This window comes from Desulfovibrio fairfieldensis (assembly GCF_001553605.1).
Lineage (GTDB): Bacteria > Desulfobacterota > Desulfovibrionia > Desulfovibrionales > Desulfovibrionaceae > Desulfovibrio > Desulfovibrio fairfieldensis.
This window is the reverse complement of the sequence record NZ_CP014229.1, coordinates 565,001-622,671: the sequence shown is the minus strand read 5'-3', so window position 1 is coordinate 622,671 and position 57,671 is coordinate 565,001. Positions and strand designations below refer to the sequence as shown.

Annotated in this window: 50 protein-coding genes and 2 rRNA genes (1 of these 52 cut by a window edge); 14 read left to right on the top strand and 38 right to left on the bottom strand. The window is 60.8% G+C overall.

The genetic code is table 11. The annotated features are described in order from the left end of the window. The 15 genes from AXF13_RS02680 to AXF13_RS02605 form a co-directional block, all read right to left on the bottom strand. Positions 1-294, bottom strand: the 5' portion of a protein-coding gene (locus tag AXF13_RS02680; protein ID WP_062251546.1) for a cytochrome c3 family protein. Its footprint begins 132 nt before the window's first position; 294 of the gene's 426 nt are visible here — the first part of the coding sequence; its start codon is at positions 292-294; its stop codon lies beyond the left edge, outside the window. A gap of 12 nt (positions 295-306) precedes the next feature. Beyond that, positions 307-1,278, bottom strand: coding sequence for a formate dehydrogenase accessory protein FdhE (locus AXF13_RS02675; protein WP_062251545.1), 972 nt, complete (start codon positions 1,276-1,278; stop codon positions 307-309). An 89-nt stretch (positions 1,279-1,367) separates the two neighbouring features. Beyond that, positions 1,368-2,027 carry a 4Fe-4S dicluster domain-containing protein gene (locus AXF13_RS02670; RefSeq protein WP_008686162.1) on the bottom strand — a complete coding sequence of 220 codons (660 nt, stop codon included), beginning with the start codon at positions 2,025-2,027 and terminating at the stop codon, positions 1,368-1,370. A 50-nt stretch (positions 2,028-2,077) separates the two neighbouring features. Then, complete coding sequence (fdnG, locus tag AXF13_RS02665; RefSeq protein ID WP_150116057.1) at positions 2,078-5,119, bottom strand: formate dehydrogenase-N subunit alpha; 3,042 nt, start codon at positions 5,117-5,119, stop codon at positions 2,078-2,080. A gap of 226 nt (positions 5,120-5,345) precedes the next feature. Further along, positions 5,346-6,677 (bottom strand): sensor domain-containing diguanylate cyclase, encoded by a 1,332-nt coding sequence (locus tag AXF13_RS02655; protein WP_062251543.1) that lies wholly within the window; start codon positions 6,675-6,677, stop codon positions 5,346-5,348. Positions 6,678-6,977: 300 nt separating this feature from the next. After that, on the bottom strand, positions 6,978-8,357 hold the full coding sequence (locus AXF13_RS02650; RefSeq protein ID WP_062251542.1) for a sigma-54-dependent transcriptional regulator: 1,380 nt from the start codon (positions 8,355-8,357) through the stop codon (positions 6,978-6,980). Then, positions 8,350-9,867 (bottom strand): two-component system sensor histidine kinase NtrB, encoded by a 1,518-nt coding sequence (locus tag AXF13_RS02645; RefSeq protein ID WP_008686167.1) that lies wholly within the window; start codon positions 9,865-9,867, stop codon positions 8,350-8,352. The genes AXF13_RS02650 and AXF13_RS02645 overlap by 8 nt, the downstream gene beginning before the upstream one ends. A gap of 147 nt (positions 9,868-10,014) precedes the next feature. Then, a complete protein-coding gene (locus AXF13_RS02640) occupies positions 10,015-11,355 on the bottom strand; it encodes a hypothetical protein (protein WP_062251541.1) in 1,341 nt (446 codons plus the stop codon). 64 nt (positions 11,356-11,419) lie between these two features. After that, positions 11,420-11,782: a hypothetical protein gene (locus AXF13_RS02635; protein ID WP_062251540.1), complete on the bottom strand. Its 363-nt coding sequence runs from the start codon at positions 11,780-11,782 to the stop codon at positions 11,420-11,422. Between the two features lie 2 nt (positions 11,783-11,784). Then, positions 11,785-12,297, bottom strand: coding sequence for a YchJ family protein (locus AXF13_RS02630; RefSeq protein ID WP_008686170.1), 513 nt, complete (start codon positions 12,295-12,297; stop codon positions 11,785-11,787). A 106-nt stretch (positions 12,298-12,403) separates the two neighbouring features. Continuing rightward, a complete protein-coding gene (locus AXF13_RS02625; protein ID WP_062251539.1) occupies positions 12,404-13,276 on the bottom strand; it encodes a hypothetical protein in 873 nt (290 codons plus the stop codon). Positions 13,277-13,544: 268 nt separating this feature from the next. Continuing rightward, entirely contained in the window at positions 13,545-13,859 is a 315-nt protein-coding gene (locus AXF13_RS02620; RefSeq protein ID WP_008686172.1) for a hypothetical protein, read from the bottom strand. Between the two features lie 68 nt (positions 13,860-13,927). After that, the gene (locus AXF13_RS02615; RefSeq protein ID WP_062251538.1) at positions 13,928-14,521 is read right to left on the bottom strand and encodes a DUF4881 domain-containing protein; all 594 of its coding nucleotides are present in this window, start codon (positions 14,519-14,521) and stop codon (positions 13,928-13,930) included. Between the two features lie 13 nt (positions 14,522-14,534). Next, complete coding sequence (locus AXF13_RS02610; RefSeq protein WP_062251537.1) at positions 14,535-15,599, bottom strand: sulfite exporter TauE/SafE family protein; 1,065 nt, start codon at positions 15,597-15,599, stop codon at positions 14,535-14,537. An 18-nt stretch (positions 15,600-15,617) separates the two neighbouring features. Further along, positions 15,618-15,920, bottom strand: a complete 303-nt coding sequence (locus tag AXF13_RS02605) for a DVU0150 family protein (protein ID WP_008686175.1) — start codon at positions 15,918-15,920, stop codon at positions 15,618-15,620. Positions 15,921-16,144: 224 nt separating this feature from the next. Here AXF13_RS02605 and AXF13_RS02600 point away from each other — a divergent pair, with 224 nt between their 5' ends. From AXF13_RS02600 to AXF13_RS02585, 4 genes are all read left to right on the top strand, one after another. Continuing rightward, complete coding sequence (locus AXF13_RS02600; RefSeq protein ID WP_062251536.1) at positions 16,145-18,739, top strand: sigma 54-interacting transcriptional regulator; 2,595 nt, start codon at positions 16,145-16,147, stop codon at positions 18,737-18,739. Beyond that, positions 18,739-21,306, top strand: a complete 2,568-nt coding sequence (locus AXF13_RS02595; RefSeq protein WP_062251535.1) for a PEP/pyruvate-binding domain-containing protein — start codon at positions 18,739-18,741, stop codon at positions 21,304-21,306. The genes AXF13_RS02600 and AXF13_RS02595 overlap by 1 nt, the downstream gene beginning before the upstream one ends. Before the next feature lie 430 nt (positions 21,307-21,736). Further along, the gene (locus AXF13_RS02590; RefSeq protein ID WP_062251534.1) at positions 21,737-22,999 is read left to right on the top strand and encodes an MFS transporter; all 1,263 of its coding nucleotides are present in this window, start codon (positions 21,737-21,739) and stop codon (positions 22,997-22,999) included. Positions 23,000-23,204: 205 nt separating this feature from the next. Further along, a complete protein-coding gene (locus tag AXF13_RS02585; protein ID WP_062251533.1) occupies positions 23,205-24,071 on the top strand; it encodes a VIT1/CCC1 transporter family protein in 867 nt (288 codons plus the stop codon). A gap of 208 nt (positions 24,072-24,279) precedes the next feature. Here AXF13_RS02585 and AXF13_RS02580 read toward each other — a convergent pair whose 3' ends face one another. Genes AXF13_RS02580 through AXF13_RS02570 form a run of 3 tightly spaced genes read right to left on the bottom strand, consistent with a single transcriptional unit; the run spans position 24,280 to position 26,935 of the window. Beyond that, entirely contained in the window at positions 24,280-24,963 is a 684-nt protein-coding gene (locus AXF13_RS02580) for a hypothetical protein (protein WP_062251532.1), read from the bottom strand. Further along, positions 24,957-25,526 carry a bifunctional adenosylcobinamide kinase/adenosylcobinamide-phosphate guanylyltransferase gene (locus AXF13_RS02575; RefSeq protein WP_062251531.1) on the bottom strand — a complete coding sequence of 190 codons (570 nt, stop codon included), beginning with the start codon at positions 25,524-25,526 and terminating at the stop codon, positions 24,957-24,959. The genes AXF13_RS02580 and AXF13_RS02575 overlap by 7 nt, the downstream gene beginning before the upstream one ends. Next, a complete protein-coding gene (locus tag AXF13_RS02570) occupies positions 25,523-26,935 on the bottom strand; it encodes a hypothetical protein (protein ID WP_062251530.1) in 1,413 nt (470 codons plus the stop codon). Before AXF13_RS02570 ends, AXF13_RS02575 begins: the two co-directional genes overlap by 4 nt. A gap of 519 nt (positions 26,936-27,454) precedes the next feature. On the opposite strand from AXF13_RS02570, the gene AXF13_RS02565 reads away from it, so the two are divergent. The 5 genes from AXF13_RS02565 (at position 27,455) to truA (ending at position 32,759) form a co-directional block, all read left to right on the top strand. Next, the gene (locus tag AXF13_RS02565) at positions 27,455-28,891 is read left to right on the top strand and encodes a carbon starvation CstA family protein (RefSeq protein WP_008686184.1); all 1,437 of its coding nucleotides are present in this window, start codon (positions 27,455-27,457) and stop codon (positions 28,889-28,891) included. A 496-nt stretch (positions 28,892-29,387) separates the two neighbouring features. Further along, positions 29,388-30,188, top strand: a complete 801-nt coding sequence (thiD, locus tag AXF13_RS02560; RefSeq protein ID WP_062251529.1) for a bifunctional hydroxymethylpyrimidine kinase/phosphomethylpyrimidine kinase — start codon at positions 29,388-29,390, stop codon at positions 30,186-30,188. 99 nt (positions 30,189-30,287) lie between these two features. After that, the gene (gene fliJ / locus AXF13_RS02555) at positions 30,288-30,725 is read left to right on the top strand and encodes a flagellar export protein FliJ (RefSeq protein WP_008686187.1); all 438 of its coding nucleotides are present in this window, start codon (positions 30,288-30,290) and stop codon (positions 30,723-30,725) included. Continuing rightward, positions 30,682-31,986: a hypothetical protein gene (locus AXF13_RS02550; RefSeq protein ID WP_062251528.1), complete on the top strand. Its 1,305-nt coding sequence runs from the start codon at positions 30,682-30,684 to the stop codon at positions 31,984-31,986. Before fliJ ends, AXF13_RS02550 begins: the two co-directional genes overlap by 44 nt. Beyond that, positions 31,986-32,759 carry a tRNA pseudouridine(38-40) synthase TruA gene (gene truA, locus AXF13_RS02545; protein WP_083521927.1) on the top strand — a complete coding sequence of 258 codons (774 nt, stop codon included), beginning with the start codon at positions 31,986-31,988 and terminating at the stop codon, positions 32,757-32,759. Before AXF13_RS02550 ends, truA begins: the two co-directional genes overlap by 1 nt. A gap of 101 nt (positions 32,760-32,860) precedes the next feature. Here truA and AXF13_RS02540 read toward each other — a convergent pair whose 3' ends face one another. The 10 genes from AXF13_RS02540 to AXF13_RS15700 all read right to left on the bottom strand — a co-directional run bounded on the left by AXF13_RS02540 (position 32,861) and on the right by AXF13_RS15700 (position 41,428). Then, positions 32,861-33,280 (bottom strand): YbjQ family protein, encoded by a 420-nt coding sequence (locus AXF13_RS02540; RefSeq protein WP_062251526.1) that lies wholly within the window; start codon positions 33,278-33,280, stop codon positions 32,861-32,863. A gap of 242 nt (positions 33,281-33,522) precedes the next feature. Continuing rightward, positions 33,523-34,527 carry an MCP four helix bundle domain-containing protein gene (locus AXF13_RS02535; RefSeq protein ID WP_062251525.1) on the bottom strand — a complete coding sequence of 335 codons (1,005 nt, stop codon included), beginning with the start codon at positions 34,525-34,527 and terminating at the stop codon, positions 33,523-33,525. Positions 34,528-35,051: 524 nt separating this feature from the next. Further along, entirely contained in the window at positions 35,052-35,687 is a 636-nt protein-coding gene (locus AXF13_RS02530) for an HAD family hydrolase (protein ID WP_062251524.1), read from the bottom strand. Between the two features lie 229 nt (positions 35,688-35,916). Next, positions 35,917-36,615: an acyltransferase gene (locus AXF13_RS02525; RefSeq protein WP_083521925.1), complete on the bottom strand. Its 699-nt coding sequence runs from the start codon at positions 36,613-36,615 to the stop codon at positions 35,917-35,919. Beyond that, positions 36,616-37,386, bottom strand: a complete 771-nt coding sequence (locus tag AXF13_RS02520; RefSeq protein WP_008686201.1) for a 3-deoxy-manno-octulosonate cytidylyltransferase — start codon at positions 37,384-37,386, stop codon at positions 36,616-36,618. Positions 37,387-37,417: 31 nt separating this feature from the next. After that, positions 37,418-38,482 (bottom strand): glycosyltransferase family 8 protein, encoded by a 1,065-nt coding sequence (locus tag AXF13_RS02515; protein WP_062251523.1) that lies wholly within the window; start codon positions 38,480-38,482, stop codon positions 37,418-37,420. Next, complete coding sequence (locus AXF13_RS02510; protein ID WP_008686203.1) at positions 38,475-39,389, bottom strand: NAD-dependent epimerase/dehydratase family protein; 915 nt, start codon at positions 39,387-39,389, stop codon at positions 38,475-38,477. Before AXF13_RS02510 ends, AXF13_RS02515 begins: the two co-directional genes overlap by 8 nt. A 2-nt stretch (positions 39,390-39,391) precedes the next feature. Continuing rightward, positions 39,392-40,183, bottom strand: a complete 792-nt coding sequence (locus tag AXF13_RS02505; RefSeq protein ID WP_008686204.1) for an HpcH/HpaI aldolase family protein — start codon at positions 40,181-40,183, stop codon at positions 39,392-39,394. A 480-nt stretch (positions 40,184-40,663) separates the two neighbouring features. Then, entirely contained in the window at positions 40,664-41,032 is a 369-nt protein-coding gene (locus AXF13_RS15705; RefSeq protein WP_083521923.1) for a helix-turn-helix domain-containing protein, read from the bottom strand. Positions 41,033-41,056: 24 nt separating this feature from the next. Beyond that, positions 41,057-41,428 carry a helix-turn-helix domain-containing protein gene (locus tag AXF13_RS15700; protein ID WP_083521922.1) on the bottom strand — a complete coding sequence of 124 codons (372 nt, stop codon included), beginning with the start codon at positions 41,426-41,428 and terminating at the stop codon, positions 41,057-41,059. A gap of 748 nt (positions 41,429-42,176) precedes the next feature. Here AXF13_RS15700 and AXF13_RS17000 point away from each other — a divergent pair. Both AXF13_RS17000 and AXF13_RS16420 read left to right on the top strand, forming a co-directional pair. Continuing rightward, a complete protein-coding gene (locus AXF13_RS17000; protein ID WP_190276372.1) occupies positions 42,177-42,362 on the top strand; it encodes a hypothetical protein in 186 nt (61 codons plus the stop codon). A 159-nt stretch (positions 42,363-42,521) separates the two neighbouring features. After that, positions 42,522-42,704: a hypothetical protein gene (locus AXF13_RS16420; RefSeq protein WP_150116056.1), complete on the top strand. Its 183-nt coding sequence runs from the start codon at positions 42,522-42,524 to the stop codon at positions 42,702-42,704. 620 nt (positions 42,705-43,324) lie between these two features. Here AXF13_RS16420 and AXF13_RS02500 read toward each other — a convergent pair. Beyond that, on the bottom strand, positions 43,325-43,552 hold the full coding sequence (locus tag AXF13_RS02500) for a hypothetical protein (protein WP_150116055.1): 228 nt from the start codon (positions 43,550-43,552) through the stop codon (positions 43,325-43,327). A gap of 51 nt (positions 43,553-43,603) precedes the next feature. On the opposite strand from AXF13_RS02500, the gene AXF13_RS02495 reads away from it, so the two are divergent. Beyond that, a complete protein-coding gene (locus AXF13_RS02495) occupies positions 43,604-45,571 on the top strand; it encodes a molybdopterin biosynthesis protein (protein WP_062251521.1) in 1,968 nt (655 codons plus the stop codon). A 147-nt stretch (positions 45,572-45,718) separates the two neighbouring features. Then, complete coding sequence (locus tag AXF13_RS02490; RefSeq protein ID WP_062251520.1) at positions 45,719-46,048, top strand: CGGC domain-containing protein; 330 nt, start codon at positions 45,719-45,721, stop codon at positions 46,046-46,048. Positions 46,049-46,206: 158 nt separating this feature from the next. Here the strand turns inward: AXF13_RS02490 and AXF13_RS02485 are convergent, their stop codons facing one another. From AXF13_RS02485 to AXF13_RS02460, 6 genes are all read right to left on the bottom strand, one after another. After that, entirely contained in the window at positions 46,207-46,773 is a 567-nt protein-coding gene (locus AXF13_RS02485) for a nitroreductase family protein (protein WP_062251519.1), read from the bottom strand. Positions 46,774-46,893: 120 nt separating this feature from the next. Beyond that, complete coding sequence (locus AXF13_RS02480) at positions 46,894-47,322, bottom strand: TOBE domain-containing protein (RefSeq protein WP_008686209.1); 429 nt, start codon at positions 47,320-47,322, stop codon at positions 46,894-46,896. A gap of 425 nt (positions 47,323-47,747) precedes the next feature. Next, positions 47,748-48,467, bottom strand: coding sequence for a flagellar basal body L-ring protein FlgH (locus AXF13_RS02475; protein ID WP_008686210.1), 720 nt, complete (start codon positions 48,465-48,467; stop codon positions 47,748-47,750). A gap of 33 nt (positions 48,468-48,500) precedes the next feature. Then, the gene (gene flgA, locus AXF13_RS02470; RefSeq protein WP_223299960.1) at positions 48,501-49,736 is read right to left on the bottom strand and encodes a flagellar basal body P-ring formation chaperone FlgA; all 1,236 of its coding nucleotides are present in this window, start codon (positions 49,734-49,736) and stop codon (positions 48,501-48,503) included. Between the two features lie 44 nt (positions 49,737-49,780). Beyond that, positions 49,781-50,566 carry a flagellar basal-body rod protein FlgG gene (flgG, locus tag AXF13_RS02465; RefSeq protein ID WP_008686212.1) on the bottom strand — a complete coding sequence of 262 codons (786 nt, stop codon included), beginning with the start codon at positions 50,564-50,566 and terminating at the stop codon, positions 49,781-49,783. A 45-nt stretch (positions 50,567-50,611) separates the two neighbouring features. After that, positions 50,612-51,406, bottom strand: a complete 795-nt coding sequence (locus AXF13_RS02460) for a flagellar hook-basal body protein (RefSeq protein WP_062251517.1) — start codon at positions 51,404-51,406, stop codon at positions 50,612-50,614. 383 nt (positions 51,407-51,789) lie between these two features. Here AXF13_RS02460 and AXF13_RS02455 point away from each other — a divergent pair, with 383 nt between their 5' ends. Then, complete coding sequence (locus AXF13_RS02455; RefSeq protein ID WP_062251516.1) at positions 51,790-52,941, top strand: KamA family radical SAM protein; 1,152 nt, start codon at positions 51,790-51,792, stop codon at positions 52,939-52,941. A gap of 193 nt (positions 52,942-53,134) precedes the next feature. On the opposite strand, the gene AXF13_RS02450 is transcribed toward AXF13_RS02455, so the two are convergent. The 3 genes from AXF13_RS02450 to AXF13_RS02440 all read right to left on the bottom strand — a co-directional run bounded on the left by AXF13_RS02450 (position 53,135) and on the right by AXF13_RS02440 (position 57,668). Next, positions 53,135-54,211, bottom strand: coding sequence for an NAD(P)H-dependent amine dehydrogenase family protein (locus tag AXF13_RS02450; RefSeq protein WP_062251515.1), 1,077 nt, complete (start codon positions 54,209-54,211; stop codon positions 53,135-53,137). A 365-nt stretch (positions 54,212-54,576) separates the two neighbouring features. Further along, positions 54,577-54,691 (bottom strand): 5S ribosomal RNA (gene rrf / locus AXF13_RS02445). Positions 54,692-54,736: 45 nt separating this feature from the next. Further along, positions 54,737-57,668, bottom strand: a 23S ribosomal RNA gene (locus tag AXF13_RS02440). Positions 57,669-57,671 lie beyond the last annotated feature (3 nt).

Genomic DNA, 57,671 nt, shown 5'->3' with positions numbered 1-57,671 from the left:
ATAAGCCATGAACAGACTCATGGTGTCGCGCTCGCGCGCTCCCTTGATGGAATGGCACTCCTCGTTGGTACAGGAAGCGTAACGGTCTTTCGGCAGCCCTTCATGATGGCAGGTGCGGCATTTGACGCCCTTGTGCGAGGAATGGTTAAACGTCACGAACATGCGCTTGGAGGTGCCGCCGTTGAGCTCGATGGGCTTCTTGATGTTGCTCAGATTCCCCCGGCTTTCCCCTGCTTGAGCCGGACCGGCACACAGCAGGGAAAACGCAAACAGGGCGATAAACAGATACTGCATGGGATGCTCCTGTTAAAAAAGATTCCAAAAGGAAGCCTTGAGCGGGCTCAGGCCTTTGCGCGCCGCCACCATGTCCAGATGCATCATGCCCAGGGCCATGGCGTCCATGTCCGGAACCCCGCCGTATTCGCGCAGATCCACTGTGGGACAATAGCTTTTGCACTTGGTGCACCAGTCAAGCCGCTCGCCCCTGGACTTGCCGCTTTCGCGCAGAATTTCCATAACCCCGTTGCCCTCCTCGCCGCAGGCCGGGCAGGCCCCACGCCGGAACGTCCAGCTTGTGCCGCACAGGGAGCAATACAGATGTTTTTTCCCGCCGCCACCGGAAAGAAAGGCGTTTTTCTCGTCAAAAGCGGGCTTGTCCAGCCAGCCCATGACCGGAAAGGAAGAACAGACCGGACAATAGCCCTGCCGCCACGCCCCTGCCTCATCCCAGGGAGCGTTTTGTCCGGCCCGTCCGGCTTGGGCGGCCAAAGCCCGCAAGGGCGGAGACAGGACGAATTCCGCCACGAATTCCAACACCTCGGGAGGCAGGCCCGCTTCGGCCGCCAGACGCTGGAAAGTCGGGGCGTCCCCGGCCAGCACAGCTTCGGCCAGGGCGTCGCGCCTGTCCCCCCGGGACTGCGCCGGGGCCAGGAAAAAGGCCTCCAGAGCCGCCTTGTGGGCGGCCACATCCCCCTTGGCGCAGAGCAGGGGAAGCAGGGTCTCCGCTGTCCTGCGCACGGCAGCGCGCAGCCCGGTCAGAGGCACGCCCGCCAGAAGGCTCCGGCCCTGCTCGGCCCGCTCTCCGCTCCAGTCCGGCAAGCGCGGCCCGCCGCCCTCCGCCATGCCCGCCGCGTCCGCCCGCTCCGCGCTCAATTCCGCTGCCAGGGCCGCGCGGGCGGTCAGCACGTCCTCAAAAGCCCGCAACACAGGCTCCAGTGCGGGACGGCGCGCGGCCACGGCCGCCAGGGTCTGGGCCACGTTCTGACAGGATGCTGCCATGTCTGCTCCTCAAAACGCGAAGGATCCGGCCTTCGCCGAAGGTAAAGGCGGCGCGCGGATATGTCCGGCGCGCCGCCGTGTACGCCGCCCTACATAAAGGAGGCGTGCTCGTAATAGTGTTCTTTTTCTTCCGCCAGCAGGTAAATGACGCTTACGTCCTCCACATCGACCAGATGCGCCTTGGGGAAGCGTTCCCTGGCCGCGGCCAGCCGCTGTTGCGCCAGGGTCAGCAGGGCGTCGCGCTCGTCAAAGACCATGGCCCCGGTGGGACAGGTTTTGACGCACATGGGCGGCAGCCCCGCCTCCACCCGGTCGATGCACATGTCGCACTTGGTGATGCGCTTGGCCGCGGCGTCATAACGGGGGATGTTATACGGGCAGGCCTCGGTGATGGCCCGCGCGTCCTCGGCGTTGAGGCCGGCGGATTTGTCCGTGGCCAGAACCGCGCCGGTCTTGGCGTCCTTGACCATTGCGCCGGGCACGGCCATATCCGCCACGTCCACGCACACGGGCGTCAAGCAGTGACGGCACTGATCGGGAAAAAAATTCCAGACCACGTCGCCCGCCGCGTTCAGATGCTCGTGGAAACGCACGATTTTGTAGTTGTAGGGATTGAGATCCGGGGGATTCTGATGCGTGCCGCGCTGTTTTGTGGCATTGGCCGGCAGATCGTGCCATTCCTTGCAGGCCACCTGGCAGCCGCGACATGCCGTGCACCGCGTGGTGTCGACTAAAAAGGCTTTCGGCATTGCAATGCTCCTTGACGGGCGCGCCCCTGCGGACGCACCCGACATTCGGGTCAGGCGATTTCCGTCAACGTATCGGCCTTGCGGATGTTCACGCAACAGGCTTTGGTTTCGGGAATGGTCGTGTTCGGATCATAGGCCGTCACGGTCAGACGGTTGGTGGAGTCCCCGCATTTGGGCGTGGTCCAGCCGAAGGCAAAGGGCATGCCCACCAGGTGGACCGTTTTGCCCATGACCGTGAAGGGCCGGATACGGATGGTGACCATGGCGATAGCCTCCACGCGCCCGCGCGCGCTTTCAATGATGACGCCGTCGCCGTTCTTGATGCCTTTCTCCTTGGCCAGATCGTGGCTCATTTCAATATAGAGCTGGGGTTCCGTTTCCAGCAGGTTGGGCACATTGCGCGTTTCGCCGCCGCCGCACCAGTGTTCCGTCAGGCTGTAGGTGGTCAGCACAATGGGATAGCGCGGGTCGGCCGCTTCGGCGAACTTGTCCAGTTCGGACGAATGGAACTTGTAGACCGGGCTGCGCAGCTGGCCGGAGAACGGATGCCGGGCCAGAGGCGTTTCCGCGGGCTCGTAATGTTCGGGGAAGGGGCCGTCCAGGCGGCCCGTGCCGTAGAGCTGGGCATAGCCGTCCGTGGTCATGATAAAGGCCAGTTTGCCCTTTTCGGCGTCGGCCTGCGGCGGCCACGGGCCGTCGGGCACGTCGCCCACCCATTTCTTGCCGTCCCACTTGATCACGGGTTTTGCGGGATTGAGCGGCTGACCGTTCAGATCCACCGAAGCGCGGTTGTAGAGGATGCGCCGGTTCACCGGCCAGCACCACGACCAGTTGGGGAACAGGCCGATGGCCGCCTGCATGGGCGTCTGGCTGGGGTCGCGGCGTTTGGACTTGTTGCCCTCCTCTTCCGTATAGCTGCCGCAGTACAGCCAGTTCAGGGAGGAGGTGGAGCCGTCCTCTTTCAACTGGCCGAACGCGGGCACCAGCTGGCCGCGCTTGTAGGTCTTGTTGCCGACCTTGGCGTCGGCCCAGTACAGGCCGTTGATGCGGCGGGTCCATTCCTCGGCGTCAAATGTTTCAGGCCAGTTCAGCTTGAGCAGCGGTTCGGGCAGCGTGCCGCCCTCGGCCGTGTACAGCGCGCGGATCCGGTTGACCAGCGGCACGAAGATGTCCGCGAAGTTGCGGGCCTCGCCGCCGGGTTCCACGGCCTTGTCGAACCAGAGCAGCCAGCGGCCGCTGTTGCTGATGGTGCCTTCCTTTTCCACGCGGTGAGCCGAAGGCAGCAAAAAGACTTCGGTCTTTTTCTCCTTGGGATCCGCGCCGGGACGCCGCCAGTTGTCCGTGGTTTCCGAATGGTGCAGTTCCGAACAGACCAGCCAGTCCAGGTTGTCCAGGGCCACGCGCATCTTGTTGGTATTGGGGAAGCTGTTCATGGGGTTGACGCCGAAAATGAAGCCGCCCTTGATCTCGCCGTGGAGCATCCTGTCCATGACGTACATGTAGGAATAATCGACGCCCGCTTCCCCCTTGGGCAGCAGCCCGTAGCAGAAGTCGTTTTCCGGCGTGGCTTCGTCGCCGAACCAGCCCTTGAGCAGGCTGGCAAAGTACTTGGGCCGGTTGCCCCACCAGTTGGCGCTGTTTTTCAGCGCCGTGACCGGGGTATTGGCCTTGTTGAACTCCTCCAGGGTCTGCCACTGGGCCAGGGGCAGGGCAATATAGCCCGGCAGGATGTTGTACAGCAGGGCGTGGTCCGTGGAGCCCTGCACATTGGGCTCGCCGCGCAGGGCATTGATGCCGCCGCCCGCCACGCCGATGTTGCCCAGCAGCAACTGCACCAGGGTGGAGGTGCGGATATTCTGCACGCCCACCGTGTGCTGGGTCCAGCCCAGGGCGTAGAGAATGGTTCCGGCCTTGTCCGGCTTGCCCGTGGCGCAGAAGGCCTCGTACACCCGCATGAGGTTCTTTTCGGAAACGCCGGTCACGTCCGAGACGTTCTTCAGGGTATAGCGGGCGTAGTGCGTCTTCATCAGATTGAAGACGCAACGCTCGTTCCGCAGGGCGGCGTCGCGCACGGGCGCGCCGTCCGGGCCTTTCTCAAAGGCCCATTTGCTCCGGTCGTAGCTGCGGGTTTTCGGGTCGTACCCGCTGAACAGCCCGTCCTCAAAGGCGTAGTCCTTGCCCACCACAAAGGAGGCGTTGGTGTAGTTGAGAACGTAATCCTTGAGGTAGCTCTCCGACTGAATGATGTAATTGACCATGCCGCCGAGGAAGGCGATGTCCGTGCCCGAGCGCAGGGGCACATGAAAATCGCAACGGGCCGAAGTACGCGAGAACTTGGGGTCCACGTGCATGAGCACCGCGCCCTTGTCTTTGGCCCGCATGATCCACTTGAAGGCGACAGGATGATGTTCCGCGGCATTGCTGCCGATAATAAGCACCGCATCGGCATTCTTGATGTCGATCCAGTGGTTGGTCATAGCACCGCGTCCGAACGACTCTGCCAGAGCCGCAACTGTGGGGCTGTGTCAGACCCGGGCCTGGTGGTCCATATGGACAACACCCAGGCCGCGCATGGCTTGATGGATCACCGCGCATTCCTCGTTGGAGGCGTGCGAGGTACCCATCATGAAAATGCTTTCCAGACGGTTGACCGTCTGCCCCTGCGCGTTTTTCAGAATCATGTCCTTGTCGCGGGCATCCTTCACGCGCCGGGCGATCTGGTCCAGGGTCCAGTCCCAGTCCTTCTCTTCCCAGGTGTCGCCGTGCGCGGCACGGTACAGAGGCTTTTTCAGCCGATGGTCGTTGGTGTACATGCTGTACAGGGCCGCGCCCTTGGCGCAGAGCGCGCCCTCGTTGACCGGAAAATCCGGATCCCCCTCCGTGGACACGAGCTTGCCGTCCCGCACATAGGCGATGACCTGACAGCAAACGGCGCAGAAGGGACAGATCGTCACCACTTCCTTGGCGCCCTCAATCTTGAGCGACCTGGAGTAGGCCAGCGCCTCATCCAGGTTGACCCCCAGTTGTCCGAGGGTCAGGCACAAGGTGCCCACGCCCGCGAGTTTCAAAAAATTTCGCCGAGAACAGCGCATAAGGCATCTCCCTGTTGGAGCATGAACGGTTCCCTTGAAAGTCATATGCGCCGGAAGCGCCCGGTCTGTTCCGGGCGGTCCGAAGCGCATATTCCTCGCAATATGCCTGAAAAAACATATAGAGGTACGTTATGCCAAAATAAACAGTGATGCAAGGAGGGAGGCGGATTTTACGCTCCGCCACGGTCCGTGCGCGGAACCCGGCAGGGACGGCGCGGGCGGCGGGTCAATAGACGGAAAGGGAATAGGTTTTCTTGCCTTTGTGTTTGGCCTCATACAGGGCGGCATCCGCGCTGCGGTACACGTCCAGAAACGACAAGCCCGGCCTGGTGACGAGGATCGCGCCGATGCTTACGGACACTCTGGCCTCAATGGAAAGAGTATCGACGCCTTCCCGGATCCGCCTGATAATGGATATCAAACGGCGGTCCGCCTCTTCCCTGGTAAAATCGGCGCGAAAAAGCATGACGAACTCATCACCGCCAAGCCTGCCCGTGATATCGTTGGAGCGGCATGCATTACGAAGAATGTCGGCCACATACTTCAGAACTTCGTCTCCGAACACATGCCCGTGGTTGTCATTGATGGATTTAAAATCATCAATGTCTATGATGGAGAACATATACGCGGCTTGCGAATTGATTTGGTCCTCTATGGCCTGCTGCATGGCGGAGCGGTTGAGCAGTTGCGTCATGGGGTCGCAACGGGACTGCATGAGCAATTGGCGTTCTTTGTTTTCGCGGCACGCCTCAGCGTCTTTCAGGGCCTGAATATTTTTTATTGTGCCGATGATGCGCAGAGAGCGCCCGTTCGACTTTTCGATATTGCCGGCTCGTACGGCATGCCATGTCAGGGTGCCGTCCGTGGCGTGCAACTGAAGTTCAATGTCCTCAAAATCCCGCCGCTGCGCGAACTCGGTCAGAAAAATATCCACATTCTGCCGGGTCGGCGGGGCGATTTCCGCCTGATCCCCACCCCGCTTTCCGCCAAACAATACCATCTGACCCGTATCAATGTCGTACTCAAAAAACGACTCATTCACGAGTTCCGCGAAGACCTTATATCGATTGGCTTCGAGCTCAAGCTGTGTATTGGCCCAGGCAAGTTTCTCGTTGAGCGTGACCAATTCGGTGATGTCCGTAAAAATCAGATAAATGACGGGATAAATGCCTTGATAAAATTCCTTTGTGAAAAAACCCGTCGTCTTTACCCAGATATCCCTGCCTGACAAATGCCTGAGACGGTAACGCATGTTGAAGGTCTGGCCTGACGCGACGCTCTTGGCCATGCTTTCCTGCACATAGGCAAGGTCATCCGGATGCACATAGAGGCTGCTGTTGAAGCCTTCCTTTTCAATTTTGCCGCGCGTGGTGCCGACGAGCGTCGCGAGCCCCTTATTGTAGTACAGAATGGTGAGGGAGGGATCACAGGCAAATTTGCCGACGCCGTCCGCCGCATGGCTGAGAACGCTCTCCAGCTCCTTGTCCTTCTCCTTGCACATTTCCATGAGCCATCTCAGATCCCGCTCGCCGCGCATGTTTTTTTTATCGTCGTCCACGGAGTTGCTCGCTCTCGTAAGTAACAATGGCCGGATGGAAAAACCGAGTGCGCGCACCACTGCGGCACGCTCAATGAGGGAAAAGTGTTCCCTCCGCAAGGCGGCAATGGCGAAAAATGACTAGGATCAGCTCTCATTAAAACGCCGTCCGCGAAAAGCTGAATTTTTTCGAGCAGCAAGGCGCAAAGGAGAAATTGGGCGAAGCTGTATTGAACATACCGCGAGGTCAATTTCTTTTTTGTAACGCAGCTGCACGGAAAAAGGCGGCTTTGCAGCAGGCGCTTTTAATGAGGGCTGAGCCTAATGCCCGGTAATGCCGTATTTTTTCAGTTTGTACTGGAGAAGACTTTTGGAAATGCCCAGATACTCCGCCGCCTTGACCTGCACCAGATCGGCGCGCACCAGGGCCCGGCGGATCAGCGCGGCCTCGATTTTTTCCAGGGTGTCGGCCAGATCCAGCTGTACGGGCAGCAGGTCCACGGCGCTCTTGAACTGGGATTCCTCGTCACGGATTTCCGCGGGCAGGTTGTCCACCTCGATGATCGAGCCCGGCACCAGCACCAGACAGCTCTCCACCACGTTTTCCAACTGGCGGATGTTGCCCGGCCATTCGTAGCCGGTCAGGTAATTGAGGGCCTCGGTGCTGAAGGTCTTGGAGGGCATGTTGTTGTCCGCCACGACCTTTTCCACGAAATGGGCCACCAGCAGGGGGATGTCCTCCCGCCGCTCGCGCAGGGGCGGCAGGGGAACCTGGACCACGTTCAACCGGTAATAGAGATCGTCGCGGAAGGTGCCCTTCTCCACCAGAGCCGCCAGGTCCTTGTTGGTGGCCGCCACCACGCGGATGTCCACCTCGATCTCCTCGCCGCCGCCCACACGCTCGAACTTCCGTTCCTGCAGAACGCGCAGCAACTTGACCTGCAGGTCGGGCGTCAGCTCGGCGATTTCGTCCAGAAAAAGCGTGCCGCCGTCGGCCTGCTCAAAACGGCCCCGGCGCATGGCCACCGCGCCGGTGAAGGAACCTTTTTCATGGCCGAAAAGCTCGCTCTCGAGCACGCCGGGGTTCAGGGCCATGCAGTTCACGGACACAAAGGGCTTGTCCTTGCGCGGGCTGGTATAATGGATGGCCCGGGCCACCAGTTCCTTGCCCGTGCCTGATTCGCCGGTGATCAGCACCGTGGAGCGGCTGGGCGCGGCGCGGTCCACCATGACCAGCACATCGCGGATGGCCCGGCTGCGGCCCACGATCTTATGCACGCCGTAGCGCTCTTCCATGACTTCCTGCAGAAGGCGATACCGGCGGTGGGCGCGCGCGAGCTCCGCGGCATTGTGGATGGAGAGCAGCAGCTCGTCATTGGAAAAAGGCTTGGTTATGTAGTCAAAGGCCCCGTATTTCATGACCTCCACCGCGCTTTCGATGGAGCCGAAGGCCGTCATGATCAGCACCGGAATATACGGCCAGGACTTCTTGACCCGTTGCAGCACCTCCCTGCCGGTGACCTTGGGCATTTTCATGTCCGTCACCACCACATCCACCTCGCTTTCGCTCAGAAACGCCAGCGCGGTTTCCGGGTCGCTGATGGCCGTGACCGTGTATCCCTCGTCCTCCAGCAGGGTCTGAAGAACCAGAAGGTAATTTTTTTCATCGTCCAGGACCAGAATATGCGATTTTTCACTCATCTTGAACCTCAGGCGCTTCAATATCGGCGGCGGGCAGCAGCACCCGTACCAGCGCCCCGCCCTCGGGGCCGTTCTCAAGCTCGATCTGGCCGCCGTGACTGGTTATGATCGACTGGACGATGGGCAGGCCGAGGCCCGTGCCGCCGTCCTTGGTGGTAAAGAAAGGATCCAGCAGACTGGACAGAACAGCGGGATCAAAACCCGGCCCGGAATCCAGAAATTCCAGGCGCACGCGGCCAGGCCCGCTTTCCTGCGCCGGATGTTCCAACGCGCCGCGAATGCGCACGATGCCCGGCCCGTCCATGGCCTGCTGGCCGTTGATCAGGATATTGTAAAAGGCCCGGTACAGCAAATCCTTGTCCCCGTGCACAAACAGACCGGCTTCGGTTTCACGCTCCACGGCCACGCCGTGGCGGCCCAATTCCCCTTCCAGAAAAGCCATCACCTGGTCCAGCACCAGATTCACATCCACCAGATCCTGGCGGGGCTGGCGCGGCCGGGCGTAGTCCAGAAAATCATTGACCGTCTGGGAAAGGCGAACGGATTCGTCGTAAATGGCTCCCAGAATGCGCGCCGTGCCCGAATCGGCCTTGTCCGTGCGGCGCTGAAGCAGTTCGGCGCTGGAACGGATGATGCCCAGGGGATTGCGGATCTCGTGCGCGATGCTGGCGATGACCCGCCCCATGCCCGCGAGCTTTTCATTGCTGTGCAGCTCGTTTTCCAGCAGGCGGTTCCTGTGCATGCGCTCGGCCAGCACCCGCTCGGCGCGGTGGATGAGCATGAGCAGCAGCCCGAACAGGACCACCGAGGACAAAAGGCACATCACCACAATGATGCCCTGAAAGGCCAGCACCTGCTCATAGTCGCCGGTGATGTCCTGGGTCAGCTCCAACGCGCCCATGACCGGCGCATCCTCGCCCGGCCGCAGCGGCTCGCCGCGCAGGGGATAGAGCACGCGCAACACAAAAGTGCCCTCGCGCAACGGCACCCGGAAAGGAGCCTGCCAGGCCGGGATGCTGGAAATAATCTCCGACTTGGGAGCCGCGCCGTGCAGCACGTCGTCCAGGTTGGGCGGGGACAGGCCCGCCCGGCCCACATCCTCCTTCTTGGTGGAATAGGCCACCAGGCGCGAAAAATCATAGATGCGCAGCCGCTCCACCGGCAGGCCCTGGATCACGGACTGTACCACCCGGTCCAGATGCTCATACTGGGTGGGCTGGCGCAGGGCGATACGCCCGCTGGCCAGAATGGTGGGCAGGGCGAAACGCCGGAAAATCTGGCTGTTGAGGTTTTCCACCAGCAGGCGCGCAAAATCCTCCTGACGGGTCAGCAGGGTTTCGCGCGCCGAATTGGAAATGAAGAACGAAAGCCCCAGGCTGGTCAGCAGAATGACCACCAGCGACAGCCAGGACAGGGTGCGGGCATAACTCAGCGGCAGCGCGCTTTCCGCAGGCGCGGCCTGTTTCCGGCATTCACAGGTTTCCGGCGAAACATGGTTTGATTCGCTCATGCGCGCCCGTCCTTACAGCGTGTTGCGCCGGGGACTTCCGCGTGACGCCGGGCAAAGTCCGACTGCGGAAATCTCGTGGGCGTTGTTACGCTTCGCTTTATGCCGCCGGAACATTTCACCGCAATGGATATTTTCATGGACGCGGTTCTAAAAGCTCTCTTTGCGCTGCGGTGCGGCCAGATAGGCAGCCAGATCCGCCTCTTCCCGCGGATAGCCCCCCGCGCCCAGACGGGCGTTGGCCAGGCGCTTGCCCAGTTCCACAGCCGGTTGGTCCAGAGGATTGATGCCCATGAGCCAGCCGGTGAACAGGGTGGCCGCCTCCAACAGCATCATCAGCGCCCCGGCGGCACGCGGCCCGGTGTCGCTCATTTCGATATGCACCAGGGGCACGCCGCTCTTGCACAGGGCCATGCGCGTGCCCAGAGCCTCGGCCTCCAGCAGGCTGCCGAAGGGCTTGGCGCGCAGCCATGCCCACTGCTCGGGCACGTCCATGCCGAAATTGCGGCCCTGGGCCTGGTTGCGGCTGGTCAGGAAAATGCAGCCCTTGTCGCGCGGGCCATCCAGGAACATCTGATTGATCGAGTGCTGGTCCGTCACGCCGGTGGCGGGCACGGGCATAACGCCCTTGCCGTCCTTGCCCAGGCTTTCGGCCCAGAGCTGGCCGAACCAGGGGCCGTAGGCGGCCCACTGCGGGATGTAGCAAAAGAAAATCAACTGGCTGTAGCCGTGGTCTTCCAGAGCCTTGGCCCAGCAGGCCAGGGCAAAGGAAGGGTGCCGCGCGATGCTTTCGGGCTGCTCCACCAGAGGACGGGCGACCTCGGCCGCGCCGTCCAGCAAGGCTTGCCAGTCGATGCCCAGAAAAGCGGCGGGCAACAGGCCCACGGCGGACAGGGCGGAATAGCGCCCGCCCAGATAATCCGGAACTTCCAGAGCCGTGAGGCCGTAACGCACGGCTTCCTCACGCAGGTAGCCCTTGCGCTCGTCGGTGACCACAATCATCTGCTCCTGCCAGCATTTCCCAAGGGCGGCCTTGAGCCAGTCGCGCACCAGAAAATACTGGGCCAGGGTCTCAATGGTGCCCCCGGATTTGCTGATGCAGACCACCACGGTTTCCGAGGGACTGAGTTTGGCGAGCAGGGCTTCGAACTGTTCCGCGCAGACATTATCCGCGATCCAAAGCCAGGGGCCCTTGTGACCGGGGCCGTCCTGGCCCGGCGCGAAAGCCCGCTGCATGGCGCGCGCGCCCAGCGCCGAACCGCCGATGCCCAGCACCAGCATATGCTTGTAGGCCTTGAGGCGCGGGGTCAGCGGCGCCATTTCCACTTCCAGCTTGGCGCGGTAGGGCATGGACAGAAAAGGCAGCTCACCCGCTGCCGTTTCACGGGCCAGACGTTGCGCAAGCTCCGCGCTCCGGGCCTCGCAGCCCGCCGCATCGCTTTCGGACAGACGGGCCGTATACGCTCTGGACCACTCAAGACTATGAGGCATGACGCACCTCCCGCGTTTTGAATTTGGGCTGGATATCCTGCAACAGAAGCATGTCCGCCTGCTGTTAAAAAAGCCGCAAAGCCTTCGGCGCGAAAAAACGGCGGCGCACGGCCTTATAGGTTTGCGGCCGCACACCGAAACGGCAGTGCCAGAGCGGGCAGCTTCCGCGCGCCGGGCAGGCCCGCACCTCGCGCCGATTGCCCGCGCAGTTCATGCACTGCCGCCGCACGGCGCGCAAGGCAGCCCGCGCAACATCGCCCGCCTCGGCAGCCTCCGGCGCCACAGGCGATTCGCCGGGCAGGGCCGCCATGCGCCAGACCCACAAAGGGCACTGGTCATCAGGGCAGGAGCGCACCGATCTGGACGATGCCCCTTGGCATTCCAGGCAGAACTGCCGAATGGCCGCTATGGCGCCGCTTCTGGCCATGCTTACTCAGCCGCCGCCCCGCAGCATTTCTTGTACTTTTTGCCGCTGCCGCAGGGACAGGGGTCATTGCGGCCCACCTTTGGATCGGGCCGCCGGTAGGCTGTGGGACGCAGGGCCACGCCGTCCACATAATAAATTTTATCGTCCTTGCGCCGGAAAAAACTTTTCTCGCCCAATTGCCGGGGAATGCCGTCCAGCTCATAAAAGGCGCGGAACTCCACGATATCGTAAAGCTCGCCGTTTTCGCCCACAGGCGCGTCATCCTCGCACCGGCCCATTTCCAGACGCAGCCAGCGCACGTCCTTGCCCTGCTCCGCCAGTTTTTCCGCGGAGAGTCCTTCCCGGAAATCAGGATGCGTGCTCTCCACCAGCCAGTCATAACGCCCCAGGGCATAGGCCGAATAGCGGGAACGCATCAGGGCTTCGGCGCTGGACGGCCAGGCCGCGCCGTCAAGACAGGGGCCGCAGCATTCCGCGAGAGACAGTCCGCTGCCGCAGGGACAGAGTTGGGACATGAAAAAAGCCGCCTTTCTTTATCCACGGCCCGGAATGGGCCGCACCGATCTCTTACAGCATAGCCTATGGCCTGACGGGCGGCAAGAGCGGGCCGGGAGGATGGCCTCAGGCGCGCGCGTCCTTTTCAGGCACCGGGGCGGCGGGAGGAACGGGATCAGCGGCGGGCCGCAGGCAGACCAGGCCGCCGAGGAGCACGGGTGCCTCCTCCAGCAGAACCAGTTCCAGAACGCCCTTGTGCAGTTTTTCCGCACGGGCTTCGCCCAGGGGCCGCCCGTCAGCGTCCAGAACCATACGCAGGTCGCCTGGGCGGGGCGCTTTTGGCCCTGAGGCCAGGCACCAGATACGGGGGGGGCTGTTCCGGCTGACGCGAAAAATCTCGCTGCAGCCCAGTTCCGTCAAAAGGCGCAGATAGCGGCGGCCCAGCAGATAGGTGCCCACGCCGCAGACAATCCCGAGGGCACCGGACCAGGCAGCCAGAATAAAGGGATTCCAATCGGCGATCCGGCGGATGTAGGAAGGCGAGCCCGCCCGCCGGGCAGCTTCGTCGGCCCAAACCACCAGAACAAAAGGTTGCTCGGCCTGGCCTGCGGCCCCTTTGAAGGACACGCGCAGCTCATAACTGCCCGGCTCGGCCTGGGGTTCGGCCTGTACCCCGCCGCGCCACATGCCGTTGCCGAACCAGTAACCGGTGAAAAAGCCTTCCAGATTGAAATGCAGGGGGGCGTTTTCGGGCTTGAAACGTATCAGCACATCACTGTCGAGCGGATTTTTGAGCGCTGACGGACCGGAAAGCGAGATGGCCTCGCCGGGCAGGAGGTCCACCTGATTGGAACCGGTGCGCATTTCCGCCAGCAGGCCGTCCATAAGCCCCAGCAGGGCCACGGCCAGCAGAAAGGCGCTGATCTTGCCCACAAGACGCTGGCGGCGGCGGGCCTGGCGGCAAGCCTGCCAGAGAGGTGTGTTGAGCTGTGAAAGCATATCTCTCCTTATACGGGCAAGCGGCGGCGGGGACAAGCAAAAAGCGCGCGGAAGCCGCGCGCTTTCAGACTGATGGCAAACTCCGCTTCGCGTGGTTTGCGCCACCAACGGCGGCTTCGCCGCCGGGTGGAAAGACACGAAAATCAGTCGCTTAACGGCGCGGCAAAGCCGCGACCTGCTCCTGATTTTCGGGGCTGCCGACTTTGTCGGCAGCCTCAACGCGCGCAGAAGCCGCGCGCTTTCAATCCATCCCGGACTGCCGTGTCGTTCAGCGGGCCAGCAGGCATGTGCCCCCGGCCTCCTCCAGCACACGCCAGCGCACCAGTTGGCGGCCTTTGCGGGGAAGTTCGATCAGGCTCTCATGCTCCGCCGGAAAACGCCGCCGGATCAGGCGCGTCAGATAAAAGGCCCCGGTCCAGACCGGCACGGTAATGCCGAAAAACCAGCAGCAGAACACCGCTTCCGACGGCCACGACGACCACTGGGAGGCCCGGTACATGGACAGGAACACCGCCCCCAGCATGAGCAGGTTGGCCATAACGCGAATCAGCCCGACATACAGGGATTGTTTGTAACTGTTCATGGCATTTCTCCGGCCCGCGCCGCCCCGTGGGGCGGGGCTCGCGCCCCGCTCCCGGTTCTACGGCGGATTTACTTCTGGAAGATGTTGGTCTTGCTCACGTTCATGATGCGGATGGCCTGGCCCTTGTCGGCATTGCGGTAGGCAATGCGCATTTCGTCGCCGGCCGTCCAGACATAGGGGGGCAGATCCAGCGCGGGCACAGGCACCTTAAAGGTGACCAGAGCCTGCAGGCGCTTGGAGTACACGGTGACGGTCTGCTTTTCCTTGTCCACGACGGGGAAGGTCTTGCCCGCGACCTTGGGATGCTTGGCGCTGATGTTCTTCTCCACGTCCGTGAACTGCACGGGCAGTTCCTTGATGCTCTTGGAATCCGGGTCATAGAGCAGCAGAGCGGACTTATCCAGTTCGATCATCAGGCGGCCGCCCACAGTGGGGGCCGGGCCCATGTCGCGGGCTTCGGCGGGCAGCTTGAAGGTATGCACATCGCCGCTGTAATGGGGCGCGGACTGATCGTGAGTCACGTCCACCACGATGGTCAGGGTTTTCGCGGCCGGGTCGAAGGCCACACAACGGCCCTGTTCCACGCCGCCGTCAAAGTCGCAGGCCGCGAGAGCAAAGGAGAGGGCCAGGACCAGCGTAAGCAGCAAACTACGTATTTTCATGGCTTGTCTCCTTCTAGTTGCCGGCGGCTTGTTGCTTCTTGGCCGCCAGTTCCGCCTTGGCGCCCTGGACCATCCGGATGGTGATGTAAATGGAGATGGCGCTCACGAAGCCCAGTACTTCCACAGTAGCCAAGGGTCCGAGGATCCAGCCGTACACGGGGAACTGGGCCTGGAGCAGCTTGAGCACGACGGACATCAGGCAGCCGAGCACGGCCAGGCCGAACACGATGCGGATGCCGTAGCCCTTGACGTACTTGGTGGCGACAGTGCCGATCTGGGCGCCGATGGCCGCGCCGCAGAGCATGATGATGGCGGCCAGCAGTTCGACACGGCCCTTATACGCATAGGACGCCGTGCCGTACAGGCCGGAGATGGCCACTTCGAAAAGGTCCGTGCCCACGGCCAGATGGGTCGGGCAGCCGATCAGATACACCAGAGCGGGCATGCGGATCAGACCGCCGCCGATGCCCAGGATACCGGCCAGCCAGCCGGTGAACAGGCTGACGATGATAGGCAGCCACGCCGAGCAGGTGATGTTGGCATGCTTGAAGTGCACGACAGGAGGAACCTTGAAGGCCTGGAGCTTGGTGGCCCAGTCCAGACCCACGGCGCTCTTGTCCAGTTCCTGCTTGTGAGCCTTGGCTTCGCGCTCCTTCTTGCGGCGCAGGGCCACGTCATGGAAGACCAGCCAGGCCAGCAGAACAAGCAGCACCACGTACAGCCAGCGGACGACCTTGTCCACCGAGCCGATACGTTCAAGCCACATGACCATCTGGGCGCCGATTTCAACGCCCACGACGGTACCGACCAGCATGGTCAGGCCCAGCGCGTAGTCCACGTTGCCGAACTTGCCGTGCCGCATGGTGGAAATCAGAGATTTACCGGCCATCTGCGCCACGTCGGTGCCGATGGCGAAGGCCATGGGGAAGCCGAGAATATTCAGACCGGGGGTCACCATCCAGGCGCCGCCCAGACCGAAGAAGCCGCCGATGACGCCGACGCCCAAACCAAGAATGACCAGACCGGGCCAGAAAATACTCACGCCGGAAATGGGCATCAAAATATACAGCCAATCCATATCTGCCTCCTTTCCGGGCTACTTTTCAGCCAGTTCGCGGTGTTTGAGGTCGATGCCGATGCGCGACATGACGACGTCGGCGAGAAGGCCGAGGATACAACCGAGAATCGGAATGATGATCATGGTCAGAATAGCGAAGAAGAAGTGGCTTTCATTATACATCTCCGCCCACCAGTACAGAAGGCCGTCCAGTTTGCGGGTGTCGGCCACGATGACCACGTCGGCCTTTTTCTTGGCCGCCAGAGCCAATGATGGCATAAGTACGGGCAGCATCAGCGCGCAGCCCATAATCCAGGTCCAAAGCCTGCGCATTTTCTTCATGACATCCTCCACATTGTTTGGTTCCCATCAGGCGGCACGGCCGCCGCATCAAACTACCTGTCAGCGCAATTGTGAAAATATTAGCAATGCCCGTGCCATTGCGTGATTTATGGTGATTTTTTTCGCGCTATACGGGCAAAATCCGTTGAGGACCTTGTCAAAAGAGCTGTTTTTTTCTATGCTCCGTCCAGAGATTGCGCTTTTTTGCGCAAATAGGGAGGAGTATGCGCGTTTTTGGCTCCGTCACCGGTGGAAGCTCCGTGGAAACCGCCCTTTTTTTTGCGAATCGCAGCCTCGCCGGCCGCATGCTGATGCTGGGGCTGCCCTTGCTGGCCCTGGTCCTGGCGCTTATCTTTTTCGCCACCGGGCGCAGCATCGAAAACATCGTCAATCGTGCAATAACGCGCAACGCGCGACTTCAGGCCCAGGCAATGAGCCTTGCGCTGGAGCAGACCCTGGTGGAAACGCGCAACCAGTTGCTGATCCTGGCCGCCGGCTCCATGGACCGGCAGGAGATGGTGCGCCGCCTCAAATTCCGCTCCCGGGCCGACGGCCTGCGCTATCGCGAAGTGGCCTTCATGGGCCTGACGCCGGAAAACCGCTATCTTCTCCTCAATTACGGCGGCGAAATCATTGCCGTGCCCCCCCACGTGGCTCTGGACGCCCCGGCGGGCCCCTTCCACAACATCAGTCCCGGCCAGAAATCCGGCAACGTCAACGTGGGCCAGCCGCTGGAAGTAACCTATTCCATGGTGCCCATCGACAAGTCGCTGCAAAGCCTGGCGTTTTATGTGCTGCGTTTTTCCACGCCCATTTACGACGCGGCGGGCAATTTTCAGGGCATTCTGATTCTTTCGCTGGATCTCAAGGCCCTGCGCGACACCATGTCGCTGTTTTCCTCGCCCGACGCACCCATCAACGGCGGCGAGGAAACCCGTGTGCGCAGCCTCTTTTTCGACCGGGACGGCTGGATGCTCTTCCAGTCCGAAAGCCTGGACGCGGATTCCGGCGAAAGCCTCTTGAGCTCCGACGCGGTACGGGCCGGTTTTCGCGGAGATTTCGGCCGCCCCGGCTTCAGCCCGGCCTTCCGGCCCGGCCCCGAGCATATCAACTACTGGACCATGGTAGCCGAGGTGCAGGCCGGCCGGTCCGGCCAGCTTTCCCTCTCGGGCACCGGACCGGTCTGGAATACCGGCCAGAATCGAGTGGAGGGCGTAAGCTACGCGCCGGTGACCTTCATGTCCGGACCGGAAGGGCCGCGTGTGGTGGTCGGCGGCCTCGGCATGCTGGACAGCAGCTTTACCTCCACGCGCACGGGCATGCAGTTGTTGAGCATTTATTCCCTGTGTTTTCTGGGCGGCACGCTGCTGTTGGGCCTGAGCCTCTGGTGGCTGGCCCACAGCACCGGCAAGAGCCTGAACAGGCTTTCCGGCGAGCTGCGCAACCGCAACGAGCACGACAGCGCCGACGCGCTCAATCTTCCCCCCATGCCGCTGGAACTGGAAAGAATCAAACGGAATGTGAACATTCTGCTCGCCAGGCTGCGCCGGGCCAAGGCCGACCAGATCTCCCAGGCGGCGGAACAGAACGCCCAACAGCAGAGGGAACCGGTGGAGGACCTACCCGATCCGGCGGATTTGCCGGTCCGCGGTCTGGTGGGCACCTCCCTGCCCATGCAGACCCTCTACGGCCAGATCCAGAAGGCCTCCCAGGTTCTGGCCGACGTGCTGATCGTGGGCGAGACGGGCACCGGCAAGGAACTGGTTTCCGAATCCATCCACCGCTTGAGCGACCGCGCCGACGGGCCTTTCATCACCATCAACTGCGGCGCGCTGGACGAGGCCCTGCTCATGGACACCCTGTTCGGGCACGTCAAGGGCGCGTTCACCGAAGCCAAGCAGGCGCGCAAGGGGGCTTTTCTGGCCGCCGAGGGCGGCACCCTGATGCTGGACGAGGTGGGCAACGCCGCGCCCAAAGTGCAGCAGGCCCTGCTCCGCGCCCTCTCCACCCGGCGCATCCGCCCCCTGGGCGCGGACCACGACGTGCCCTTCGACACCCGGATCATCGCCGCCACCAACGCCGAACTGCGCGGGGACGGGCAGGACGGCTCCTTCCGCGACGACCTTTACTACCGCCTGGCCGTCATCACCATCCAGACCCCGCCTCTGCGCCGGCGCAAGGAGGACATCCCGGCCCTGATGGTCCACTTCATGGCTGAAGCCGTCGCCACCCGCGAACAGGGCATGCCCCGGACCATTCCCAAAATCAGCCGGGGCGCGCTGGAAAAGATCATGCGCCATCACTGGCCCGGCAATGTGCGCGAACTGAAAAACACTCTGACCCGGGCCTTGACCTTTTGCGACGAGGACCTGATTCTGGCGGAAAACATCCAGCTTGATCCCGGCGTCCAGTACGAGGCCCGGCATGGAGCCGATCCGGCCGCCTCCGCCGGGGAACAGCCCGGCGACACCGCGCCGGAGAGAACACAGGACGGAGAACGGGACAAAAGCCGGGACGCGGCTGCCCGCCCCGCTCCGAATCAGGACAAGATCACGGCCGGGCCGCCTGTCGCGCCGGACCCGGAACAGCTCAACCACCGCCAGCGGGAACTGCTGCCGCGCCTGGCGGCTCTGGGCAGCGTGAGCCGCCAGGAATACCAGAACCTGGCCGGGGAAGGCATTTCCATGCGCACGGCGCAGTATGATTTGCAACAGATGGTGCGGCTCGGCCTGATGCGCAAGGAAGGGCGCGGCCCGGCCCAGCGTTATGTGATCGTGCAGCCCGGCGGATACGTTCCGGCTGACAAAGGACGCTCCTGATGAACGCCGTACAGAGCCTGAAAAAACTCCTGGGCCTCAAGCCGCGCATCAGCCGCGAGCAGGCCATGGCCGCCTTTACCCGCCGTTACGCCTCCTTCAAGGAATTGCTGCAGGCCAATGCCGATCTGGCGGGCATCATGGCCTCCCTGAACGCGGCCCAGCGCGGCGAGCGCAGCCTGGAAACCAGCCAGGTGCGCAAGGAGGCCCGGCGGGCCATAGTCCAGAGCGAGCGCATGGCGACCTGCCTCAACGACATTTCCAATCAGCGCCACCAGGATCTCAATACGGCCGTGGAGGCCCTGGGCGCCCGCATTGAACATGAGCTGGAACAGCATACGCGCGGCGACGTGACCTCCCTGACCCTGCCGCTCAGCGAGGTGGACGCCAGCATGGCCTACAGCGTGGGCGGCAAAAACGCCAACCTGGGCGAATTGCGCAACATGCTGGACATGCCCGTGCCGCGCGGCTTCGCCATCACCATCCAGGCGGGCATTTTGCTGCTGCTGCAAAGCAGCGGGCTGTTCAAAAACATCCATCTCACGCTCCGCGCCGTGGACCCGGACGACCCGGCCAGCATCCGCGAAGCCTCGGCCAGGGTGGAACAGCTCATTGTGGACGCGCCCGTTCCCGAGGAGGTGGGCGGAGCCCTGCTCCGCGCCTGGGATGAATCTTTCGGCGGGGGCGACGCGGTGGCGGCCCTGCGTTCCAGCGCCATTGCCGAGGACGGCGTGCAGTCCTTCGCCGGGCAGTACCGCAGCATCCTGGGCGTCACCCGCCAAACCCTGTTGCCTTCCTTCAAAAAAGTGGTGGCAAGCCTCTTTTCGCCGCGCGCCATGACCTACCGGGCCAGCCACGGCTATACCCTGGAAGCCTCGGGCATGGGCTTGTGCTGCCTGGAAATGGTCCGGGCCAAGGCCGCCGGTGTGGCCTTTTCCCGCCATCCCGTGGATCTGCGCTCCAACTGCGTGCTGATCAACGGCCTCTGGGGCCTGGGCGAGATGGTAGTGGACGGTTCGGGCACGCCCGACCAGTGGCTGGTTTCGCGGGCTACCCGCAAGATCACGCGTGAAACCATCGCCCACAAGGAGGCGCGGCTGGTTCTGGTGCGCCGGGGCGAGACCGTGGAAAGCGAGGTGGTGGACGTGCCCGAGGCACTGCGCGACGTGCCCTGTCTCAGCCGCGAGCAGGTGGAGCGGCTGGCCGCCATGGCCCTGGAACTGGAGCGCCACTACCAGTATCCCCAGGATCTGGAGTGGGCCGTGGACGAGGACGACCAGATCATTCTGCTCCAGACCCGGCCCATGGGCCTGGACAGCACGGCGGCGGAAAGCGCTGCCCCGGCCCTGAAGCACATGCGGCCGCTGCTCTCCGGCGCGGACGTGGCGGCCAAGGGCGTGGGCTGCGGTCCGGTGGTGCCGGTACAGCCGGACGAGGATCTGACCCATTTTCCCGAAGGCGCGGTCATGCTTATGCAGCACTCCTCGCCCAACGCCATGACCGCCATGCAGCGGGCCGCGGCCATCATTGCCGAAACCGGCAGCCTCACCGGGCACATGGCCTCCATCTGCCGCGAGTTCGGGGTGCCCACATTGATGAATCTGGCCGGAGCCACCAACCAGCTCACGCCGGGGCAGGTGGTGACCGTGGACGCTCTTTCGGGCCGGGTTTTCGACGGCGAAGTTCCGGAATTGCTGGCCCTGCGCCTGAGCCGCCGCCAGCCTAGGGCCGATACGCCCGCCCTGGTGCTGTTGCGGCGGGTGGCTCCCTACATTCTGCCCCTGCATCTGGTGGACCCGCAGTCGGCATTGTTCAGCCCGGCCAACTGCACCTCCCTGCACGACGTCATGCGCTACGCGCACGAACTGAGCTATTCGGAAATGTTTCTGCTGTCCGACTGTCTGTCCGAAAACTGCGCGGGCGGCGCGGCCAGCCGTCTGGTATGTTCCGTGCCGCTGGATCTCTACATCATCGACCTGGGCGGCGGCCTGAAAAATCCCGAAGCGGCCACGGCCACCCCCGAGGAGGTCACCAGCGTGCCCTTCCGGCACGTTCTGGGCGGCATGCTCAATCCGGCCGTGCAGGCCAAGGGTCCCCGCCCGGTGAACATGAGCGGCTTTCTCTCGGTCATGGGCCAGGCCATGATCGGCGGCAACCAGCACGGCGGCGAGCGTTTCGGCGACCGCAGCTACGCCATTGTTTCCGACCGCTACCTCAACTTTTCCTCGCGCGTGGGCTATCACTACGCCATTCTGGACACCTGGTGCGGCGACACCCTGAGCAAAAACTACATCCGCTTTGAATTCGCGGGCGGCGCGGCAGGCAATGAGCAGCGCGCCCGGCGGGTGCGCTGCATCGGGCTGATCCTCACGGAACTCGGCTTTACCGTCGTGGTCACGGGTGATAGGATACGCGCGCGCTACCAGAAATATCCCAAACTTGAACTGTGCTCGCGCCTGGATCAGTTGGGGCGTCTTCTGATCATGACTCGCCAGATGGACATGCTCATGGTCAATGACGAAGCTGTCCAGGCATATGCCGCCAAGTTTCTCAATGGCGAGTATCATTAGCGTATTTCAACTTTGAAATGCTCTAACGCCGAACACGGTGAGGCGCGCCGCGAAGACCGACCCGACGGGCGGCCCGTAGGGCCGTGCCTGTAGCCCAAAGGGCGTACAGGCATCGAGAGCAACGCGGCGTGGATTCCGGAAAAGCGACCGAAGGCAGCCCGAAGGGCTGTCCCCGTTTGGCGACAACGGGGCCATACGGGGATCGACAGCAGCGATAACCGCGCTTTTTGGCGGAATGAACCCTTTGAAACGCAAAGCGTTTCAAAGGTAATCCGCTCTCAGAGCGGATTTTGCCGGAGCAGATTCCTTTGAAAATTGACATTCTCAAAGGTTGCGCGGCAGTTGCCTGCGCGCGACGTTCCATGGGTGCGCGGGCTTCCGCGACGGCGCGCGTCCGTTGTGGGCAACGCCCAAGATAAACGAGGCCCTCATGCCCCCCTTCAGTGGACCGCAAGAACAGCCCAAGCGTTGGGACAAACCTTCCGAACCGCCGCAAAAACTCTTAAGCCGCGACTTTATCCTGCTCTTCTGCATGGCTATGTGCAGCAACAGCTACATCGCCGTGTTCTACTGCTTCGAGCAATGGCTGGAAGGTCTCAGCATCACCCCCAACTGGCGCGGCGTGCTGCTTTCCTCCCTCTTCGCCATGGTCCTGCTCTGCCGTCCCCTGGCAAGCGTGCTGTTGCTCAAGCGCGGCAAGCTGCTGCCCATGCTGCTGTCCATCATCGTTTCCAGCTGCGTCCTGCTGGCCTATCCCTACGTTCAGGGAGAGCATGTCATCGGCATCATCTGGCTGCTGCGCACCATCCAGGGCATTGCCCTGGCCGTATATTCCAGCTGCACGGTGGCCGTGCTGGTCAGCTGCATCCCCACGGGCCAGAGCGCCAGGGGCTTTGCCCTGTTCTCCCTGACCATGCTGCTGCCCTATTCGATCATTCCGGCCCTGTCCGAGCGTATCCTGCCCATTCTGGGCGGCGAACCGCATCTCTTCGCCTTCACCGCCGTGCTTGGCCTGCCCGCCCTGGCCATGCTGATTCCCCTGGCCCCGCGCCTGCGGACGCCGGAAATGCCCGCCCAAGGCGCGGGCAGCCTTTCAGGCCGGGCTCTCTGGCAGGCCGTGAGCCATTCAGGCCTGTTTTTCATCTACATGGCCTGTCTGACCTTCAGCATCATGACCGTGCTGGCCATCTTCTTCATGAAGGGGCTCTGCTCGGTCACCGGCGCGCAACCGGCCTGGTTTTTCTCCATTTACACGGTGACCATCATTCTGGTCCGGCTGTTCGGCAGCCACCGCCTGGATACCTTGCCCCGCTACCGCGTGACCACGCTCTGCTGCGCGGTGCTGGCCTGCTGCATGCTGGGCCTGGCCTGGGGGCCGCTTTGGGCCTTCATTCCCCTCACCTGCGTCTACGGCCTGGGCCTGGGCCTGCTCTACCCCCTGCTGGCCGCCGCCGTGTACGACCGCTCCACGCCCACCACCCGCTCCATCAACTCCAATGTAATGATGGCGACCTTTGACGCCAGCGGCATGCTGGGCCCGCTGCTGGGCGGCCTGGTCATCCACGCGGGCTACGGGTATCGCGGCGTGTTCACCGCCACCGCCGTCACCATCTCTCTCTGCGGCTGCTGCATGCTGATAGACAGGATGCGCATGATCTGGAGGGACAAAGCAACTCAGCGCCACGCCCTCTAGGGAAACTCGCCAAGCGGGATATTTTCGTGATATATCAGGAAAAACAAGCCCGCTTTGCAGGCCCGCGCTCTTGTCCCTGCCGCGCGGGCGGACCAGACATGCCGCAATGCGGAAAACATTCTTTCCACCGCCGGACATGAAGCCGGCGCTTCCTGTTTTGCAGGCTCGCATTGCATTATATTGCACTTTTACTGTGGAGTTGACTATGACCCCGGAAATGAAACGTTACGTACATAACTTTTATCTCGATGAGGCTCTGGACGCCGAGGTTTACGCGATCCTGGCGAAAAAAACCAAATCTGAGCATAATCGCAAGATTCTGGAGGCCATTGCGCATGACGAGAGAAAACACAAAGCCCAGTGGGCTTCCTATTTAGATAATCTCCCCAAACTCAATGCGTTCCGAGTCTGGTTTTTTACGCTTCTGGCAAAAATTTTCGGCCTGACCTTTGTCCTCAACCTGATGGAATCGGGAGAAGCCAAGGCCATTGAAGAATACAAGGCGATTTCCGAGCAATTCCCCATTGCCCGGAAAATACTTGAGGATGAAAGCCGGCATGAAGAGGAACTGGCCGCCATGATTGAAGAGGACGGCCTCAGTTATATCAGCTCCATGGTTCTGGGGCTCAATGACGCCCTGGTGGAACTGACAGGCGCGCTGGCCGGTTTCACTCTGGCGCTGAACGACAACAAAATGATCGGCCTGGCCGGTTTTATCACCGGCGTCGCCGCCACCTTGTCCATGGCGGCCTCTGAATATCTTTCCAAGAAAACGGATTCCGGCGAGAAACATCCGCTGAAAGCGGCCGTGTATACCGGCCTGGCCTACCTTTTTACCGTGGCCCTGCTGCTCGCCCCGTATATCATCTTTTCCGCGCCGCTTGTGTCCCTGGCCTTCTGCCTGCTGATCGCCGCCCTGATTATTCTGGGCTTCACCTATTTTGTTTCCGTGGTGCGCAAATCCTCTTTTCTGCACGGATTCCGGGAAATGCTGACCATCAGCTTCAGCGTGGCCCTCATTTCCTTCCTCATCGGCTGGGGGGCCCGCGCCTGGTTGCAGATTGATATCTGATGCCGCCCGCTTTCGCGCGATTCCCGCAAGGCAATGGCGCGGGTCCGGCGCCGCGCCCTGCAAATCCGGCGGACGCGCCTGTTAGAGCATTTTGCGCTTGAAATTATCGCTTAACGGCGAAGTAAATTCGCCTTGCGATAATTTCGCGGTGCGGATTTTCACAGAAAATCCGCACCGAGCGCTGAGATATTTTCAATATCAAAACGCTCTATTGGCTCAGATTCAGGCTTTCGGCGCGCACGCGGCCCAGCAGCTCTTCCAGGTTCTCCACGGAAGTCAGGCGGAAGCCGTTTTCCACCGGACTAAGCCGCCCGAGCACCGGATAGCTTTCAGCGTTGCCCGCGTCATGCACCACAAAAGGCACCAGCCAGCCGTGGCCGTCGGGCTTGGCCTGGCCGATCCGCCGGATTTCCTTGCGGCCCGTGGAGGCGTCGGCAAAAAGCGGGGCCAGCATCCCTTGGGCGCTCCCGCCGCTGGGCGCGCGTCCTGCAAAAGCCCCGGAGGACACGCCGTTGATCACAAAGGCACGGGCCTCGCTGAACAGCAGATCGCGCAGTTTGTTTCCCCCGGCGTCCCCGGAGGCGGCCTGGGAAAACATCACGGCCAGCAGGGGCGGCAGTTGATCAGCCACCTCCGGCTTTTGCACATCGCGCAGAAAAAGGGTCAGGGCCGCGCCCAGAATGGCGTCCACATCCACCAGGCGTTCAAAGGTGGCGGCATCCGCCGCGTCAATGGCTTGTCCCACCTCCACCAGGCATTGGCGCGGGTCAGCCGTATTCGCGGCCCGCGCCGATGAGGGCGACAGCATCGAAAAGAGGCCCAAGCCCAAGAACAGGCAACAGAATATATAAGGGAGCAGGCCCAGCCTGCGGCACGAAGCAGGAATCAGCATATGCCCTCCGGCAACGGGCCTTTGAGCGCCAGGGGCAGCCCGCAACTGACAAAAATCACATGGGTGCAGGCCCTTGCCAGCGTCTGATTGGCAAGACCCAGCACATCCCGGTACAAGCGCCCCAGGGGCGTAGGCGGCACAATGCCCAGGCCGGTTTCCGCACTGACCAGGGCCACGGGCCGGGCGCGGCATCCATTTTCAGCCAGGCCGGCGGCCAGGGCCGCCACCCGCGCCTGAACCGCCTCAGGCGTCAGACCGGCGGCCAGCAGATTGGCAATCCAGAGGCTCACGCAATCCAGCAGAACCACTCCGGCCCCGCCAAAAGCGCTTCCGGCCGAGCAGCCGCCCAACACGGCCAAAGGGTCCAGAGGCTCCTCCACGCAGTGCCAGCCCGCGCCGCGCGCGGCCTGATGCCGAGCCACGCGGGCCGCCATTTCGGCATCCTCCACCCGGCAGGTCGCCAGAAAAAGACGCCGGGGAGACTGCGCCTCGGCCCAGCGCTGGGCCAGTCCGCTTTTGCCGCTGCGCGTGCCGCCCACAAAAAGAAGCAACGGCGCGTTCACCGGCCCTGGCCGCCCACCTGAACAGGCGCGGGCACGGCCAAGGACTGTGCGGGCGCGGGAGCCGGGGCCGCCGGAAGCCTTGTACCGGCCTGCGGCTGTGTATTCCGGGGCAGCGTATTTTGAGGCGCTGTGGTTTGGGGCGCGGTATTCCGGGCCGGGGCCGCCGGGGCGGACAGAGCCGGTTGCGCGGCCGGATTGTCCCGATTGGCGGGCGCGGCGGCACCGGCCTGAGCGCAACGCCGGGCCAGATCCCGCAGCACGGCGGCGGCGCTCTGCACCGAAGCCGGAGCCTGCGGCCCTTCCCGCAAACGCCGGTCCACCCAATAGGCCACAAACAGCAGGGAGTCGTCGTCCAGAGCCTGTCCGCCGCCCTTGCGAATGGCCGCCACCAGAGCGCGCTGCGCCGCCGCCCGCTCTTCAAGAGCGCGCCGGTAGCGGGCGCTCAAACCGTCCACCCGCAGTTGCGTCGTGGCGATCTCGGGCTGGGAGGCCTTGTTTTCGCGCAACTGGTCCAGATCAAAGACCGCGGCCGTCATCTGGGAATTGATGTCCACCACGTTCTGGGAAATCTGCTCCAGGCCCTTGATCCGCTTGCCCAGATCCGGCACCGAGGCCACGCCCTCCAGCGCGCCGGCCAGCATCACGAAGCGGCCCGCCAGAGCCATGTGCATCTCCCGGTTCTGCTCCGGCGACAGGGATTTGGCCGCCGCCTCGCGGTCCAGAGCCGCCATGAAGCGGTCCACATAGAGCGCGTACAGGCTCTGGAGCATGGTGGGATGGAAGGCGTAGCGCAGAAGGCCCGCCCGGCCCCCTTCGACCTGCCCGGCCAGCTTGACGCCGTAGCGCTGGTTGACGCTCTGCACGCTGACCGCCAGCGAACCGCCGCGCGGGCCGGGTTTGTAGCGGGAAACCAGATAGGCGGCCAGATCCTCCACAAAGTCCGGACGGACCTTGCTGTCCGCCGTGACCTTGGGAGCCACGGGCTGCACAGCCTCCTGTCCTGCCATGCCCGGCGCTCCGCCGCTTCCGGCGAGCCCGCTCTGTCCCGGCGGCAGGCTGGTGTCCACCGGCGCGGGCACCGTGCCCTGCACGTTCCGCCCGGCCAGAGTGCCCGGAGCGGTGCTCGGATTGGTCACCGCGCTCGGCGGAGGCGGCGGAGCGTCGCGCAGCAGATCGCCCACCCCTGCCAGGGGCGTGCCGCTGGTGGCATTGTCAATGACGCCGGCGGCCTGTTCCCGCCACTGATCGCGGGTGGAGGGGTCGCGGGTCAGCCAGAAGGCCGCGCCGCCCACGGCCAGCACCGCCACCAGGGCCAGCAGCCCGGCTTTGCGCCCCGCGCCCTTGCCGGGACGGGGTTTGGGGAGGTTCATGATGTCGGGAACCTCGGGCGTTTTCTTTTCCAATTTCATGCAGATCTCCTCATGACCATTTCCAGGTAAAAACTGCGCCCATGCCGTTTTTACCTGTCGGCTGGAGCGCGAACGCAGTCGCGCCTTCCAATGGCAGATAAAACGTACTTGAATTTTTATCTGAAATTGGAAGCACGGGGCGCGGCCCGCCGCTTCCGGCAGCGCTTTTCCCCTGTTTTCATGGTATCATTGCTTTTTTCGGGTGTGAATACTTTTTCTAGACATTGTCTTGAAGCTCCGGCCGCATGAAATATCTAATTTCAGATATTGAGGAAAACGCATTCTCCCGCCCGTCCTCTGTCCGGCCCGGCAACCGAGGCTTTCGGCAAAAACCGGCGACGCCCCTCGGGGGGCCCGTCCGGCCGCGCCGGACAAGACTTTTCTTTTTACTCCCGGTCCCGCTTTGTATTGACGCACGGACGCCATATGGTTACTTGAGAGGCAATACCATCACGCATCCGCGCGATGGCCGGGTGTTTTTTTCGGGTGTCTCATTCATTTTTGCATACAGAGGGAGTTATGCCAAACTACGTCTATTTTCTTCTGGCTGTGGCCGCGCTGATTGTCGGCTACATCATCTACGGGGGCATTGTCACCAGAGTCTTCGGCGTGCAGCCGAGCCGCGCCACCCCGGCCCAGACCCATGCCGACGGCGTGGACTACGTGGAAATGCCGGTCTGGAAAGTCTGGCTGGTCCAGTTGCTGAACATCGCGGGCGTGGGCCCGGTGTTCGGCCCCATTCTGGGCGCGCTGTGGGGCCCTTCGGCCCTGCTCTGGATCGTGATCGGCACCATCTTCGCCGGCGCGGTGCATGACTATATGTCGGGCATGCTTTCCATCCGTTACGGCGGGGCCAACGTGCCCACCTTCGTGGGCTACAACCTGGGCAGCGCCGCCAAACAGATCATGCGCGTCTTCGCCGTGGTGCTGCTCATCCTGGTGGGCGTGGTCTTCGTGGCCGCCCCGGCCGCCCTGCTGGCCAAGCTGACCCCCTCCGCCCTGAACCTCACCTTCTGGGTCTGCGTGATCTTCGCCTATTACTTCTTGGCGACCATTATGCCCATCGACAAGATCATCGGCCGCTTCTATCCCATTTTCGGGGCCATCCTGATCTTCATGGCCGTGGGCATCACCGTGATGATGTTCGTCAGCGGCACGGAATTTTACAATTCCGCCCAGTGGGCCAACCAGAATCCCAAGGGCCTGCCCATCTTCCCGCTGGTGTTCATCACCATTGCCTGCGGCGCGCTGTCCGGCTTCCATGCCACCCAGTCTCCGCTCATGGCCCGCTGCATGGCCAATGAAAAGCTGGGCAAGCCCGTGTTTTACGGCAGCATGGTGGCCGAAGGCTTTATCGGCCTGGTCTGGGCCACCGTGGGCATGAGCTTCTACCACGGCCCCGAAGCTCTGGCCGCTGCCTTGGCCGCCGGTGGTCCCGGCAACGTGGTGACGGAATCCTCCTTCGCCCTGATGGGCACCGTGGGCGGCATCCTGGCCATCCTGGGCGTGGTGGTGCTGCCCATCACCTCGGGCGACACGGCCTTCCGCGCCGCGCGTCTGACCATCGCCGAAACCTTTAACTATTCCCAGAAGGCCATTTCCCCGCGCCTGCTCATCGCCGTGCCCATGTTCGTGATCGGCATTATCCTGTCGCAGGTGGACTTCAACATCATCTGGCGCTACTTCGGCTGGGCCAACCAGTCCCTGGCGACAATCGTGCTCTGGGCCGGGGCGGCCTACCTTGTCCGTCGGGACCGCTGCCACTGGATCTGCACCATACCCGCCGTGTTCATGACCGCGGTCTGCGTCTCGTATATCTGCTTTGAGCCTTCCATGGGCTTCGGCATGGGCATCGACATCTCCAACATCATCGGCGTGGCCGCCGCCATCGTGGCTTTTGTGGCCTTTATGGTGCTGGGTCGCCGCACCGTGGACGGCGCGCCTGAAAACGTCTAGAGCGGATCAGCGTTGAAATGCCCCGGGGGCTGTTTCCACATCAAGGATTTTCGTTCTCTGCCGCGAAAGGGCTTATTCAAACCCGACCTTCGCACGGGGCAAACCGGACGCAGACAAAGGGCGAAAAGGCAATTTAGAAACGGCTCCCGGCGGTCCAGCCGCGTATTGCGCGCCCGTCCGGCGCGGGCTATAAAGATTCCTCCGGACAGGACGCATTGATCAACTGATGACAAACTCCGCTTACGCGGTGTTTGCTCCGCCATCGGCTCGGTTTCAAAAAAACTTGCCGGGCGGTAAGGCGCAAAAATCAAGGGAAATGCCCGGCACGGCCGGGCACCCTTCGGGCAACTAACGGCACGGCAAAGCCGTGGCCTGCTCCTGATTTTTGGTCGCGTTGACGCTGTCAACGCTCTCCGGGCAGGGCTGTGACGCCCTGCCCTTTTTTTCAGCGCCGGAAACGGCGCAATCACATCTGCAACCCGAAACGGGAGTGCGTATGCCGACCCCCCCTAACATTCTGACCATTGCCGGTTCCGACTCCGGCGGCGGCGCGGGCATCCAGGCCGACCTGAAAACCATCATGGCCTTGGGCGGCTACGGCATGAGCGTCATCACCGCCCTGACGGCCCAGAACGGCCTGGGCGTCACGGGCATCCAGGCGCCGGAGCCCGAATTCGTGGCTCTGGAACTCGAAACCGTGCTGGCAGGCTTTCCCGTGGCCGCGGCCAAAACCGGCATGCTGTTTTCCGCGGGCATCATCCACGCCATCAGCCCCATTCTGCGCCGCCGCGCCTTTCCCCTGGTGGTGGACCCCGTGTCCGTAAGCCAGAGCGGCAGCCGCCTGTTGCAGGAGGACGCGGTGACGGCTCTGAAAGAAGAAATCCTGCCCGGCTGCGATCTGCTCACGCCCAACCGGCCCGAGGCCGAAATGTTGACCGGCCTCAGCATCGCCGACGTGGAGGACGCCTTCGCGGCGGGCGAAAAGCTGCTCCACATGGGGGCCAGGGCCGTGCTGATCAAGGGCGGCCACATGGACAGCTCCATTGTGGTCACGGATTGCCTCTGTCTGCCCGGCGAAGCGCCCAAGGCTCTGCCCCAGGCCAAGGTGGAGACCGCCAACAACCACGGCACGGGTTGCACGCTTTCAGCGGCCATCGCCACGGGTCTGGGCAAGGGCCTGCCCCTGCGGGTGGCCGTGACCAAGGCCCAGGAATTTCTCAATCTCGCTCTGCGCAAGAGCTACAGCCCCGGCAAGGGCTGCGGCCCGGTCAATCACGCGGCGGCCCTGAACGTCTGACCGGAAGCTGCCGCAAGGCGGCAGCTCCGCCTTTTGGCCCGCAGTTTGCAATTCCCTTTGGCGGTTCAGGACAGGCGTCAAAAACAAGGCGGAGTTTGCATGCCGTTTCGCTTCAAAATGCAGAAGGTGCTCGACTACCGGGAGCAGTTGGAAGAAGAGGCCAAAGTGCGCCTGGCCACGGCGCAGCGCCGCTTCCAGGAGGCCCGGGAACGCCTGGACGCGCTCCAGGCGGAACTCCGGGGCGCCCAGGACCGCCTCTGCAACGAAGCTCTTATGGAAGCCGGTGAACGCTGGCTGCTGGAACAATACGTCAAGGGCCTGCGCGGCGACGTGGCCGCAGCCTCCCTCCAGGCGCGCATGCTGGCCCAGATGGTGGAGGAAGCCAGAAATCTGCTGGCGGCCCGCGCCATAGACAAAAAACTGCTGGAAAAACTCAAGGAACGGCAGAAACACTACCATGCCCGCGAAGAACAGTTGAAGGAGCAACGCTTCAATGACGAAATCGCGACCCTCCGCTATAAGGCTCCGTCTTTCTAGGCTCTTTCGCTGGCTGGCGGTGCTTTGCTTTATCAAACTTGCCATTCTGGGCATGCTCATGCTGGACGTGCCCCTGCCCGTCTGGCTCGGCGGCGTGCCGAATGACGCGGCGCGGCTGGATACTCAAAAAACCACGCGGGAAACCGTGCCTGAGGCTGGCCCCGTCGCCTCGGTCAACCCGGCGGCCACGGCATCGCGCGACCCGGATTCCCGGGAAAATCTGCGAAAAAGCGCCCCGGCGGCCGCTGCGGCCGCATCCTCCGGACAAGACCTTCAAACAGACGCGCTGCCCGGCGGCGACATGCCGCAGGGTTCCGCCGCCGCGCAACTGGCCGCCGCTGCGAAGCCGCGTCGGCACGCGCAGCAGGCGGGCACGGAATCCGCGCTTCCCGCACCGCTGGTGGCGGCCAAAGTCCGCAGCGTCCCTGACGCGGACAGTGCCGCCTTCACGCCGCCCAGACTGCCCGCTCCCGCGCCTCTCGGCGCTCCCGTGGCCGAGGCCGGCACTCCGGCTCCGGCCGAAAATCCCGTATCCCTGCTGGCCGCAGCACCGGTCAGACAACCCGGCCACGACGACGGCCTTCTGGACATACTGGGCCTGAAAAGCCTGCCCATTCCGCGACTCGGCAGCGTTCAGGCCGCGCACGCCGCCGCGCTGGACATGCCTGTGCCCCAAGCCCCGGCCGCGTCGTCCCCCTTTGCCCCGGCGGAACAGACCGCGCCCATGGCCATGCCCGGCGCGCCGGACATTCCGGCCGATATTCCGCGCGGCCAGGGAACCGACGGCGCGCCCCTGCCTCCGCGTAGCGCCGGAGCCTCCTCGGCCCTACCCTCGCTGCCGCAAAACGGACAGCCCGCCACCCTGCCGCCGCCCGCGCCCCGCGTGACGCCCACCGCTCCCCCCGGCGATCCCAACGATAAAGCCCAGGACCTGGCCCGCCAGCAGCAGGATATTCTCATGCTCCGGCAGCAGATGGACCAGCGCCTGAAAGATTTGCAGGACGCCGAACAGAAGATGAAGGACATGATCCGCGAGGCCAAAGGCCTGGAAGACAAAAAAATCCGCAATCTGATCCAGATGTATGCCAACATGAAGCCCCGGACGGCGGCCAAGGCGCTGGAAAGCATGGACGAGCGCGTGGCCATTCGGATTCTCTCGGGCATGGCTCCCAAGCAGTCCGGTGAAATCCTGACCTATACCAATCCGGTCAAGACCGCCAAGTTCACGGAACTGATCACCCGCATGAGGCTGCCGGACTGATGCGCCTGAAACTGCTGCTGGCCTATCTGGGCACCGGCTACAGCGGCTGGCAGATCCAGGAAAAGCCGTCGCCGCCGCCCACTATTCAGGGCGAGCTGGAAGCCGCCCTGCGCGTGCTGGCCGGCGCGCCGGTGCGGGTGCACGGTTCAGGCCGCACCGACGCGGGCGTGCACGCCCACGGCCAGGTAGCCCATTGCGATGTCCCCGACGCCAAGGCCGGGTTGCGCTGGCAGCGCAGCCTCAATGCCCTGCTGCCGCCGGAAATCCGCATACTGGCGGCCGAGCCCGCGGCGGCGGATTTTCACGCCCGCAAGGATGCCCTGCGCAAAACTTACGTGTACCAGTTCTGGCAGGAACGCGCCTTTGTGCCGCCGCAACTGGCCCCCTTTGTCTGGAACTGCGGCCCGCTGGATGTGGAAGCCATGCGCGCGGCCCTGCCCCATCTGCTGGGCGAGCACGATTTCGCCGGGCTGCAAAACGCGGGCACGGACATGGAAAGCACCACGCGCACCGTTTTCCGGGCGGAACTGGACATCCCGCCGCCCTGCGAATTCTATCCTCCGCACGCGCCCGGGCTGCGCCTGACCGTCACGGCCAACGGCTTTCTCAAGCAGATGGTACGCAATATGGCCGGGTTGCTGGCGGCCTGCGGGCAGGGCAAAATCCGGCCTGAAAACGTGCCGGACCTGCTGGCGGCCCGCGACCGCCGGGCCGTGCCCTCGGCCACGGCCCCGGCCGGGGGGCTGGCGCTGGCCAGCGTGGAATATGTCTGAAACATAAAAAGCCGTCGGTAATCGACGGCTTTTTAACATTGGCGCCTTGCTGCGCACTGAGGATTTTTCTCCTCTGCCCGCGCCGGACTGAGGAGAAGTTGTTAAATCATATCGCTGTTGGGCTGCTGCTCCCGCTCCCTGAATTTCTGCTGGAGCATGAGCGGCAGGGAATCCGGGTCCGCCGGGTCGTATTCAAACATGACGGCCGTACCGAAGCAGGAGAAATATTTGCTGCCGTCAGGATGAAAGGCCACATTTTCATTATAGCCCACAATGGCCTGGGCCCCTTTGTTCATGGCCCGGCCCGCCATGCCGAAAAAGGCCTCTTCCGAGTCATAGCCCCGGCAGCAGACCAGGCCCAGCACCTTGGCGATGCGGCGGCCCTCCACCTGATGGGTGGTCACCACGGGAAAACGTCCGGCCAGAAAGACGTCACGCACGCGCGCGGTGGCGTCGGACGCCCGCGTCTGTTTCTCAGCCTTGCGGGCTTTTTTGTCATTGCCTCCCAGCAAAAAAAACATGCTGACCTCCGAACTTGGCGAAATCGGCGCACTTGGCGCTCTTGAATTGCCGGACCTGGCCGGACACGCAAAACTTTTCCGTTCTCCTTTTTGCAAACAGCTTGCCAAGCATATTTTTATCTTAATTATTCATAGGTTGGATATAAAAAATCCCGACAACTGTCAGCGTCTTGACGGTTGCCGGGATGAGGTGCTCCGCTTTCCGGAGAAAGGAAGCCGGAGCTTTGCAAAAATATTTTGCGCTACGACTGATTGGCCGCCCGCGCAAAGGCGTTATACGCCTCGCGGCTGCGACCGACGATACTATTCAGATCGCGCCGCAACGGGCTGTAAAAGCCTTCGGAGAGACCGCGCGCGAGTCCCTGGGGAAAGAGCGCGGCTTCCTTGAGAAAGGCCCGGTAAACCCGTTCCAGTTCCGGCGAAGCCGGGAAAGGCGGCCGCCCGGCAAGGGCAATGGCGGATTCCAGCTCCTGACGCAATTGCTCCAGGGCTTCCTTATCCGGCTTTTCCGGGCCGAGCAATCCGGCAGCCTTGCGGAAAAGGGAAAAAATCTTTTCAGCCGCCACAATCTGCCGTTGAAGCGGATGGTCGCGCAGCAGCACGTCCTCGGCCTGCGCGGCCCGGGCCTCCACAACTTCCAGATAACTGTCGCGGGCGGCCATAAAGGTCGCATGGGCCGCGCCCAGGCTTGCCGCCAGCTTTTTCCCCTGGGCTCCGTCGTCCCGGATGCTGTCGTCGCGCACGTATTTTTCCAGGGCCTTGTAATCCGCCAGCATGGCGTCCAGGGACTTGTCCATGTCCGTGACCCATTGAGCCAGATGCGCTTCCACCTCAGCCGAAAAAAGCCCCTTGGCGGGCGCGAGGCCTTTGGCCGCTTCGCCGCGCGCGCCGCGTACGGCGGGCCGGGGCGCGAGCTGCCAGTCTTCCAGATAGGCGCGCACATTGGTCAGCAACGCGTCGGGCTGGCCGTACCAGCCGCTGGCCAGCACTCCGGCGGCGGTATTGTAAAAGGCCACCATCCTGTCGGCCTGCTTCTTTTCCTCAGGCGTGGCCGGAGGCCGGGATACGGGCGCGGGGACAACGGAGGGAGCGGAAGCGGCAGACCCCGGCGAAGACGGCACGGCGTCAGGTGAGGCGGGCGCGCTTTGTCCGGCGGCACTGCCGCTTTTCTGGTCGTCGTCGGAACCGCAAGCCGCCAGAGCAAAGACCAGGCACAGGCAGCAGAACAAAAATAGTGCTTTTTTCATGGGAATAAACCGGGTTGTGCCTCTGTGCCGGGGGCTCCAGCGGAGAGGCGGGAATGCGTACAACAAAGCAAGGAAAAATGGCTCTAATCAGTGCTTCCGCAGGCCAGAGCATTTCAACTTTGAAATGCTCTAACGCCGAACGCGGTGAGGCGCGCCGCGAAGACCGACCCGACGGGCGGCCCGTAGGGCCGTGCCTGTAGCCCAAAGGGCGTACAGGCATCGAGAGCAACGCGGCGTGGATTCCGGAAAAGCGACCGAAGGCAGCCCGAAGGGCTGTCCCCGTTGGCGACAACGGAGCCATACGGGGATCGACAGCAGCGATAACCGCGCTTTTTCCGGAATGTCCCCTTTGAAGCGCAAAGCATTTCAAAGGTAATCTATTCTAGTCTCTGATCACAAAAATTTCGAGCATAGCCATGCTCTCAATTTTCGCAGGATCATCAGCGAAAAACCGCGTTTTTCACTGACCCACGGCGGCTACGCCCCGCAAAACCCTACAGGTTTTGGATGTCTAATTTTTCAAATCAGACCCTGGCCCTGATCCAGTCATTGAGCCCGGTGAGATCCTCGCCCCAGGGGAAGGGGCCGCCCTTGAGCTCCTGCCCTACCCCGTAGAACAAGGTGCCCACCTGTTCCGCCGCGTCGCGGTCCGTCACGGCGTCGCCCACCATCAGGGCGTTTTCGGGCTCCACCCCGGCGCTGCGCACGATTTCGGCCAGCAATTGGGCCTTGGCGGGCGGCGAACCGTGAATACCGGTAAAATAACCTTCCAGCCGCCGTTCGTGCAGCACCAGGCGCAGTTCCTCTTCCGGCGCGCCGGAGCAGACATAGAGCGGCAATCTGCCGTGCCAGCTTTCCAGCACGTCCCGCACGCCGGGAATCAGCGGGCAGCGACGCACTTCGTCCAGGGTATACTCCGCGAAGCGGCGGCCCCATTGGGTGGATTCCTCTTGGCTGATCTCGCGGCCCAGCACTTCGCGGAAGAACCACTCGAACTTCTTGTAGCGGCTGACCCCGCCGTGCACCGTATGGTACATGACGAAGCGGTCCCGCGCTTCCGGGCCGAAAGGCTCGGCCAGCCGGGCGAAGGCCCGCGTCTTGACCGGCACGCTGTCCAGAATCACTCCGTCGCAGTCAAAAACCAGACATTGCAAAGGCATAAATTTTCCTCAAAAAATAACGTCACGTATTGTCCCGGTTGCAACGGCGCATGCGAGAGCATTTCAAGTGTCAAATGCTCCGGGGCTGTTTCTAAATTGAGGCGTTTTGCCTTTCCAGCGAGGAAAACAAGCTTTTTGCGAAAGGAGTATACTCTCAATGGTACTCGACTGGAGCAAAAAGCGCAGATTGACGAAGCTGGAAGGCAAAAGAACCAATTTAGGACAGCCCCTAGCCCCGGCGGCCGATAACCTTGGCCGGCACCCCGGCCACAATGGAAAAAGGAGCCACATTGCGCGTCACCACAGCGCCCGCGCCGACCACGGCCCCGCGCCCGATGCGCACGTCGGGCGTGATCACGCAGTTGGCCCCAATCCAGACATCGTCTTCAATAATCACTTGGCCCGGCTGATGGCCCTGGTGCATGATGGGCAGATCCTGGCGCGCGAAGCGGTGATTGGCCGCGCGGATCACCGTGCCCGGCCCGATGGCCGTCTGCGCGCCGATCTCGATGCGGCCGTTGTCGGCCCCCAGATGGGCGCAGGGCGACACGGCCACATTCTCACCCAGCGTCAGGCTGCCGCCCCCGGCGGTCACGAAACAGCCCCGCCCCAGGCGCACGCCCCGGCCCAGACGCATATTGCGGCACCCGGCCAAGGTCAGGCCCGTGCCGAAACGCACCGAGCCGCAGGCCGCGAACAGCCAGCGCCAGGCCAGCAGGCGCAGGGCCAGGCCCAGAGGCGTGGGCACCCAGGCAAAAAGTGCGATCCAGAACTCTTCCAGGGCGGCCCCCAGGCGGGATTGGGCCGACGGCCTGTCTACATGCCCTGGGCCGCACGCACCACAGGAGCCGCAAGAACCGGAAGCCCCGGCGGAATCGGAAGAGCCCGGCGCGCCCGGAGGCGTGGCGGGCGAAGCGGGCCGCGCCATTTACTTGCTGTACTCCCGCATCAGGTCGTCGCCCTCCATGAGCCGGGCCACGCGCGCCAGATCCTCGGGCGTGTCCACGCTCCAGGTGCGGCAGTCCGTGGGCACCATGCGCACTTTTTCCCCGTATTCCAAAATACGCATCATATCCACGGATTCGTAGATTTCCAGCGGACTTTCCTCCATTTCATTGAAGCGGAGCAGATAATCGCGTCGGAAGGGAATAATGCAGACCTGTTTGCGCATGGGCACTTTATCCGAACCTTTTTTACGGGACGGAATGGGCTCGCGCGAGAAGTACAGGGCGTTATTGAAGCGGTCCACCACCACCTTGACCTCGTTGGGGTCCTCGAATTCTTCCAAGGTGTCCATCTCGGCCATGAGATTGACCACATTGATGGACGGATCGTCCAGCATGGGCTGCACGGCGGCGTCGATCATCTCTGGCCGGACCATGGGCTCGTCGCCCTGGACCATGACCACGATGTCGGCCTTCTTGCCCGTGGCCTCTTCGATCTTGAGCAGGGCCTCGGCGGTGCGCGTGGAGCAGCGCACATGGTGGTCGCCGGTCATCACGCATTTGAGGCCCGCATTCTTGCAGTAATCCTCAATGATGCTGTCGCAGGTGGCCACATAGGTATCGGACAGCACCTTGCTCATGGCCGTGCGGAAGGTCACATGGCCCACCATGGGCACATTGTGGATCAGGGCCAGCGGCTTGCCGGGATAGCGGCTGGAACCCATGCGCGCCGGGATGATGGCGATGATGTTCATTGATTCCTTCTCCTTGGAAAAGATGGCGATGTTATGTACGCGGCTGCAGACGCCGCAGCAGATCTTCCAGTTTTTTCCGCGCCGCGCTTTCGGCGGCCAGCCGCTCCCGCAGGGAGTTCAGGGCCTGTTCACTTTTGCCGATGGTATCAAAGAGCCCCCGCAAAAGATAGAAGGCCCCACCCTCGCCGTAGGCCGCGTTGTCCACCGGCCCGGCATAGGGGCTGCCGCCCAGGCGCAGCCAGCGGGCGTAATCCCGCTGCCATTCGGGGAAGCAGGCGGCCGTGAGCCCGTCGTTCCAGAGCTTGTACGCGCCGAAGGCGTGCACCACAGGCGCATACACGGTCGCCGGATTGCGCGGATGGCAGTTGAAGCGCCGGGGCAGTTCGGCCAGTTCGCCGGGCCGCTCGATGCGCATCCACTGGGCCAAGGCATTGAGAGCCGCCTGATCCGGATAGCGCAGCTTGGGACCATGGGCTTGCAGAAAATCCAGACAGCGTCGCTCCAGCGCCTCCGGATCGCGCAGGCCGCGCCGCCAGACCATGACGCCGGTATTCAGATTGGGCGCGTCGCCGTCCACACCGGGCACGGGCTCATAAAAATTGACAGCCGCCCCGCAGGTGCGGCCCTCGCCGGTGAATTCGGGATCTTCCACGGCCAGAGCCAGCGGGCCGTGGCTGAAGACATCCCCCAGGTCGTCCTGCACCACCAGGTCGGTATCCAGCCAGAGCACGCTTTCATAGTCGGCCAGCAGGCGGAAACAGGCGAATTTGGCCAGGGAGAGCGGGGAAAGAAGGCGCACGGCCTCGGGTCGAAGACCGTCGCAGGCCACGGCAAACGGTTCGCAATGCGCGCCCAGGCCTTCCAGCAGGGCCCGGTCCGACGGGCGCAGGCCGTCGTCGTGAAAGACGAGAATATCCGCGCCCAGATCCGGATTGTGCCGCCGCAGGGCCAGCAGCAATGTCCCGGCCGCAAAGGCCCAGTCGCCGGTGACGCCCAACGTCACCAGACGGGAGGACTTGCGGGCAGGCGCGCGACCAGGCTCGCAAAAAGGCCGGGCGTCGCCGCCCGCCAGGGCGTCAGGCGCCGTCTCAGTCATCCGTGGGGACCAGATATCCCCCTTCGGCCTGCAATTCCGTGTGCAGTTCCCTGTGCTCATCTTCCATGACCCGCAAAATGCCCTGCCCCAGGTCCACTGTCAGCGGCGGCACCAGCTTGCGGCCCACCTTGGGCATGAAAGCGTAGGGCGTGACCTGGTAATGTCCGCTATTGGGATCGTTCTGATAGTTGATGGTCAGCTCCTTGCCAAGCATTTCGCCGATCATCTTGAACAGATCCCCGACCCGCATGGGCTGGTTGCCGGAAATGATGATGTTCTGATTCTCGAATTCCGGGGCCAGCACCGCCAGGGTGGCCGTGGAGGCGTCGTCCACGTGCACGTATTCGCGCAGGGCCGTGGGCGCGCCGTAATAGGTGATCGCTCCCGTGGTCAAGGCTTCGTAGACAAAGCGGTGGATGGCGTTGCGCCTGTCCGCGCGCGGGCCGTAGAGCGAGCCGTAGCGCAGTATGGTATACGGCAACTTGTGCATGGCCTGGTAGTTCTCGATATAAATCTCGCAGGCCTGCTTGCTGCAACGGTAAAAGCCGCCGGATTTGCCGTAGACATAGAGGGAAGAGGCGAAGACGTAACGCCTGACCCGCTCCCTGCGGCAGGCCTCAAGGATCATGACGTTGCCCAGGACGTTGATCCGCGCCGTGTCCACCGGGCGGTTGTTGGCCTCGCCGATGTCCGCGATGCCCGCGTAGTTGAAGACCATGTCCGCGCCTTCCACGCCCCGGCGCACGGTTTCTTCGTCCAGGATATTGCCGGTCAGCATGGTCTGGTCCGGACGCAGCCAGGGCGAGGGATGCAGATCCACAATGGTCACCGCGTGCCCGGCCTCGGAGAGCTTGTCGCAGATATGCGAGCCCAGAAAGCCGGAACCGCCGAAAACAGTTATTTTCACAGCTAGTTCTCCACGCCGGGGCGTTCGGCCCCTTGCCATAAAAATACCGAATCAATGCCGTAGGCGATGAAACGGCTGCCCGCCGCCACCTGCCGGGCCAGTTCCGCCGGGTCCGGCTGCACGATATGCAGGCCCATGCGCGCCTTGTGCTTGCGGCAGGCCGCCTGAATGCGCGCCATGGCCGCCTGGAAGTCCGGATGGTCGAATTGCGCGGTCAGGCCCATGCTGCCCGAAAGGTCGTAGGGCCCCACCATGATGGCGTCCAGGCGGGGATGGGTCAGAATGGCGTCCAGATTGTCCACGGCCCGGATGTGTTCGATCTGGGCCACCAGAAACAGCCCCGGCGCGCGTTCTTGCCGGTAGTTCTCAAAATCCTTGCCGAAGACGTTGGCCCGGCAATAGCCCACGCCGCGATATTCCGCGGCGGTTTCGCCCGCTTTGCGCCAACTGTCCTGACCGGGATACACGGACCAGTCAATGGCCCGGTCGAGCTGTTCCCGGCTTTCGATCATGGGAAAGATCAGGCCCTGGGCCCCGGCTTCCAGCGCGGACTTGATCTGGCTTTTTGCAGCCTCGGGCAGGCGGGCGAAGGGCGCGGCCCCTCCGCACTCAATGGCCCGGAAGATATCCGGCAGGCCGGTGCGGCCGAAGGAGCCGTGTTCCATGTCCACGGCCACCCAGTCGTATCCGGCGCGCGCCATGAGCTCGGCCACGTCCGTGGAGGGCAGTTGCAGCCAAGTGCCCACGGTGGGCTTGTCGCGGGCCAGCAGGGCGCGGATGTCATGTACTGTCATATGAAAACGGCTTGCCGCCGGGGGTTGGAGTTGCGGGACGATGCAGCATAGCGCTTGGCCGTCCGGGGCGCAATATCTCCGCCGGGGGCATGCAGGGCAATCAAATGAATAGGATGAGCATTTTTTGTGTCCGGAGTGAAAAAGAAAAACACTCTTGCCCCAGCCTTCCTGTGCCTTTGCAATTATTTTACAAAATCCGCCTCTTCCGCGCGGGCGGCGTTATCGGCGCGTTTTTGCTGCTCACGTACTTGAGTAGCGCACCTCACGGTGGAAAAGATCGCGCGGCACAGGCGGGAAGGCCGTAACCAGGTCGTGAAGGCCCAGAGGCGCAGCCCGCAGAAATGACACCCCCGAAGCGGCTGCCGCAGTTCGCCCCACAGTCGGAACCAAAGGTTCTCTTCTCCCGGCAAGAAGAACGCCCCCACTTTTCGCAAGTGGGGGCGTTCTCTGAGTCTAGGGGAATATTTTATAAGTAGGCCCCTATTCTTTCCATTTTGAAAGACGCTGTAATATAAAAGTCATCCGCTGGTATTTTAGTATTTCTTCATCTGTAGCATCCTTCAAAAATCTAATAAATTCTTTCGATGACTCTTCTACTATTTCTTGTAGAGGGCCATCGTCAATTTGTACTACTAGAGAAATAGGTAAGCCTAATCCTTTAGATATAGCAAAAATTCGGGAATAAGCAGGATTTTCTCGTCCATGCTCAATGTTTGATAATGTATTTGCCGGTACACCGGATAATCGTGATAGATCTGCAAGCGATAAATTGGCTTGTTCCCGAAAGCACTTTATACGCTTTCCAATGCGTATTAACTCTTCCGATTCTTTATAGCTATTTTTAGCCATTGTACTTACATCAAATATTAGTTATTAATCTTTTTCTTTCCAAGAATTGATTCTTTGAAATATAAGAATAAGTTGATTGAGCTTTTTACGTTCTTCATCATTCAGTTCATTAAACAATATTAGCAGTTCTTTTGCGGACTCAATATATATATCCCGCAACATCATATCCTCATATTGGACAAGAACTGTAATAGGTATACCTAATCCAGCAGCTAAATTACATAGTGTTTCATATCGAGGATTTCCTTTTCCTCGTTCAAGTTCGGCAAGTGTAGTCGGTGCCACATCGGCCAGAGCAGCGAGTTGGGCGATAGTGAGCCCAGCGCGCTCTCTGTACGTCCGTACTCGCCTGCCAAGCAAAATCGACCGGCTTATGCGCTTTTCTGACTGATTCATCCTTTATACATAGCAGAAAACACTATCAATGGGATCAGTTTATTACGTAAAAATTGGAACAGTATATATCAAAAAAATTTCTACTTAACAATATCTATTACCACAGATATATATTTAAAAATATAATAATTTTACATAGATAAAAATTATTGCCGAAAATTTGATTCAAATAAATGCGGTAAACACTATAAAAAACATACATACAAACTATTCATAAGCAAATCTATCATAACTAGCTGTATTCTTTAAATAGATTTCCTCCTTCCACCATTGCATCAGCATAACTATTTAAAATGAAAGAATATTTAAAAAAGAAGTGTCAAATTTGGAAGGGGTCAATGGAACCAAATTTTTCTAGATATCCCATGACCTCATATGATTCCAGCGTATTATTTGATTGTATTAATGAAAAAAGTCACGCATCGCCCAAGTGGATACTTACTGGACGCGGGGATCAGTATATCACCGCTAACTCAGAATCTATTTCTGAAAAAATAGATATAATTATGCAGTTAGCTAATAAAAATAAAATGGTTAGAAAAAGAATGCTGTATCTATATGGAAAGAAAAGTTGCTTTTTATCCTAACTATATCCATATTACTAATACAAATAAATCAAATATTTTATTTTTTGAATATAGTTGTAGTCCAAATTTGAAATAATGTAATGCTCTAAATTTTTAGGCTCCGCAGAATAAAGTGAATGTAAGAAATCATTATACCTGAATTTCTAACACTTGGAGACAATATGTTATTAAATATAACATCTCAAAACAAGTTTGATATTTATGTAGATGACCCCAAATATATTCTTATACGCTTATACGAAGTTACAAAAACAACCAAACCGCAAGAGCTGGCAGAGATACTTCACACTGATATTTCTGCCATCGCAACTCTTATGGAAGAAAATCACATTCCATGTACTGGTTGATGGTACTTCACGCAACAAACAATGTTTCTCCAATGTGGATTCTCTTTGGTATAGGAGATATTTATTACAAGGATTGCTATTTTGATGCACTCGGTCTTCATTCTGCATGGGTTGGTTAGCTATAGGTTCTGTTATTCAACATTTAACTAGGAGTCTATCATGACTACAGAATCAAAAACATCAACCAATTTTGGGAAAAAATTTTCTTCAAAACTATTAGAACCAATCCTTCAGCGACTTAATGTAAATACATCTTTTGAGGCCGCAATGATTCTTGATGTGCGGCCATCAGTCTTTTATGAGAGTGAAAAAAAGGCAGCATTTCAGATGAAATTTATATAGCTCTAGCACGACACGGTATTGACATAAGAGAGCTTATATCAAAAAAAGCGCCTATAGAAATAGTAGAGCTTTTATCTGAAATTTTGGGTGTTGAACCCGAAGCAAGTGTTATTGCCCAAGCACTTGGAGTAAGAAATGAAGATATTACATTGTGTGAAAAATTAGACTATATAACGAATAAACTCTGTATTGCACTTGCAAGAAAGGGCTATGATATTAGAGAGTTTTGGATGAATACAGCCTCCTTGGAGCAATGAAAGTTCTCCCAAAAGCCCCATCTGGGGCTTTTTGTAAATCTCTATGCCGATAAAACAACTTATTATAAAAGTATTTCAATACCTTTTCGACTGATTATGTCTAAAAGTTTGCATGAAGGGCCGCCAGTATTTTTTGCCTGCCTCCCATGCGGGTACTGTCGAGGTGCTGGTATTTATGTACATGGCAAACACGCTCTGGCTTACTTGCAAGCTACTACGCAATGCTTTGACTTGTTCTGTATATTTGGGACTTGAAGAGCTTGATAGATAGCTTCATATGTCTGCAAACGACGCTTGTTCATGATTTCTGCCGAATGCGGATCATTCGCAGTTTCATAGACTCCCTCTAAAATCCGACTACGTTCAGGCATGATGTACCTCCTGAATTTTTCCCTCTATGATGGCGGTATCTAAATCTGAATCTGTATACTCTAGCAAATCCTGAGCAAGCATTTGCAGATACGAAAGTTCCGCCAGGGTAAGATTTTCTTTTTCATTCCGGCGTTTTTTCATGATCGCCGCCGCGCGGCCCCGCCAAAGCCCGTCCTTCTTTCCCTTTGCCCACAAAGCGGCTATGCTGGCCGGGAACACGTTTATCCGCGCAGTTGGCGCAATTGGCGCCATCGGCCCCAGGAGAAGCCCATGTCTTTCAAACGCAACGTCTATCTGAAAACCCTGTCCCTGCCCGAGGCAGTGGGCAAAGTGCTGGACGCCCTGGCCCGATCCACAGTGCGGGGTGACGTGCCCGCGCCCGCGCCGGGCAAAACGCTCTGCCCGGCCCAGGAGGCCGTGGGCCGGGTGCTGTACGAGGCCGTGCACGCCCGTTATTCCTCGCCCACCTGCCATGCGGCGGCCATGGACGGCTACGCCGTACGCGCGGCGGACACCTTTGCGGCGCGCGAGGGCGAGCCCGTGCTGTTGCGCGAGGGCGAAAGCTGTTTCGCGGTCAATACCGGCCATCCCCTGCCCGCGGACTGCGACGCCGTGATCATGATCGAGCACGTGGCCGTGGACGGCAAGGGCGGCGTGAGCATCGAGGCCCCGGCCTTTCCCTGGCAGCATGTGCGGCGCATCGGCGAGGACATTGTGGCCACGGAACTGCTCTTCCCGCGCAACCACCAGATCCGGCCCTGCGACGTGGGGGCCCTGCTCTCCGGCGGCATCTGGGAGGTGCCGGTATGGGAGCGGGTGCTGGTGCGCATCATCCCCACCGGCGACGAGGTGCTGGACTTCGAGCAGCGGCCCGATCCGGGCCGGGGGCAGGTGGTGGAATCCAACTCCCAGGTGCTGGCGGCCCTGGCCCGCGAGCTGGGCTGCCGGGTGGAGCGCGTCAAACCCGTGCCGGACCAGCCTGAGCAATTGCGCGCGGCCCTGCGGGACAGCCTGGACGCGGGCGCGCATGTGGTCATCTTCTGCGCCGGTTCCTCGGCGGGCAGCAAGGACTACACCCGCTCGATCCTGGAAAGCGAAGGGGAAATTCTGGTCCACGGCATCGCGGCCATGCCCGGCAAGCCCTCGCTGGCGGCCATCTGCCGGGGGCGGCCCGTGTTCGGCGCGCCGGGCTATCCGGTGAGCAGCCTGATCTGCTTTGAGGAACTGATCACCCCGGCCATCTGCCTGCTGGCCCATCGGCCCCTGCCCGCGCGGCCCGAAATCGAAGTGGAGCTGACCCGCAGCCTGCCTTCGCGCCTGGGCCTGGAGGAATTCGTGCATCTGGCCGTGGGCCGGGTGGGGGAAAAGGCCGTGGGCATCCCGCTCAACCGGGGCGCGGGCAACATCAGCACCGTGACGCGCGCCCAGGCGGTCATGCGCATCCCGGCCGAGGCCGAGGGCGCGGCCGAAGGCAGCCTGGTGCGGGCACGGCTTTCCGTGCCGCCCGCCCGGCTCTATGACAATCTGATCTGCGTGGGCAGCCACGACAACGTGCTGGACCTCCTGGCCGATGAACTCATGGGCCTGCCGCACGCCTTCCGCCTGATTTCCGCGCACGTGGGCAGCATGGGCGGCATCACGGCCCTGAAAAAGAATGCCTGCCATATTGCGGGCATGCATCTGCTGGAAGAAGACACCGGCGACTTCAATTTCGCCTTTCTGCACAAATATTATCCCGCAGGCAGAATCATCCTGCTCAATCTGGCCATCCGTCAGCAGGGCCTGATCGTCCCGGCGGGCAACCCCAAAGGCATTCAGGGCGTGGAGGATCTCAAGGGCCGGGGCCTGCGCTACATCAACCGCCAGCGCGGCGCGGGCACGCGCATTCTCTTTGACTGGCATCTGCGGCGCGCGGGCCTCAAACCGGCCGACGTGGACGGCTACGCCAAGGAGGAAAGCACCCATATGGCCGTGGCCGTCAACGTGCTGACCGGCGCGGCGGACTGCGGCATGGGTATTTTCGCGGCGGCGCGGGCTTTGGGCCTGGATTTCGTGCCCCTGGCGCGCGAGCGCTATGATCTGGCTGTTCCCGAACGCTTCTGGGAAGACCCGCGCATTCTGGCCGTGCGCGACATGCTGCTGACCGATGCCTTCAAAACCCGCCTGGAAAATCTGGGCGGCTATGAAACCCGGCTCACCGGCCGGATCATGCGGCCCGGCGTCCGATTGGGGGAATAGAACGTTATGCGCTTGGGCGGCGAGCAATGTTCAGGCGGCCCACATCGCCCGCCGCCCCATGTTCCCATTATTCCACTGTTCCGCTGTAAACGACGGCATAAAGGGCCACGGGCTCGAAGTTACACGCATATCTCAGGAGGACATACCATGAAAGTCGGCATTATTCGTTGCCAGCAGACAGAGGATTACTGCCCCGGAACCACGGACTTCGTCACGGCCGCCAAAGGCAAGGGCTCGTTTGAAGCTCTGGGGGCCTGCGAGGTGGTGGGCTTCATTTCCTGCGGGGGCTGTCCCGGCAAGCGCGCCGTGCTGCGTGCCCAGATGCTCCGCGACCGGGGCGCCGAGGCCGTGGCCCTGGCCTCCTGTATCACCACGGGCAACCCCATCGGCTTTCCCTGTCCCAACCGGGACATGATGTTGGCGGCCATCCGCCGCAAACTGGGAGACGATTTCCCGGTGTTGGAATACACCCATTAGAGCAAAATAACTTTGAAAAGGCGGCTGCGAAAACTGGCACCTTCTCAAAGGTAATCCGCTCCAAGGCGGATCGCCTTGCTTTAGATGAAAGCAGGAGCGGCGGCCGGATCGCATGTCCGGACGCCGCTCCCTCTTTTTTATCCGTCTGGGAAACCCGTTCAGGCCTTTTGCCAGGAAAATACCAGGGGGTCTCTCCGCTCCGACGGCGGCAGCTTTCCTTTGCTGTAGCCCAGACTCATGGGACAGACCAGGGAGTAGGACCCCGGTACATTGTGAGCCCGCTTGAATTCGGGCGTATCCAGAACATGCTCGCCGAAGCCCAGCCAGCAGGAACCGATGCCCATGCTGTGCGCGGCAAGCATAATATTGGCCGCGCACAGAGTGCAGTCGTAGACATACCAGTGGGACGCCGTATCGCCGTAAATAAGCAACAAGGTGTCGGCATGGTTGAACACGCTGTAGGAAGGTTTGTCCAGCCACTCCCTGTATTGCTCAAAATAGGGGTAGGCGTCGAGATTTTCCAGGAGCCAGGCCCTGGCCGTTTCGGAAAGGAAGCGGATTTCCTCCCTGTCCTGAATGACCGCGAAACCCCAGGGCTGCTCGTTGGAGCCCGTGGCCGCCTTGACGCCCAGCGTCAGAAGTTCGCGCAGGGTCTCCTCCTCAATGTGCCTGTCCGTATATGTGCGTATGCTGCGTCGTGTTCTGATGCATTCCAGAATGTTCATATTGTTTCTCCTTACGAATAAAATGACACGCCCCAAGCATACCTCCACTCCGCACCAAAGACAAAGGGGCGCGCCGCCGTGCGACGCGCCCCCTCAGGCGAAAAAACGCTGCCCCGCGCCTTACTTGGACACGGCCAGGATGACGTGCATGGCCTTGACGATGGCCGTGACTTTTTTGCCCGGAGCCAGCTGGAGCTTGTCCACGCTGCCCATGGTCACGATGGAGGTGATGCCCGCGCCGCCGGGCAGGTCCACCAGCACTTCGGCATTGACCGCGCCGGGAGTGACCTTGGCCACCGTGCCGTTGAACTGGTTGCGGGTGGAGAGCAGATAGTCCTCGGCGTCGTTCATCAGCAGGACAAAGCTGGCCTTGATCAGGGCCATGGCTTCCACGCCGGGCTTGAGGCCCAGCTTTTCGGTGCTGGCCTGGGTGATGGAAGCCACAATGGTTTGGCCGCCCTCGACGCTCAGTTCCACTTCATCATTGACCGCGCCGGAACGGACCGCAACAACTTTGCCGTGAAAAACATTTCTTGCGCTGGTTTTCATACTCTTTCTCCTTGCTGCGGTGCGAAGTCCGCATCTATGGCGACGGTTTTCCGCCGCCGCAATGTCATTATTGAATACCTGATTATATAAACGCTTTCAGATCAAAGGTCCAGCCTGTCACGCTTTCCGGTGCCCATCCCGCCTTGCCGCGGGGTAATTCCACTCCCCGCGCGCCGCCAACTCCCTGAACCCCTTTAAAATCACGCTTTCAACAAAAAGCGTGATCATTCTCACGCTTTTGCCTCCGCCGATCCTTAATCGACGGCCCCAGATATTTTTTTAGAAAAAATATCCCGGGCATACAAAAAGGCGGAGGGGGAGCTCCGCCTTTTGCCATCCGGATGGAGGCCGGATGTTGTATCCCGGCGAGATTGGGGCACGCCCGGCATTTGGAAATTCTGTTTCTATTTTTCCGCGGACACGCCTCAGAAGGGCCAAATATTATCCATCAGCCGTGTAAACCAGCCCGGCTTCTGCTTGTCGGCCAGCACGCCGCGTCCGTAGTATTCAATGCTCGCATCCGCGATCTGGGTGGAATAGACGCTGTTTTCCGCATCCACGTCCTTGGCGCGGATCATGCCGCGCACCACCATGTACTCGGTTTCCTCGTTGACCCGGATCTCGCGCGCGCCCTCGATCTGCAGCAGGCCGCCGGGCAGCACGCGCAGGACACGGGCCGCCATGGAGGTGGTCACGTAATTTTCACGCTTGGTCTTGCCCGTGGCCGAAAGATCGCTGACCGACGAGGTGTTCAGCACCGGCGTGCCCACGCGGGCCTGCGGGCCGATGCCCACCAGGGGCACAAAGCCGGTCTTGCTTTTGCCGAACATGGCGGCGACCTGGTAGTCGTTAGAGCCGTCCTTGTTGGCCGTGGTTTCGGCCTTGTTCTGGGCCTTGGTGTTTTCCACCAATTTGACCACCACGATGTCGCCCACGCGCCGGGCGCGGCTGTCGGCAAAGAGGGTGTCCTCCTCGCTGGCGGCGAAGAGCGAGCCGGGATTGTTCGGGCCGCTGGTTTCCTGGCGGTATTCCTGCGGCGGCGTGACCGGATGCTGCAGGGCCGGGCGCTTGTGCGCGCCGCCTCCGCAGGCCGCGCAGAGCAGAAAAGCCAGCCCCAGGACCGGGACGATCAGTTGTGTCTTCATACGCTCCACTCCTCTCAGCCGCGATGAGACGGCCTAATGTATCTCCACTGTGCTGCCGTCTTTGACGGTGGCGTAGATCTGCTTTTTGGTTTGCAAATTCCGCACCGGAATCGTGGCGCCGGGTTCGCCGTCCGCCAGGGCTTCCGCCTGGGTGGTCATGCGCAGATTGCCGCGCGTGTAAATCAAGCTCAGTATCGTGCCGCGCCGGACCATAAGCTGGCTGGCAAGATCGCTCTGCAGGATGGGCTCGCCCGTGATCAGGGAACGCGTCACCTGCCAGGGGCCGCCGTGGCCGTCCCAGGGCAGATCGCGCAGCTGGCTGGCGTTGATGCGCATGAAGGTCACGGCTTCGGGCGTCAGCGCGTCGCCTTTGCCTAAAGGCCGGGAAGCCGCGGGCACGGTGATCCAGAGGGTCAGGTTGACCGTGCCGGACACCCGCCGCAGCACCGTGCCGTCCGCCTCCTGCACGGCGAAGCGCAGAGGCACGCGGCCCGGCGTGAGCTTGCCGGGCTCCAGCTGGACGCGCTGCTGACTGTGTGCCAGGAAAATGTATTCCGGCAGACGAAACTCGTTCAGTTCCGCCTCTCCGGGCATGGCGGACAGTTGCGGCGTCAGGCTTTTGACGACATAGGAACGCAGGTCATCTTCCCTGAACACCAGGCCGCCGCGCTGGATCACCAGCGAGGTGGGCAGAATGCAGCGCGCGGCCAGCTCATTGCCCAGGCTCTGGCGCAGGGCCTGGGAGAGGCGGGAGCGGTTGATCTGAAGGGGTTTGCCCTCTTCCGGCGGCGCGGGCCAGAGCCGGCGGCTTTTAAGGTCGCTCCAGAGCGCGGGGTCCATATGCCCCAGGGGCGCGGCAATGTCGCCCAGCAGCACGCTGTCGGTATTGGTCACGGCCGCCGGGGCCACCTTGAGCCGCCACTCGCCCTGTTCCAGCATGGGCAACTGATCTCCGGACGCCGGGGGCGCCGCCAGGGGCGCGGCATTGGCCGCGATGAGACCGCGGGTCTTGGCCGCGCGCTGGTCCTGGGCATCGTCGGCCAGAGGCAACTGGGCGGCGCGCACCTGCGGCGGACGCAACTGGCGCTTGATCTGCGAGGGCGAGCGGCGGTTGTTGCGCTCGCTGTCCTGCCAGACGGCCTGCGGCACGCCGCCCTGGGGCCAGGCCCGCAACGGCGCGGGCCACAGGGTGCAGAGCAAGGCCAGGACCACGGCCAGAACCGGCGCAACAGCCGATTTTCGCGCCGAAATCCCTTGCATGGTAAGCATATGCCGTCCGCCCCGCATCTCCCTTCGCTCCTAATTGAAATGCCCTAACTGCGCTTGAGCTGCACAGCCATGCCCAGCATGGAGTCCGAAGTCTGAATGGCCTTGGAGTTGACCTCGTAAGCGCGCTGGCCCACGATCATATTGACCATCTCGTCCACCACTTCCACATTGGACATTTCCAGAAAGCCCTGGGCCAGAGTGCCCACGTTGTCCGTGCCGGGCACGCCTTCGGTTTCCGCGCCCGAGGCTTCGGTGGGCGTGTAGAGGTTGCGGCCGCGCGCGTCCAGGCCCGCCGGATTGATGAAGGTGTAGAGAGGAATTTCCGCGCCCGCGATTTCCTGGCCCTCGCTGTCCAAGGCCGCGATGTGCCCGGTGGAGGAAATGGAAATGTTCTTGGTTTCCGCCGGGACGGCGAATTCCGGCTGCAGAATGTAGCCGTTGGCCGTGACCACGGTGCCGTCCTGATTGAGCTTGAAGGAACCGGCGCGGGTGTACATCAGTTCGCCGTTCACATCCACCTGGAAAAAGCCGTCGCCTTCAACGGCCACGTCCAGGGCGTTGCCCGTATTCTGGAAGTCGCCCTGGGTGAAGAACTTGTGCACGGCCGTGGGCCGCACGCCCATGCCCACCTGGATGCCCACGGGCAGCCGGTTGTCGCCTTCGGTAATGGACCCGGCGATCTTCATGGTCTGGTACATCAGATCCTCAAACTCGGCCCGGCTTTTTTTGAAGCCCGTGGTGTTGACGTTGGCCAGGTTGTTGGAAATGACGTCGATGTTGAGCTGCTGGGCCACCATGCCCGTGGCGCCGGTATACAGGGAACGCATCATGGGGATTTCTCCTTCTCTCAGTCACGCGGGAGGGCCGCGCGCGGGCTAGCCCTGGCGGCGCCCTATTTTTTCATTGGCCGCACGGTCCAGGCTGTCCGAGGACTGCATCACCTTTTGATAAGCCTCAAACTGACGCTGCACCTCGATCATATTGACCATTTCCGTCACCACCTGCACGTTGGCCGCTTCGGCGAAGCCCTGCTCCAACCGCGCACCGGCCAGGTAGGCGTCGCCCTCGGCCACAGCCACTTTTTCGCGCGGGCGGAAAAGGTTATGGCCCAGTTTTTCCAGGTTCTGCGGATCGTCCACGTTGATCAGCGCGATCTGGTTGACCACCGCGCCGTCGGCAATGACCTGGCCGTCGCCGCCGATGAGCACATTGCGCGTGCCCGCCGGGATGACGACATTGCCGCCCGTTCCCTGGAGCGGATAGCCCTGGGGGGTCATCACCGTGCCGTCGCCGGACAACAGAAAATGCCCGTTGCGCGTCAAATAATCCCCGTTGGGCGTGGTTACCCGGAAAAAGGCGTTTTCGCCGTTGATGGCCACATCCAGCGGATCGCCGGTGAACTGCATGGAGCCCTGGGAAAAGTCGATTTGGGACACGGCGACGCGCGGGCGCGCCATGTTCTTGGGCTCGGGAAACAGGGGGTCGGAACGCAGATTCATCAGCGGCTCGCGGATTTCGTCATGCGCGTAGGAGGCCATGGTATCCTTGAATGCCAGGGTGTCGCGCTTGTAGCCGTGGGTATTCACGTTCGCCAAATTATTGGCGATGAAGTTCATGCGGTGTTCTGTGGTCAGCGCGCCGAACAGCCCGCTAAACAACGCGTCTTGCATAAAAAACTCCTTTGTCCGCAGCTTGTTGCCCAAAACGGGACGAAGCCGTTGCCCAAGGCCGGAGAGGCCTTTGCCGAAAAATATGCAAGGAGCGGGCCAATCAGCGGCGGCACGGCCGGCCGTTTCGCGCGCGGCGGCCGGGACGTGAACGGAGCCCTATGGATTTGCAGGCACTCCGGACCGACTCTGAGTAAATATTTTTATGTTCTATATCAGTTAATTAATTATTTATTACATAGAAGTACAACAAGTAAAGAAAACTTTTCTCATTTTGAAATGCGGAACATCGTCGGACCGGCAAAAACAGTAACGCAAAAATAACTTGCCTTGTATCCACACAGCATGTTATGTATTTGATACAATCCGAAAAAGGAGGTGCGCCTATGCCTTGGCAGAATATGCTCAATGAAAATATGACGACAGCTGAGCAACTGCAAAAGCACATCTTCTTCCGGGAAGAGCATTTGGAGCAATTGCAACGGATTAGCAAGCGGTTTCCCTTCTCGATTCCGCCCTATTATCTGTCTCTGATCGACCCATCAGATCCTCATGATCCCATACGGAAGATGTGCGTTCCCGCCCTGGACGAGCTTGACCCGGGCGGACGCCTCGACACCAGCGGCGAAGCATCAAATACGGTGCTGACAGGCTTGCAGCACAAGTACAGACAGACGGCGCTGGTTCTCTCCACCAATGCCTGCGCCATGTACTGCCGCCATTGCTTCCGCAAGCGCCTGGTGGGTCTGGAAGGCCGGGAAACGCAGCCGCGGCGCGACAAGATCCTGGCGTATATCCGCAAGCATCACGAGATCAGCAATGTTCTGCTTTCCGGCGGCGACGCCCTGCTCAACCCCACGCCCGTGCTCCATGAATACCTGGAGGAGCTGAGCGGCATGGAGCATCTGGATGTCGTCAGGATTTGCAGCCGCACGCCGGTAGTTCTGCCCATGCGGATTTACATGGATCAGAAGCTGCTGGACCTGTTCAAGGAATACGGCGCGCAAAAACATCTCTGTCTGGTCACCCAGTTCAACCACCCGCGCGAACTGAGCCCGCAGGCCCAGCGGGCCCTGGACGCCCTGCAGGAATGCGGCGTCATGGTGCGCAATCAGACAGTGCTGCTGCACGGCGTCAACGATCACGGCCCGACCCTGGGAAAGCTGCTGAAGGAGTTGGTGCGCCGAGGCGTCGTGCCCTACTACGTTTTTCAATGCCGCCCTGTAACCGGCGTAAAAAACAACTTCCAGGTGCCCATTTCGCAAGCCTACGCCATCGTGGAAGAGGCCAAGCAAATGCAGAACGGCCTGGGCAAGACATTCCGCTATGTGCTTTCGCACGAGACAGGCAAGATAGAAATACTCGGTCCTGTGGGAAACGGGCGCTGGCTCTTCAAGTATCACCAGGCCAAGACGCAGGAAGACCAGGGCCGTCTGTTCAGCGTGACGCTGCGCCCAGGCCAGCGCTGGCTGGGCGGGAAGGATGTGCGTGAGATTCCGTGGGAAGACGCGGAGGATTCCGTGGGCGCGTCCGCCTGAGCATGTCAACACAAGAAGATTGCGGAATGCTCCGGCGATGAAACGTCAAAGCCCGGCTGTTGGAATGGCCGGGCTTTGACGTTTCGAGTTCTTCACGGCGGCCGCCATAAAAAACCGTGCCCCATTGCGGAGGCACGGCAATAAAGTGCAGATGCAATACCCACGCTCGGCTTGCGGGGCGCGTGACGGGCCATCACTTGGCGAGATAAGCCTCCAGCGGCTTGACCCTGTAGCTGTTGACGGGCATCAGATCTGTGGTCACATATCCCGGAGCGGCATTGATCAGATCCGGGATACGGTTCACAATGGTGGCGCAGGTCAATTCCACCGTGGCCGGACGGTTGATGACCACTTGCGTGTCCGGTTCCCCGTAAAGGGTCCAATCGTTGCGGTCAAATTCCTCGGGCGCGTAGACCTTGCCCACGCACTCGGTTTCCAGGGTCACGCCCTCCTCGGTCTCGGTGGTGACCACAGCGGACATGCCCGTGGCATGGCCTGCGGGAATGGTCATGCCTAGGGTTTCCGAATGTAATTCCTTGTCATAAGTCTGAGGAACACATTTCTGCACCTGGCTTTTGACGGTCAGGCCCAGACGTTCGGCCAGCCAGCCGTTGACGTTCCACATATAGGAGGGCAGAAATTCGCCTTGGTCGATAAGTTTCTGCCGTTCCGCCGGAGAAATATTGTCCGCGGCCGCGATCTCTTTCTCAAAGTCGGCCAGGTTCAGGCCCGTGCCGTGGGCTTTGGCCAGGGCGATGCCGTAGTCCTCCACATTGTAGCTGGAGCTGCCCCGAATCGTGTTGATTTTGTGCATGGCCCCGGCCAATGTGGCGATAAGATTGCCCCAGAAAACATCCTGATAGCCCGAGCCGCTGATAGTGCAGCCGGTCTTTTTCGCCAGGGCGTCCACCTCGCGGGTCAGGGAGGGCGAGGAGTTCATGGGGAAAATGGCTTCCTCATTGGTGGTAATGGCATTGACGCCGTTTTTGGCGCAGACCAACAGAGCGTCGCGGATGTCGCGCATCAGGCTCATGGTGGTGATAATGCAGGCGTCGGGCTTGAGAGAGGCCAATACGGCATCAGCCTCGGCGGCGTCACGCACCTTCACGCCCTTGGCCGGGCCGCCCATGATCTCACCGATATCCTTGCCGATAATTTCCGGATTGACGTCAAAGGCAGCCACAATTTCTCCGCCCTTTTCATATATGTAGCGCATGGTATATTTAGCCATTTTACCGCAGCCGTACTGCGCGATGCGTAACTTAGCCATGGCCGTTCTCCTTGAAGTTGAAGGTGGGAGAGACAAACAGTCTCCATCCTAGAGAGTTAGTGCCGGAAGCGGCAAAGCACAAGTGGGCAGGATACGCCGAGATAGCGTCAAGGAAGCGGCGTGCAGGCGCGAAGAAGCCCGAGAGGATACCTCCCAGCGGCAAAAAAACTCCCCGGGCAGTTTTAGAAGCAGGCGCGCGGGTTTTCCAGCCTGTCCGGTTCAAGATAAGGTGAAGAAGGGAGGAAGGAAGCGGTGGGCTGGTTCGGGGATTCGCGGACTTGGGGGGTCTTGCAGGCGCGGCAGCATAGAGCGGACAAGAGAAGCCCCCCTTGCGCTGAGAGCGGCGAGGGGGGCTTCCGAGCAATTTTTGGCAGCGGCCTACTTTCCCACATGACGTTATGCAGTATCATCGGCGAGGAAGAGCTTAACTACCGAGTTCGGAATGGGATCGGGTGTACCCTCTTCTCTATGGCTGCCAAAAAATTTGGCAAAATATAATTGACAGGGAAGGAAGGAGTTTTTCAAGAGAACAAGCCTCACGGGCTATTAGTACTGGTCAGCTCCACGCCTCGCGGCGCTTCCACCCCCAGCCTATCAACGAGGTAGTCTACCTCGGCCCTTCAGGACTTGCGTCAGGGAGAACTTATCTTAAGGCAGGCTTCCCGCTTAGATGCTTTCAGCGGTTATCCCTTCCGCACATAGCTACCCTGCTATGCCGTTGGCACGACAACAGGTCCACCAGGGGTGCGTCCATCCCGGTCCTCTCGTACTAGGGACAGGCCCTTTCAATTCTCCAGCGCCCACAGAAGATAGGGACCAAACTGTCTCACGACGTTTTAAACCCAGCTCGCGTACCACTTTAAACGGCGAACAGCCGTACCCTTGGGACCTGCTTCAGCCCCAGGATGTGATGAGCCGACATCGAGGTGCCAAACCGCATCGTCGATGTGAACTCTTGGATGCGATCAGCCTGTTATCCCCGGCGTACCTTTTATCCAATGAGCGATGGCCCTTCCATTCGGGACCACCGGATCACTAACACCTACTTTCGTACCTGCTCGAGATGTCTCTCTCGCAGTCAAGCTCCCTTATGCGTTTGCACTCGACGGCTGGTTTCCAATCAGCCTGAGGGAACCTTTGCATGCCTCCGTTACATTTTAGGAGGCGACCGCCCCAGTCAAACTACCCACCAGACACTGTTCCCTCGCCGGCTTACGGCTGAGGGTTAGGGACCTGAAAAAACAAGGGTGGTATTTCAACAATGGCTCCCTCCATACTAGCGTACAGAGTTCACAGCCTCCCACCTATCCTACACATGCAGGTTCAAATCCCAATGTCAAGCTATAGTAAAGGTGCACAGGGTCTTTCCGTCTTTCTGCGGGTACACGGCATTTTCACCGCGACTTCAATTTCACCGAGTCTCTGGCCGAGACAGTGTGGAGATCGTTACGCCATTCGTGCAGGTCGGAACTTACCCGACAAGGAATTTCGCTACCTTAGGACCGTTATAGTTACGGCCGCCGTTTACCGGGGCTTCAATTCGGAGCTTCGCTTGCGCTGACCCCTCCTTTTAACCTTCCGGCACCGGGCAGGCGTCAGTCCGTATACGTCGTCTTTACGACTTCGCACAGACCTATGTTTTTAGTAAACAGTCGCCACCACCATTTCTCTGCGGCTCCCTCAGGCTCAACAAGTGAATCGCTTCACCTAAAGGAGCACCCCTTCTTCCGAAGGTACGGGGTTATTTTGCCGAGTTCCTTGGCCAGAGTTCTCTCGAGCGCCTTGGATTATTCATCCCACCCACCTGAGTTGGTTTCCGGTACGGTTTGCGTGTTCTAAACTTAGAAGCTTTTCTTGGCAGCATAGACTCAGCGACTTCAGGGCTTACGCCCACGGACTCGCGTCTCAGCATACAGGGAAACGGATTTGCCTGCTTCCCATGCCTACTCGCTTGCACCGGGTAATCCAACACCCGGATCGCCTATCTTCCTGCGTCCCTCCTTCGCGCGAACACACAAGTACGTGAATATTAACACGTTTCCCATCAGCTACGCCTTTCAGCCTTGCCTTAGGGGCCGACTAACCCTGGGAAGATTACCTTTACCCAGGAAACCTTGGGTTTACGGCGAACGGGTTTTTCACCCGTTTTATCGTTACTCATGTCAGCATAATCACTTCTCCACAGTCCAGCATGCTTTACAACACACCTTCAGCCCATGAAGAACGCTCCCCTACCAGACCGCATACGCGGAATTCAAAGCTTCGGCAGCATGCTTAGCCCCGTTACATTTTCGGCGCAACGTCATTAGACCAGTGAGCTATTACGCTTTCTTTAAACGATGGCTGCTTCTAAGCCAACGTCCTGGGTGTCTCTACAACGTCACCACCTTAACCACTGAGCATGCATTTGGAGGCCTTAGCTGTTGATCTGGGCTCTTACCCTCTCGACAATGGACCTTAGCACCCACTGTCTGACTCCCGTGGTACATCTGACCGGCATTCTGAGTTTGAAAGAGTTTGGTAATCTGGTAGGACCCCTAGCTCTGTCAGTGCTTTACCTCCGGTAGACAATCCACGAGGCTATACCTCAATATATTTCGGGGAGAACCAGCTATCACCGGGTTTGATTGGCCTTTCACCCCTATCCACAAGTCATCCCAACCGTTTTCAGCCGGTATGGGTTCGGTCCTCCACAAGGTTTTACCCGTGCTTCAACCTGCTCATGGATAGATCACCCGGTTTCGGGTCTAATCCGCACTACTATCGCCCTTATCAGACTCGCTTTCGCTACGGCTCCACTTACGCTTAACCTCGCAGTACAGATTAACTCGCTGACTCATTATGCAAAAGGCACGTGGTCACCATGCAAGCACGGCTCCCACAGCTTGTAAGCATCAGGTTTCAGATTCTATTTCACTCCCCTGACAGGGGTTCTTTTCACCTTTCCCTCACGGTACTGGTGCACTATCGGTCGTCGGTTAGTACTTAGCCTTGGAAGATGGTCCTCCCGGATTCCCACGGGGTTTCACGTGCCCCGCGGTACTCAGGTACCGGCTGTGTCACTTTCAGGTTCGGGTACGGGGCTGTCACCCGCTTTGGCAAAGCTTTCCAGCTTCCTTCCCCTGCCTACTCATGAATCACCTATGCCGGCCCTACAACCCCGGCTGGACGAATCCAACCGGTTTAGGCTCTTCCCCCTTCGCTCGCCGCTACTGAGGGAGTCTCGTTTGATTTCCTTTCCTTCAGGTACTGAGATGTTTCACTTCCCTGAGTTGGCTTCCTGCAAGCTATGTATTCACTTGCGGATGACGGGACATGACTCCCGCCGGGTTTCCCCATTCAGACATCCCCGGATCGCAGAATGTTTAGCTTCTCCCCGAGGCTTATCGCAGCTTACCACGTCTTTCTTCGCCTTCCGACGCCAAGGCATCCACCCGATGCTCTTGTATACTTGTTCTCG

Bases quoted from the DNA above. Each gene is read 5' to 3' on its own strand.
- AXF13_RS02475 (WP_008686210.1), bottom strand. From the start codon at position 48,467: ATGAAGACACAACTGATCGTCCCGGTCCTGGGGCTGGCTTTTCTGCTC.
- AXF13_RS02585 (WP_062251533.1), top strand. From the start codon at position 23,205: ATGACCCCGGAAATGAAACGTTACGTACATAACTTTTATCTCGATGAG.
- AXF13_RS02635 (WP_062251540.1), bottom strand. From the start codon at position 11,782: ATGGCCAGAAGCGGCGCCATAGCGGCCATTCGGCAGTTCTGCCTGGAA.
- AXF13_RS02630 (WP_008686170.1), bottom strand. From the start codon at position 12,297: ATGTCCCAACTCTGTCCCTGCGGCAGCGGACTGTCTCTCGCGGAATGC.
- AXF13_RS02570 (WP_062251530.1), bottom strand. From the start codon at position 26,935: ATGAAATTGGAAAAGAAAACGCCCGAGGTTCCCGACATCATGAACCTC.
- AXF13_RS02600 (WP_062251536.1), top strand. From the start codon at position 16,145: ATGCGCGTTTTTGGCTCCGTCACCGGTGGAAGCTCCGTGGAAACCGCC.
- AXF13_RS02450 (WP_062251515.1), bottom strand. From the start codon at position 54,211: ATGGCTAAGTTACGCATCGCGCAGTACGGCTGCGGTAAAATGGCTAAA.
- AXF13_RS02485 (WP_062251519.1), bottom strand. From the start codon at position 46,773: ATGAACATTCTGGAATGCATCAGAACACGACGCAGCATACGCACATAT.
- AXF13_RS02670 (WP_008686162.1), bottom strand. From the start codon at position 2,027: ATGCCGAAAGCCTTTTTAGTCGACACCACGCGGTGCACGGCATGTCGC.
- AXF13_RS02505 (WP_008686204.1), bottom strand. From the start codon at position 40,183: ATGACAGTACATGACATCCGCGCCCTGCTGGCCCGCGACAAGCCCACC.
- AXF13_RS02525 (WP_083521925.1), bottom strand. From the start codon at position 36,615: ATGGCGCGGCCCGCTTCGCCCGCCACGCCTCCGGGCGCGCCGGGCTCT.
- flgA (WP_223299960.1), bottom strand. From the start codon at position 49,736: ATGCTTACCATGCAAGGGATTTCGGCGCGAAAATCGGCTGTTGCGCCG.
- AXF13_RS02480 (WP_008686209.1), bottom strand. From the start codon at position 47,322: ATGAAAACCAGCGCAAGAAATGTTTTTCACGGCAAAGTTGTTGCGGTC.
- AXF13_RS02540 (WP_062251526.1), bottom strand. From the start codon at position 33,280: ATGTTTTTTTTGCTGGGAGGCAATGACAAAAAAGCCCGCAAGGCTGAG.
- flgG (WP_008686212.1), bottom strand. From the start codon at position 50,566: ATGATGCGTTCCCTGTATACCGGCGCCACGGGCATGGTGGCCCAGCAG.
- AXF13_RS02605 (WP_008686175.1), bottom strand. From the start codon at position 15,920: ATGAAGAAAATGCGCAGGCTTTGGACCTGGATTATGGGCTGCGCGCTG.
- AXF13_RS02490 (WP_062251520.1), top strand. From the start codon at position 45,719: ATGAAAGTCGGCATTATTCGTTGCCAGCAGACAGAGGATTACTGCCCC.
- AXF13_RS02645 (WP_008686167.1), bottom strand. From the start codon at position 9,867: ATGAGCGAATCAAACCATGTTTCGCCGGAAACCTGTGAATGCCGGAAA.
- AXF13_RS02640 (WP_062251541.1), bottom strand. From the start codon at position 11,355: ATGCCTCATAGTCTTGAGTGGTCCAGAGCGTATACGGCCCGTCTGTCC.
- fliJ (WP_008686187.1), top strand. From the start codon at position 30,288: ATGCCGTTTCGCTTCAAAATGCAGAAGGTGCTCGACTACCGGGAGCAG.
- AXF13_RS02535 (WP_062251525.1), bottom strand. From the start codon at position 34,527: ATGAAAAAAGCACTATTTTTGTTCTGCTGCCTGTGCCTGGTCTTTGCT.
- AXF13_RS16420 (WP_150116056.1), top strand. From the start codon at position 42,522: ATGACTACAGAATCAAAAACATCAACCAATTTTGGGAAAAAATTTTCT.
- AXF13_RS15705 (WP_083521923.1), bottom strand. From the start codon at position 41,032: ATGGCTAAAAATAGCTATAAAGAATCGGAAGAGTTAATACGCATTGGA.
- AXF13_RS02550 (WP_062251528.1), top strand. From the start codon at position 30,682: ATGACGAAATCGCGACCCTCCGCTATAAGGCTCCGTCTTTCTAGGCTC.
- AXF13_RS02610 (WP_062251537.1), bottom strand. From the start codon at position 15,599: ATGGATTGGCTGTATATTTTGATGCCCATTTCCGGCGTGAGTATTTTC.
- AXF13_RS02460 (WP_062251517.1), bottom strand. From the start codon at position 51,406: ATGCAAGACGCGTTGTTTAGCGGGCTGTTCGGCGCGCTGACCACAGAA.
- AXF13_RS02595 (WP_062251535.1), top strand. From the start codon at position 18,739: ATGAACGCCGTACAGAGCCTGAAAAAACTCCTGGGCCTCAAGCCGCGC.
- AXF13_RS02455 (WP_062251516.1), top strand. From the start codon at position 51,790: ATGCCTTGGCAGAATATGCTCAATGAAAATATGACGACAGCTGAGCAA.
- truA (WP_083521927.1), top strand. From the start codon at position 31,986: ATGCGCCTGAAACTGCTGCTGGCCTATCTGGGCACCGGCTACAGCGGC.
- AXF13_RS02495 (WP_062251521.1), top strand. From the start codon at position 43,604: ATGTCTTTCAAACGCAACGTCTATCTGAAAACCCTGTCCCTGCCCGAG.
- AXF13_RS02520 (WP_008686201.1), bottom strand. From the start codon at position 37,386: ATGAACATCATCGCCATCATCCCGGCGCGCATGGGTTCCAGCCGCTAT.
- thiD (WP_062251529.1), top strand. From the start codon at position 29,388: ATGCCGACCCCCCCTAACATTCTGACCATTGCCGGTTCCGACTCCGGC.
- AXF13_RS02675 (WP_062251545.1), bottom strand. From the start codon at position 1,278: ATGGCAGCATCCTGTCAGAACGTGGCCCAGACCCTGGCGGCCGTGGCC.
- AXF13_RS02580 (WP_062251532.1), bottom strand. From the start codon at position 24,963: ATGCTGATTCCTGCTTCGTGCCGCAGGCTGGGCCTGCTCCCTTATATA.
- AXF13_RS02565 (WP_008686184.1), top strand. From the start codon at position 27,455: ATGCCAAACTACGTCTATTTTCTTCTGGCTGTGGCCGCGCTGATTGTC.
- AXF13_RS15700 (WP_083521922.1), bottom strand. From the start codon at position 41,428: ATGAATCAGTCAGAAAAGCGCATAAGCCGGTCGATTTTGCTTGGCAGG.
- AXF13_RS02650 (WP_062251542.1), bottom strand. From the start codon at position 8,357: ATGAGTGAAAAATCGCATATTCTGGTCCTGGACGATGAAAAAAATTAC.
- AXF13_RS02530 (WP_062251524.1), bottom strand. From the start codon at position 35,687: ATGCCTTTGCAATGTCTGGTTTTTGACTGCGACGGAGTGATTCTGGAC.
- AXF13_RS02590 (WP_062251534.1), top strand. From the start codon at position 21,737: ATGCCCCCCTTCAGTGGACCGCAAGAACAGCCCAAGCGTTGGGACAAA.
- AXF13_RS02625 (WP_062251539.1), bottom strand. From the start codon at position 13,276: ATGCTTTCACAGCTCAACACACCTCTCTGGCAGGCTTGCCGCCAGGCC.
- AXF13_RS02620 (WP_008686172.1), bottom strand. From the start codon at position 13,859: ATGAACAGTTACAAACAATCCCTGTATGTCGGGCTGATTCGCGTTATG.
- AXF13_RS17000 (WP_190276372.1), top strand. From the start codon at position 42,177: ATGTTATTAAATATAACATCTCAAAACAAGTTTGATATTTATGTAGAT.
- AXF13_RS02515 (WP_062251523.1), bottom strand. From the start codon at position 38,482: ATGACTGAGACGGCGCCTGACGCCCTGGCGGGCGGCGACGCCCGGCCT.
- AXF13_RS02615 (WP_062251538.1), bottom strand. From the start codon at position 14,521: ATGAAAATACGTAGTTTGCTGCTTACGCTGGTCCTGGCCCTCTCCTTT.